The sequence below is a fragment of the Pseudomonas sp. NPDC086278 genome (genome assembly GCF_050280905.1).
GTDB lineage: Bacteria > Pseudomonadota > Gammaproteobacteria > Pseudomonadales > Pseudomonadaceae > Aquipseudomonas.
Genome location: NZ_JBNNWE010000002.1, coordinates 56,929 through 113,035, shown reverse-complemented (window position 1 = coordinate 113,035; position 56,107 = coordinate 56,929). Strand labels below are relative to the sequence as shown.

Annotated in this window: 56 protein-coding genes, 1 tRNA gene and 1 pseudogene (1 of these 58 cut by a window edge); 28 read left to right on the top strand and 30 right to left on the bottom strand. The window is 58.6% G+C overall.

The genetic code is table 11. The features are described 5' to 3' along the window. Positions 1-282, top strand: partial view of a TCR/Tet family MFS transporter gene (locus ACQKP4_RS01360; RefSeq protein WP_427629681.1) — the final stretch only. The gene continues 951 nt to the left of window position 1, outside the view; only the last 282 of its 1,233 coding nucleotides appear in the window; its start codon lies beyond the left edge, outside the window; the stop codon is at positions 280-282. A gap of 52 nt (positions 283-334) precedes the next feature. Here the strand turns inward: ACQKP4_RS01360 and ACQKP4_RS01355 are convergent, their stop codons facing one another. Next, entirely contained in the window at positions 335-946 is a 612-nt protein-coding gene (locus ACQKP4_RS01355; protein ID WP_427629680.1) for a LysE family translocator, read from the bottom strand. Between the two features lie 117 nt (positions 947-1,063). On the opposite strand from ACQKP4_RS01355, the gene ACQKP4_RS01350 reads away from it, so the two are divergent. Beyond that, positions 1,064-1,225, top strand: coding sequence for a DUF2986 domain-containing protein (locus ACQKP4_RS01350; RefSeq protein WP_427629678.1), 162 nt, complete (start codon positions 1,064-1,066; stop codon positions 1,223-1,225). A gap of 78 nt (positions 1,226-1,303) precedes the next feature. Here the strand turns inward: ACQKP4_RS01350 and ACQKP4_RS01345 are convergent, their stop codons facing one another. The 3 genes from ACQKP4_RS01345 to ACQKP4_RS01335 form a co-directional block, all read right to left on the bottom strand. Beyond that, positions 1,304-1,999 carry a tRNA (adenine(22)-N(1))-methyltransferase gene (locus tag ACQKP4_RS01345; protein ID WP_427629677.1) on the bottom strand — a complete coding sequence of 232 codons (696 nt, stop codon included), beginning with the start codon at positions 1,997-1,999 and terminating at the stop codon, positions 1,304-1,306. Between the two features lie 92 nt (positions 2,000-2,091). Further along, a complete protein-coding gene (locus ACQKP4_RS01340) occupies positions 2,092-5,004 on the bottom strand; it encodes a sensor domain-containing phosphodiesterase (RefSeq protein WP_427629675.1) in 2,913 nt (970 codons plus the stop codon). A 244-nt stretch (positions 5,005-5,248) separates the two neighbouring features. Continuing rightward, positions 5,249-5,590, bottom strand: a complete 342-nt coding sequence (locus ACQKP4_RS01335) for a hypothetical protein (protein ID WP_427629673.1) — start codon at positions 5,588-5,590, stop codon at positions 5,249-5,251. A gap of 209 nt (positions 5,591-5,799) precedes the next feature. Here ACQKP4_RS01335 and ACQKP4_RS01330 point away from each other — a divergent pair, with 209 nt between their 5' ends. After that, the gene (locus tag ACQKP4_RS01330) at positions 5,800-6,039 is read left to right on the top strand and encodes a hypothetical protein (protein ID WP_427629671.1); all 240 of its coding nucleotides are present in this window, start codon (positions 5,800-5,802) and stop codon (positions 6,037-6,039) included. Positions 6,040-6,148: 109 nt separating this feature from the next. On the opposite strand, the gene ACQKP4_RS01325 is transcribed toward ACQKP4_RS01330, so the two are convergent. Continuing rightward, positions 6,149-6,346, bottom strand: coding sequence for a hypothetical protein (locus tag ACQKP4_RS01325; RefSeq protein WP_427629669.1), 198 nt, complete (start codon positions 6,344-6,346; stop codon positions 6,149-6,151). 193 nt (positions 6,347-6,539) lie between these two features. Here ACQKP4_RS01325 and ACQKP4_RS01320 point away from each other — a divergent pair, with 193 nt between their 5' ends. From ACQKP4_RS01320 to ACQKP4_RS01290, 7 genes are all read left to right on the top strand, one after another. Continuing rightward, a complete protein-coding gene (locus ACQKP4_RS01320; RefSeq protein ID WP_427629667.1) occupies positions 6,540-7,130 on the top strand; it encodes an amino acid synthesis family protein in 591 nt (196 codons plus the stop codon). A 42-nt stretch (positions 7,131-7,172) separates the two neighbouring features. Next, positions 7,173-8,006, top strand: a complete 834-nt coding sequence (locus ACQKP4_RS01315; RefSeq protein ID WP_427629665.1) for an alpha/beta fold hydrolase — start codon at positions 7,173-7,175, stop codon at positions 8,004-8,006. Continuing rightward, a complete protein-coding gene (locus tag ACQKP4_RS01310; RefSeq protein WP_427629663.1) occupies positions 8,003-9,484 on the top strand; it encodes an aldehyde dehydrogenase in 1,482 nt (493 codons plus the stop codon). Before ACQKP4_RS01315 ends, ACQKP4_RS01310 begins: the two co-directional genes overlap by 4 nt. 12 nt (positions 9,485-9,496) lie before the next feature. Beyond that, a complete protein-coding gene (locus ACQKP4_RS01305; protein WP_427629661.1) occupies positions 9,497-9,982 on the top strand; it encodes a flavin reductase family protein in 486 nt (161 codons plus the stop codon). Between the two features lie 130 nt (positions 9,983-10,112). Then, positions 10,113-10,517: a carboxymuconolactone decarboxylase family protein gene (locus tag ACQKP4_RS01300; protein ID WP_427629659.1), complete on the top strand. Its 405-nt coding sequence runs from the start codon at positions 10,113-10,115 to the stop codon at positions 10,515-10,517. A 74-nt stretch (positions 10,518-10,591) separates the two neighbouring features. Then, the gene (locus ACQKP4_RS01295) at positions 10,592-11,344 is read left to right on the top strand and encodes a GntR family transcriptional regulator (protein ID WP_427629657.1); all 753 of its coding nucleotides are present in this window, start codon (positions 10,592-10,594) and stop codon (positions 11,342-11,344) included. Between the two features lie 2 nt (positions 11,345-11,346). After that, complete coding sequence (locus ACQKP4_RS01290; protein WP_427629655.1) at positions 11,347-11,910, top strand: NUDIX hydrolase; 564 nt, start codon at positions 11,347-11,349, stop codon at positions 11,908-11,910. Positions 11,911-11,913: 3 nt separating this feature from the next. Here the strand turns inward: ACQKP4_RS01290 and ACQKP4_RS01285 are convergent, their stop codons facing one another. Then, positions 11,914-12,210 carry a DUF1330 domain-containing protein gene (locus ACQKP4_RS01285; RefSeq protein ID WP_427629654.1) on the bottom strand — a complete coding sequence of 99 codons (297 nt, stop codon included), beginning with the start codon at positions 12,208-12,210 and terminating at the stop codon, positions 11,914-11,916. 70 nt (positions 12,211-12,280) lie between these two features. On the opposite strand from ACQKP4_RS01285, the gene ribBA reads away from it, so the two are divergent. From ribBA to ACQKP4_RS01245, 8 genes are all read left to right on the top strand, one after another. Beyond that, on the top strand, positions 12,281-13,390 hold the full coding sequence (ribBA, locus tag ACQKP4_RS01280) for a bifunctional 3,4-dihydroxy-2-butanone-4-phosphate synthase/GTP cyclohydrolase II (RefSeq protein ID WP_427629652.1): 1,110 nt from the start codon (positions 12,281-12,283) through the stop codon (positions 13,388-13,390). Between the two features lie 215 nt (positions 13,391-13,605). Beyond that, positions 13,606-14,631, top strand: a complete 1,026-nt coding sequence (locus ACQKP4_RS01275) for an ABC transporter substrate-binding protein (protein ID WP_427629650.1) — start codon at positions 13,606-13,608, stop codon at positions 14,629-14,631. Further along, entirely contained in the window at positions 14,628-15,572 is a 945-nt protein-coding gene (locus tag ACQKP4_RS01270; protein WP_427629648.1) for an ABC transporter permease, read from the top strand. Before ACQKP4_RS01275 ends, ACQKP4_RS01270 begins: the two co-directional genes overlap by 4 nt. 6 nt (positions 15,573-15,578) lie before the next feature. After that, positions 15,579-16,388, top strand: coding sequence for an ABC transporter permease (locus ACQKP4_RS01265; protein WP_427629646.1), 810 nt, complete (start codon positions 15,579-15,581; stop codon positions 16,386-16,388). Between the two features lie 16 nt (positions 16,389-16,404). Then, positions 16,405-17,559 carry an ABC transporter ATP-binding protein gene (locus tag ACQKP4_RS01260; protein ID WP_427629644.1) on the top strand — a complete coding sequence of 385 codons (1,155 nt, stop codon included), beginning with the start codon at positions 16,405-16,407 and terminating at the stop codon, positions 17,557-17,559. Between the two features lie 361 nt (positions 17,560-17,920). Beyond that, positions 17,921-18,406, top strand: coding sequence for a flavin reductase family protein (locus ACQKP4_RS01255; RefSeq protein ID WP_427629642.1), 486 nt, complete (start codon positions 17,921-17,923; stop codon positions 18,404-18,406). A gap of 165 nt (positions 18,407-18,571) precedes the next feature. Beyond that, on the top strand, positions 18,572-19,615 hold the full coding sequence (locus ACQKP4_RS01250) for an LLM class flavin-dependent oxidoreductase (RefSeq protein ID WP_427629640.1): 1,044 nt from the start codon (positions 18,572-18,574) through the stop codon (positions 19,613-19,615). Between the two features lie 286 nt (positions 19,616-19,901). Beyond that, positions 19,902-20,921, top strand: a complete 1,020-nt coding sequence (locus tag ACQKP4_RS01245; protein ID WP_427629638.1) for an AbrB family transcriptional regulator — start codon at positions 19,902-19,904, stop codon at positions 20,919-20,921. Between the two features lie 376 nt (positions 20,922-21,297). On the opposite strand, the gene ACQKP4_RS01240 is transcribed toward ACQKP4_RS01245, so the two are convergent. Next, positions 21,298-22,704 (bottom strand): MFS transporter, encoded by a 1,407-nt coding sequence (locus ACQKP4_RS01240; RefSeq protein WP_427629636.1) that lies wholly within the window; start codon positions 22,702-22,704, stop codon positions 21,298-21,300. Between the two features lie 810 nt (positions 22,705-23,514). Between ACQKP4_RS01240 and ACQKP4_RS01235 the strand changes: the two genes are divergently transcribed. The 3 genes from ACQKP4_RS01235 to ACQKP4_RS01225 are packed head-to-tail and all read left to right on the top strand — an operon-like array spanning position 23,515 to position 25,568. Continuing rightward, on the top strand, positions 23,515-24,045 hold the full coding sequence (locus ACQKP4_RS01235) for a PAAR domain-containing protein (RefSeq protein ID WP_427629634.1): 531 nt from the start codon (positions 23,515-23,517) through the stop codon (positions 24,043-24,045). Continuing rightward, entirely contained in the window at positions 24,042-24,935 is an 894-nt protein-coding gene (locus tag ACQKP4_RS01230) for a glycine zipper family protein (protein ID WP_427629632.1), read from the top strand. Before ACQKP4_RS01235 ends, ACQKP4_RS01230 begins: the two co-directional genes overlap by 4 nt. Positions 24,936-24,944: 9 nt before the next feature. After that, on the top strand, positions 24,945-25,568 hold the full coding sequence (locus ACQKP4_RS01225) for a hypothetical protein (RefSeq protein ID WP_427629630.1): 624 nt from the start codon (positions 24,945-24,947) through the stop codon (positions 25,566-25,568). Between the two features lie 119 nt (positions 25,569-25,687). Here ACQKP4_RS01225 and ACQKP4_RS01220 read toward each other — a convergent pair whose 3' ends face one another. The 8 genes and pseudogenes from ACQKP4_RS01220 to ACQKP4_RS01185 form a co-directional block, all read right to left on the bottom strand. Beyond that, entirely contained in the window at positions 25,688-26,755 is a 1,068-nt protein-coding gene (locus ACQKP4_RS01220; protein WP_427629629.1) for an NAD(P)-dependent alcohol dehydrogenase, read from the bottom strand. Positions 26,756-27,000: 245 nt separating this feature from the next. Then, positions 27,001-27,357: a DUF7079 family protein gene (locus ACQKP4_RS01215; protein WP_427629627.1), complete on the bottom strand. Its 357-nt coding sequence runs from the start codon at positions 27,355-27,357 to the stop codon at positions 27,001-27,003. Beyond that, positions 27,342-27,761, bottom strand: a pseudogene (locus tag ACQKP4_RS01210) (hypothetical protein); the annotation flags it as partial. The pseudogene ACQKP4_RS01210 and the gene ACQKP4_RS01215, both read right to left, overlap by 16 nt. 178 nt (positions 27,762-27,939) lie before the next feature. Next, positions 27,940-28,233, bottom strand: coding sequence for a hypothetical protein (locus ACQKP4_RS01205; RefSeq protein WP_145319086.1), 294 nt, complete (start codon positions 28,231-28,233; stop codon positions 27,940-27,942). Positions 28,234-28,367: 134 nt separating this feature from the next. Further along, complete coding sequence (locus tag ACQKP4_RS01200; protein ID WP_256667207.1) at positions 28,368-28,805, bottom strand: hypothetical protein; 438 nt, start codon at positions 28,803-28,805, stop codon at positions 28,368-28,370. Between the two features lie 318 nt (positions 28,806-29,123). After that, positions 29,124-30,764, bottom strand: a complete 1,641-nt coding sequence (mqo, locus tag ACQKP4_RS01195; RefSeq protein WP_427629625.1) for a malate dehydrogenase (quinone) — start codon at positions 30,762-30,764, stop codon at positions 29,124-29,126. 317 nt (positions 30,765-31,081) lie between these two features. Further along, complete coding sequence (locus ACQKP4_RS01190) at positions 31,082-31,792, bottom strand: GNAT family N-acetyltransferase (protein WP_427629624.1); 711 nt, start codon at positions 31,790-31,792, stop codon at positions 31,082-31,084. Positions 31,793-31,817: 25 nt separating this feature from the next. Further along, positions 31,818-32,453 (bottom strand): TetR/AcrR family transcriptional regulator, encoded by a 636-nt coding sequence (locus ACQKP4_RS01185; RefSeq protein ID WP_427629622.1) that lies wholly within the window; start codon positions 32,451-32,453, stop codon positions 31,818-31,820. Positions 32,454-32,616: 163 nt separating this feature from the next. Between ACQKP4_RS01185 and ACQKP4_RS01180 the strand changes: the two genes are divergently transcribed. Beyond that, positions 32,617-33,057: a hotdog fold domain-containing protein gene (locus tag ACQKP4_RS01180; RefSeq protein ID WP_427629621.1), complete on the top strand. Its 441-nt coding sequence runs from the start codon at positions 32,617-32,619 to the stop codon at positions 33,055-33,057. A gap of 57 nt (positions 33,058-33,114) precedes the next feature. Here the strand turns inward: ACQKP4_RS01180 and ACQKP4_RS01175 are convergent, their stop codons facing one another. From ACQKP4_RS01175 to ACQKP4_RS01165, 3 genes are all read right to left on the bottom strand, one after another. Next, positions 33,115-35,592 (bottom strand): TonB-dependent siderophore receptor, encoded by a 2,478-nt coding sequence (locus tag ACQKP4_RS01175; RefSeq protein ID WP_427629619.1) that lies wholly within the window; start codon positions 35,590-35,592, stop codon positions 33,115-33,117. Between the two features lie 117 nt (positions 35,593-35,709). Further along, a complete protein-coding gene (locus ACQKP4_RS01170; protein ID WP_427629617.1) occupies positions 35,710-36,663 on the bottom strand; it encodes a FecR domain-containing protein in 954 nt (317 codons plus the stop codon). Positions 36,664-36,666: 3 nt separating this feature from the next. Next, complete coding sequence (locus tag ACQKP4_RS01165; RefSeq protein WP_427629615.1) at positions 36,667-37,176, bottom strand: sigma-70 family RNA polymerase sigma factor; 510 nt, start codon at positions 37,174-37,176, stop codon at positions 36,667-36,669. Positions 37,177-37,362: 186 nt separating this feature from the next. Between ACQKP4_RS01165 and ACQKP4_RS01160 the strand changes: the two genes are divergently transcribed. Beyond that, a complete protein-coding gene (locus ACQKP4_RS01160; RefSeq protein WP_427629613.1) occupies positions 37,363-38,469 on the top strand; it encodes an alkene reductase in 1,107 nt (368 codons plus the stop codon). 224 nt (positions 38,470-38,693) lie between these two features. Continuing rightward, positions 38,694-39,581 (top strand): LysR family transcriptional regulator, encoded by an 888-nt coding sequence (locus tag ACQKP4_RS01155; RefSeq protein ID WP_427629768.1) that lies wholly within the window; start codon positions 38,694-38,696, stop codon positions 39,579-39,581. 1 nt (position 39,582) lies between these two features. Here the strand turns inward: ACQKP4_RS01155 and ACQKP4_RS01150 are convergent, their stop codons facing one another. Next, complete coding sequence (locus ACQKP4_RS01150) at positions 39,583-40,803, bottom strand: MFS transporter (protein ID WP_427629611.1); 1,221 nt, start codon at positions 40,801-40,803, stop codon at positions 39,583-39,585. Positions 40,804-41,030: 227 nt separating this feature from the next. Between ACQKP4_RS01150 and ACQKP4_RS01145 the strand changes: the two genes are divergently transcribed. After that, positions 41,031-42,137, top strand: coding sequence for a Gfo/Idh/MocA family protein (locus tag ACQKP4_RS01145; RefSeq protein ID WP_427629609.1), 1,107 nt, complete (start codon positions 41,031-41,033; stop codon positions 42,135-42,137). Between the two features lie 27 nt (positions 42,138-42,164). On the opposite strand, the gene ACQKP4_RS01140 is transcribed toward ACQKP4_RS01145, so the two are convergent. The 5 genes from ACQKP4_RS01140 to ACQKP4_RS01120 form a co-directional block, all read right to left on the bottom strand. Further along, positions 42,165-43,589, bottom strand: coding sequence for an MBL fold metallo-hydrolase (locus tag ACQKP4_RS01140; RefSeq protein WP_427629607.1), 1,425 nt, complete (start codon positions 43,587-43,589; stop codon positions 42,165-42,167). A gap of 5 nt (positions 43,590-43,594) precedes the next feature. After that, on the bottom strand, positions 43,595-45,517 hold the full coding sequence (locus ACQKP4_RS01135) for a hypothetical protein (protein WP_427629605.1): 1,923 nt from the start codon (positions 45,515-45,517) through the stop codon (positions 43,595-43,597). Positions 45,518-45,544: 27 nt separating this feature from the next. Then, on the bottom strand, positions 45,545-46,297 hold the full coding sequence (locus ACQKP4_RS01130) for a hypothetical protein (RefSeq protein ID WP_427629603.1): 753 nt from the start codon (positions 46,295-46,297) through the stop codon (positions 45,545-45,547). 298 nt (positions 46,298-46,595) lie between these two features. Then, positions 46,596-47,366 carry a hypothetical protein gene (locus ACQKP4_RS01125; RefSeq protein ID WP_427629601.1) on the bottom strand — a complete coding sequence of 257 codons (771 nt, stop codon included), beginning with the start codon at positions 47,364-47,366 and terminating at the stop codon, positions 46,596-46,598. A gap of 19 nt (positions 47,367-47,385) precedes the next feature. Then, a complete protein-coding gene (locus ACQKP4_RS01120) occupies positions 47,386-48,396 on the bottom strand; it encodes a patatin-like phospholipase family protein (RefSeq protein WP_427629600.1) in 1,011 nt (336 codons plus the stop codon). Between the two features lie 188 nt (positions 48,397-48,584). Here ACQKP4_RS01120 and ACQKP4_RS01115 point away from each other — a divergent pair, with 188 nt between their 5' ends. Continuing rightward, positions 48,585-49,070, top strand: coding sequence for a hypothetical protein (locus tag ACQKP4_RS01115; RefSeq protein WP_427629598.1), 486 nt, complete (start codon positions 48,585-48,587; stop codon positions 49,068-49,070). 12 nt (positions 49,071-49,082) lie between these two features. Here ACQKP4_RS01115 and ACQKP4_RS01110 read toward each other — a convergent pair whose 3' ends face one another. Continuing rightward, on the bottom strand, positions 49,083-50,210 hold the full coding sequence (locus ACQKP4_RS01110) for a diguanylate cyclase (protein ID WP_427629596.1): 1,128 nt from the start codon (positions 50,208-50,210) through the stop codon (positions 49,083-49,085). 393 nt (positions 50,211-50,603) lie between these two features. On the opposite strand from ACQKP4_RS01110, the gene ACQKP4_RS01105 reads away from it, so the two are divergent. Beyond that, positions 50,604-51,203 carry an MliC family protein gene (locus ACQKP4_RS01105; RefSeq protein WP_427629594.1) on the top strand — a complete coding sequence of 200 codons (600 nt, stop codon included), beginning with the start codon at positions 50,604-50,606 and terminating at the stop codon, positions 51,201-51,203. Between the two features lie 53 nt (positions 51,204-51,256). On the opposite strand, the gene ACQKP4_RS01100 is transcribed toward ACQKP4_RS01105, so the two are convergent. The 4 genes from ACQKP4_RS01100 to ACQKP4_RS01085 form a co-directional block, all read right to left on the bottom strand. Next, positions 51,257-52,312 (bottom strand): sensor histidine kinase, encoded by a 1,056-nt coding sequence (locus tag ACQKP4_RS01100; protein ID WP_427629592.1) that lies wholly within the window; start codon positions 52,310-52,312, stop codon positions 51,257-51,259. A gap of 10 nt (positions 52,313-52,322) precedes the next feature. Further along, entirely contained in the window at positions 52,323-53,783 is a 1,461-nt protein-coding gene (locus ACQKP4_RS01095; protein ID WP_427629591.1) for an RAD55 family ATPase, read from the bottom strand. A 146-nt stretch (positions 53,784-53,929) separates the two neighbouring features. Next, complete coding sequence (locus tag ACQKP4_RS01090) at positions 53,930-54,214, bottom strand: hypothetical protein (protein WP_427629589.1); 285 nt, start codon at positions 54,212-54,214, stop codon at positions 53,930-53,932. Positions 54,215-54,310: 96 nt separating this feature from the next. Next, entirely contained in the window at positions 54,311-55,237 is a 927-nt protein-coding gene (locus ACQKP4_RS01085) for a LysR substrate-binding domain-containing protein (protein ID WP_427629587.1), read from the bottom strand. Positions 55,238-55,370: 133 nt separating this feature from the next. Here ACQKP4_RS01085 and ACQKP4_RS01080 point away from each other — a divergent pair, with 133 nt between their 5' ends. Then, positions 55,371-55,763, top strand: a complete 393-nt coding sequence (locus ACQKP4_RS01080; RefSeq protein WP_427629766.1) for a RidA family protein — start codon at positions 55,371-55,373, stop codon at positions 55,761-55,763. Between the two features lie 25 nt (positions 55,764-55,788). Here the strand turns inward: ACQKP4_RS01080 and ACQKP4_RS01075 are convergent. Then, a tRNA-Gln gene (locus tag ACQKP4_RS01075) sits at positions 55,789-55,863 on the bottom strand. Between the last annotated feature and the right edge of the window lie 244 nt (positions 55,864-56,107).

Genomic DNA, 56,107 nt, shown 5'->3' with positions numbered 1-56,107 from the left:
ATACAATCCTTGATCAGTTCAGCGGTATCCGACCAGCAGCAGGGTCGCCTGCAGGGGTTGATGGGGGCAATTACCGGCCTGGTGACGGTGATCGCGCCCGTCCTGGCCAGCACGACCTATTTCGCCACCCGCTCCTCGCAGCCGGGAACTGTCTGGGTCGTAGGGGCAGGTTTATACCTGGCAGGACTGGTTATTTTCGCTGTTGTGGGGCCGCGGGCAGATGACCGAAAACGTCAGTCGGCCCGATATGATCAGCATCAAAATGAAATCCCGTCGCCCTGATAAGGAGGATCAAGTCGAAGAACACCGGCCGGTTGTACGCAGGGCAAAGCGATCAGCGCGAAACGGCCATCCAGCCCGCGCACCCCGTCATGACCCCGGCTGACGTTCTGTTCAGACGTTGCATGGCTTTCGGCGACTGGATGGCGCGTTTGATTTGCGATGCGGTCACCAGATAAGCCAATTGGATGGCGAGATCGATCCCGATGCCGAGTGCAGTGATGAAGATCACTTGCGGCCAGGACAGCGCCGTTAGATCAAAGGCATGCGGCAACACCGCGCCGAAAAACACCACGGCCTTCGGATTACTCAGTGTCAGAATGGCGCCTGCCAGAATGCCTCGGCTGGTTGAGCGCTGCGGAGGCTCTTGAGGGTGCTCGGTGTTTTTCGACCATAAGTTCCAGGCGATGAACAGAATGAAGGCAACACCGAGCCATTTCACGGCGATGAATGCCTGCTCGAATTGCAGCGCCAGTGCGGCCAGGCCGAGGGTGGCGACCAACAGCCAGGCAGCATTGCCCAGCACCATGCCCGCGATGAAGGGCATTGTTGACCTTGCGCCGCGCGACACCACTTGCCCCAAAAGCGCCCCCTGAGCGGGGCCGGGAATGGCCGCGGCAATCGCGAATGGCACGACAAAAAACCAGATCGAAGCAGTAGCACTCATGTGCGAGGTCTCCATGTGTCTTGATATACCAACCGGTACGCAGCGAGAGCGCGCCACCGATCTGGCTTTATACTCTAGCTGATACCATTCAAGAATTGACAAGCTGGGTAGAAAGACATGAACCGTCGTAAAAAAATAACGCAGTTACTAAAAGCTCACGCCAAAAAAGCCAGCGCCAAATTGGCACCGGCCAACAAGTCCAAATACATCAGCAAAGCTGACCGATTGAAACTCGCGGCGCAAGCCAGTGACGACTCAACCCTGTCCTCTGAGGGCTGATCTGGCGCAGACCGCCCCTCACCCAGCTGTTTTCGCCTTGCCTGCCGGGCGCTCGGCGACTTTCAGTGCAAACCGGATTCAAGCCAGCAGCTCGGTAATCCACCGGGCCTGCCGGGCGATTTCCTGCAACTTCTCTTCAGGCACGGCTTGCCGCGCTCGGGCGAAGTTGCTCAGTGTTTTCTGCTTCTCGCGCAATATGCGCTGCCACTTGAGCAGGAACGCCGGGCTGCGCGCCTGCATTTGCAGCGGGCCGAAGTACAACTCTTCGGCGGTGTACAGCACCGGCCCGGCGCGTTCGGCGACGATGATTTCGTAGTCGAAGCGGTTCTCCCGCAACAACTCCTCGCAGAGAATGCGGTAACCGTTTTCCATCAGCCATTGGCGCAGTGGCTGCTCGCCGCCATTCGGTTGCAGGATCAACCGTTCCTTACCGCTCAGGCGCGCCTTGCCGCGGTCGAGGATGTCGCGGATAGTCTCGCCGCCCATGCCGCAGACGCTGATCGCGGTGATCTGGTCTTCCGGTTCGATTGCCGCCAGCCCATTGGCCAGGCGCACGGCGATTCGCAGCGCCTGGCCATTCTCGCGGACGGTGCGTTCGGCGGCGTGAAACGGCGTCAATGCCACCTCGCCGGCCACCGCCGCGGTGATGGCACCACGGCGCATCAACGCGACCGGCAGGTAACCGTGATCCGAGCCGATATCGGCCAGCCGCGCACCTGCGGGCACATGCGCCGCCACGCGTTCCAGACGCATGGACAATGTCTGTTGGTTCAACCACCGTTCCTTTTTACCGCGAATGCCCGGCGCCATTGGCCAGGTCGGGGCGCGATTCTGTCGAGCAACGCCTCGAATTTCAACTTATACGCTCACCGAGCTGCTTCGACCCGACCGAACAGTGAACTCGCGAGCAACGCCTCCAGCCCCATGGGCTTGGCAAAATAGTAGCCCTGGGCCTGCCCTGCGCCCATTTCGCGCAGCAAGTCCAGCGTCGCTTGATCCTCGACGCCTTCGGCCACCACACTCAGGTCCAGCGATTCGGCCATCCGCACAATCGCCCGGACAATCGCGCGACTGCGCGCACTGGTGGTCAGTTCGAGGATGAACGACTTGTCGATCTTCAAGCCGCTGAAACGGTATTGATGCACGTAGCTCAGGGATGAAAACCCTGCACCGAAGTCATCGAGCACCACCGACATGCCGTTATCGGCCAGTTGCTGCATGGTCAGCCGGGCAATCGCCGGCTCGGCCACCAGCGCACCTTCGGTCAGCTCCAGGCAGATCCGCGACGGCGCTACCTGATAACGCGTCAGCAGTGCCAGCACATCACTGGCGAAATCCGGGCGCGTCATGCTGTAGCTGGAGCAGTTGACGTGCACCGGGGGCCAATTGGCGTGTTCAGGCTCGGCGAGGATCACGGCAATGCTGGTCAGCATGTACAGGTCCAGTCGACCGATCAGACGCAGGCCCTCGACATCCGGCAGAAACTCGCCCGGCGCAATCACCCGGCCACCCGGCTGATGCCAGCGGATCAGCGCTTCAAAGGCCAACAATTCACCGGTCTCGACACTGACAATCGGCTGAAAATACGGCACCAGTTCGTCGGTGCGTTTGAGCGCGTTGCGCAAGGCCCCTTCACGCTCGACCTGGTCCGAAACTTCCCGGCGCACTTCCTGATTGAACACCGCGTAGCTGTCGCGCCCGGCACTCTTGACCCGGTACATCGCCGCATCGGCATCGCGCAGCAAGTCGGCGGGCTCGTGGTGGAACTGGCTGTCGGCGCTGACAATACCGATGCTGCAGGACGAAAAGACTTCATGGCCATTGATGAAGAACGGCAGGTCAAACGCCACCAGGATCCGTTCGGCGATGTCGATCACCACGTCCAGCGGTGCTTCCGGGGCCAGCACCGAAAACTCATCGCCGCCCAGGCGCGCCAGCATGTCGGTGTCGCGCAGGCAACCGCGTAGACGGTGGGCGGCCTGCATCAACAGCAGGTCGCCAAAATGATGGCCGAGGCTGTCGTTGACCATCTTGAAACGGTCCAGGTCGATGAACATCACCGCCAGATGCCCGCCTTCGCTGCCGAACCGCGACCAGGCCTGATTGAGGCGCTGTTGCAGGTAGGTCCGATTCGGCAACCCGGTCAGCGCATCGTGGGAGTTTTCGTGTTGCAACTTGGCATTGGCGTGGTCGAGTTCGCGGGTGCGGTTCTGCACCCGGGCTTCCAGCTTGAGGTTGGCGGCATGGATGGCTTCGGCGGCCGTGCGTCGCGACAACGCGGTGTCGATATGCCGCGACACGAAGGTCAGCAGTTCCTGATCACGCAGGGTGTATTGCACCTGCGAGGTATAGCTCTGCACCGCCAGCACGCCACGGACCACGTCGCCATCGAACAATGGAATGCCCAGCCACGAGTAGGACCGGACCGACTCCTCGGCCAGTTCGACTTCACCGTGGGCAGACAGTCGGTCCGCCTCGTCGACGTCAATCAGGCACGGCCGACGCTGACGGATAACGTACTCGGTCAAGCCCCGGCGCCCACGCCGCGCGGCCGGGCACGTGGTCTGGCGCTCGTCGACATAATAGGGAAAGGTCACCTCAGCGGTCGTGTCGTCGAACAGCGCAATGTAGAAGTTCCGCGCGAACAGCAGCTCACCAACAATGCCATGCAAGGTTTTGAACAACTCAGCCATGTCCCCAGGCTGGCTCGATAACTCAGCAATCTGGAACAGCGCGCTCTGCAAGTGTTCGGCGCGCTGACGCTCCGCCACTTCCTGCCTCAATGCATCGTTGAGCGCCGACAGTTCCAGGGTGCGGCGCATCACCGTCCGTTCGAGGTCCTCGCGGTGCAGAATCCGGTCCAGTGCCATGGCCACGTGGCGGGCCACCACCAGAAACAGCGCGCGGTCTTCAGCGCTGTAAATACGGGAAACGTCGTAGACCTGCATCGCCAGCATGCCGAATACATCATCCGAGGCATTCTTCAACGGGGCCCCCATCCAGAACTCGGGACGATCACCCACGCAATGGAAACGGTTCTCCTCATGCGCCGCGATAATGCCGGCGGCGTCGATCAGCAACGGCTGGCCCGTGGTTAACACCTGGCCGGTCAACGACAGGTACGAGAGGTCAAGGTATTCGTAGTGCTCGGACTCCACGGCATCGACGTCGATGATGTCGACGTAATACGGGTAATCGATCTTTCCAGTGTGCGGGTCATACAGCGCGAGATAGAAGTTCTCGGCGTCGATCAGGCTCGCCAGCAGTTGGTGAACCCCGACCAGAAACACTGACCGGTCGCGGGTCGAACTCGCCAGATAAGTAATTTCATACAGAACACGTTGAGTGATCTGCGCGCGGGCCAGGGTATTGGTTTGCAGTTGAATGCCCAGGCACTGGGCAAACTCGGCGAGCGCGGGTTGTGTAGCATCGCTGGCTGGCGCGAGAAGCCATCCCAGCACGCTCTCGCCCCGACCGGTCGGCCAGCGGTGAAGGTTCCGGTCCAGGCAAAAGACTTCGAATTCTTCATTTGCAACGCTTGAAGGCCACTTCACTCGCGGGTCGCCCTGCCCGATCAAGTGCATTTGCTCACCGGCGCGGTAAACCACCCATGCGGTGGTGTGGCCCCATTGGCGCGCTGAATCCAGCAATTGTTCGATGGTGTCCCCGGCCCCCGCGCAAGCCTTGCCGGCGGTATCCGAATTCCCTTTCAATTGAGCTGCGTCAACGTCGCAGTCGTTTGATTGCCGCGAAGAGTCGGTCAATGGACGAACACTCATCAGCGCTCCCTGAGCCAAAAAACCTGGCGATACCCACTTACTGAATGCGAGCAACGTGCCAATGAGCTTCTCGTTTAAAGCTTATAGCGGTTTTTTTCAATAGTTTTATTCGCTTTGGTCCCAACCAGGAGACGGACAGCGGGTCATGCAAAAAAAAACCCCGCAACCGATCGCGGTGCGGGGCAAAAAATTGGTTGGTTGCGGCCAACCAAAGGAGCTCTGTAAAAACGTTTACGTCTGTGTGTCAGATGCAATCCTGCGCGGCGCGTTCAAAACTTGAGGGCAAAAAGTTCGACGCCAGCAAATGCCGCTCGTAGATGAACACTTTGCCGCCGCTCCCGGCCTTATAGGCTTCGAGCACGTTGTTTGCCGAAATTTTGCTCGGCACCACAATCCGATAGCTGCGCTGAGTCTGCGAGACGGTCGGATTCAACGCGCTGCCTTGCAGTTTCGGTACAACGCAGTCCGCGTATTGAGCCGGCGTCTTGCTGGTCTGCAATGTCAGGGTCGGGGCGTTTGGCGCGGAGGCGCAACCGGCGAGCAACAACGAGGCAACTGCCATCGCCGATACTGATAAAGAGTGCATCGGGGTCATCCTGAAAATGGCCAATCGGGTTAATGTATTCATCGCGCACATTTCTTGAGTCGCCGTTCGATGGCGGCGATTTTCAGGGAATTGCCCACCAAGTAGAACTTGCGTTTGGTGATGGTCACTATTACGTCTAGCAATAGTTGTGCGCCGTGCACGCGCCTGAACACTCGATCAACCCTGTAACAGACTGATGAGGACTCTCCTTGAGAACGTTTGACCTGATCCGCGATGCCGTTTTGCCCGAGTTCCGTGACCGGGTCGCCGACTACCTGATCCAGTACGAAAGTGTACTGTTGGCCGAAGAGACGCCTGAGCCGGAGCTTGCCCGGGCCACCGCCCATCAGTTGCGCGGTTACTTGCGCGGCTTGAACACCACGCGGGTGCTGGGCATGGCGGATTGGGAAGAGCTGGATCGGCGGGTGGTGAATACGTGGCTTTTATAGTGCCCGGCCAATAACAGCCCAGGCTTGCCTTGCCGGACTGCACCCAGGTAGTCAACGCAGGCGGCTTACGTGGCGCGGGACGATAGCCGCGACGAGCCCGTCAGCACCTTCATTGGCAACAAGACCACCTACTTCTCGGACCAGGTCCGCGAACGAACGCCCCCAATACCTGCTCGATGTGTTCCGCAGCTAATCCCCCCGCATCGCTGCCGCTCACCAGCACGCCGCCCTCATCGTTCAACACCGCGCTGATCTGCAATTGGCGTTCAGCCAGTTCAACAGCACCCATCGCTTCGAGCGCATTCATGATCACGTTGAGCAGTTATTGCAGCTCCACGCGGTCGCCTTCAATAAATGGCAAGCCGTCCCTATAGCACTGCAAATCGCTGCACCCCTTCGTTTCGTCGCCTTACCGCGACATTTCAAATCTGACCCTTGCGCTAACGGTATTATGGTATACCATCAGACGCAGAGACACTTTACCTCACACGGAGCAGCTCATGAGTTTCGAAATCCGCAAGATCGTCAGCTACGTCGAAGAAACCTTTATAGAAGGCGGCAAGGCCACCGATACCCCGGTGACCATGGTCGGTCTGGCCGTCGTGATGAAAAACCCATGGCTGGGGAATGGTTTTGTTGAAGACCTGAAGCCGCAAATCCGCGCCAATTGCTCGGACCTCGGCGCGCTGATGGTTGAGCGTCTGGTCGGGATCATCGGCGGCGCCGAAAAAATCGAGGCTTACGGCAAAGCCGCCGTAGTGGGCGCCGACGGTGAAATCGAACATGCCTCTGCGGTCATCCATACCTTGCGTTTCGGCAATCATTACCGCGAAGCGGTGAAAGCCAAGAGCTACCTGAGCTTCACCAACAAGCGCGGCGGCCCGGGCACATCCATTCAGATTCCAATGATGCACAAGGACGATGAAGGTCTGCGCTCGCACTACATCACCCTGGAAATGAAGATCGAAGATGCACCGCGCGCCGACGAAATTGTCGTGGTGCTGGGCTGTGCCGACGGCGGCCGACTGCACCCGCGCATTGGCAATCGTTACATCGATCTGGAAGAACTGGCTGCCGAAAAGGCCCAGTGATTCCGCTGAGAGCAGCGACAAAAAAAGCTGCAGGAGCGTTCCATGATTCGGCTCACCGCTGAACACACCCAGGCTGGCACCAGTTATATAGCGACCGGCCAAGGCCAACCCGTGGTCCTGATCCACGGCGTGGGCCTGAACAAAGAAATGTGGGGCGGGCAAGTCGTTGGCCTGTCTTCGCAATATCGGGTGATTGCCTATGACATGCTCGGCCACGGAGCCAGTCCACTTCCGGAAAGCGGAACCCCGTTGCTCGGCTATGCCGATCAACTGCGGGAGCTACTCGACCACCTGCAACTGCCTCAGGCGACGGTGATCGGTTTTTCCATGGGCGGGCTTGTTGCACGGGCATTTGCTTTGCATTACCCGGAGCGCCTGCGGGGCCTGGTGGTGCTCAACAGCGTGTTCAATCGCAGCCCCGAGCAGCGAGCCGGTGTGATCGCTCGCACCAGTCAGGCAGCGGAGCATGGGCCAGACGCCAATGCCGAAGCGGCGCTGTCGCGTTGGTTCAGTCGTGAATACCAGGCAGCCAACCCTGCACAGATCGCGGCCTTGCGCCAAACCTTGGCCAACAATGACCCGCAGGGTTACTTGACCACCTATGAGCTGTTCGCGACCCAGGACATGTACCGCGCTGATGACCTGGGTTGCATTCACGTGCCAACGCTGATCGCCACAGGTGAGCTGGACCCGGGTTCAACACCGCAAATGGCCATGCAGTTAGCCGAACGAATTCCCGGCGCCACCGTTGCGGTGCTCGCCGAGCAGCGGCATATGATGCCGGTAGAATCGCCGCGACTGGTGAACCAGATGCTCCTGGCGTTTCTCGACAACGCGTACTCCGAACAAAACCAGATCAAGGGGATCGTTGCATGACACTCGCACGCTTCCAGATGTGCATCGGCGGTGAATGGGTCGATGCCCTCTGCGGCAAGACCTTCCAAAGCCTGAATCCTGCCTTGGCCGAACCTTGGGCTGAGCTGCCCGATGCCGACGAAGCGGACGTCGAGCGCGCGGTCAATGCTGCGCAGACCGCGTTCGATAGCCCGGCCTGGCGCGGATTGACCGCCACCGCACGGGGCAAATTACTGCGACGCCTGGGCGATCTAATCGCAGAAAACAAAGAGCAACTGGCACAGCTGGAAAGCCGCGACAACGGCAAGCTGATCCGCGAAACCCGTGGCCAGGTCAACTATCTTCCCGAGTTCTTCCACTACACCGCGGGCCTCGCGGACAAGCTTGAAGGCGGCACCTTGCCGCTGGACAAGCCCGACCTGTTTGCCTACACGGTGCACGAAGCCATGGGCGTGGTCGCGGCGATCATTCCATGGAACAGCCCGCTTTACCTGACCGCGATAAAACTGGCCCCGGCCTTGGCGGCAGGCAATACCATTGTGATCAAACCGTCGGAACATGCCTCGGCGACTATTCTCGAGCTGGCGCGCCTGGCGCTGGAAGCGGGTATTCCACCGGGTGTTGTCAACGTCGTCACCGGTTACGGCCCAAGCACTGGCGCTGCCCTCACCCGCCATCCACTGGTGCGCAAAATCGCCTTCACCGGCGGTGCAGCAACGGCGCGCCATGTGGTGCGCAGCAGCGCTGAAAATTTCGCCAAGTTGTCGCTGGAACTGGGTGGCAAATCGCCCAATATCATTTTTTCCGACGCTGACCTCGACAGCGCCATCAACGGTGCTATTGCCGGGATCTATGCGGCTTCCGGGCAAAGTTGCGTCTCTGGTTCGCGCCTGCTGGTCCAAGACGAAATCTACGATGAATTCGTCGAGCGTCTGGTCGAGCGCGCCAAGCGCATCCGCATCGGCAACCCCCAGGAAGACAGCAGCGAGATGGGGCCGATGGCTACCGCGCAGCAACTGGCCGTGGTCGAAGGTCTGGTCGCCGATGCCATCGCCGAAGGTGCGCGTCTGCGCATGGGCGGCAAGCGCCCACAGAATTTGGGTGAAGGCTGGTTCTACGAGCCGACATTGTTCGAGTGCGACAGCAACTCGATGAAGATCATGCAGGAAGAAGTGTTCGGTCCTGTGGCCTCAGTCATACGTTTCAAGGATGAAGCCGAAGCACTGGCAATCGCCAACGACTCTCAGTTCGGTCTGGCTGCCGGTATCTGGACTCGCGATCTCGGGCGCGCCCATCGACTGGCCCGCGACGTACGCTCGGGCATTATCTGGGTCAATACCTACCGCGCCGTATCGGCGATGGCGCCGATTGGCGGTTTCAAGAACAGCGGCTATGGACGTGAGAGCGGCATCGATTCGGTGCTGGCCTACACCGAACTCAAAACGGTGTGGATCAACCTCTCTCAGGCTCCAATGCCTGATCCTTTCGTGATGCGCTAAGAGACCTCTTCCATGATCGAACCCGGCATTTACAAAGACGTCATGAGCTCGTTCCCTTCCGGGGTAACGGTTGTCACCACGCTGGACCCGGAAGGTGGCATCGTCGGCATCACCGCCAGTGCGTTCAGCGCGCTGTCGATTGATCCGGCACTGGTGTTGTTCTGCCCCAACTATGCCTCGGACACCTACCCGGTCCTGCGTGACAGCAAACAGTTCGCGATTCACCTGCTGTCCGCCGACCAAACGGCGGAAGCCTATGCATTTGCCAGCAAAGGCAAGGAAAAGGCCAAAGGCATCGAATGGCACTTGAGCGCGCTGGGCAATCCGTTACTGGGCAAAGCCACGGCAATCATCGAGTGCGAATTGTGGCGCGAGTACGACGGCGGTGATCACGCGATTATCGTCGGTGCGGTCAAGAATCTGATTCTTCCCGAGCAGCCCGTTACACCGATGATCTACCACAAAGGAAAATTGGGCCCTCTGCCCACTTTAGCCTGAACAGTTTCACGCAAAACCCTGTGGGAGCGGGCTTGCCCGCGATCCGGTCGCACAGTCGACATTGATGCTGACTGAGACACCGCTTCCGCGAGCGTGCTCGCTCCCACAAGGAATGCTGAGCGAGGATGAAATGAACAACGACACCTATGAAAAAGGCCTGAAAATTCGCAAACAGGTGCTAGGCGAGACCTACGTCAATCGTTCGATCGAGAACGCCGACGACTTCAATCGGCCGTTGCAGGAAATGGTCACGGAGTACTGCTGGGGTCATGTGTGGGGTCGGGAGGGTTTGTCGCTTAAAGAACGCAGCATGATAAACTTGGCCATGATTTCGGCCCTCAACAGGCCTCACGAGCTGAAGCTGCATGTGCGCGGAGCCTTGCGTAACGGTCTGACTCGTGAACAAATACGCGAAATCCTGCTTCAGGTCGGTATTTATTGCGGCGTTCCCGCGGCCGTAGACAGTTTCCGGCTTGCCCGTGAAGCCTTCACCGAAGCCGATGCCGAGGCCTCCAGTCAACCCTCGGCTGTTTGATCTGAACGAGCACGGATGATCGAGATGATCGCGGTGCTCTTTTTGCATGGACAGCCACATTCAGAGCGGACCCCATGAAACGCCTGCCACTCGACGACAGCTTCAAGGTCAATCGCAATCCCGTTACCCTGCGCGAAATCGTGCTGGAAAAACTGCGAAGCGCCATTATGAACTTCCAGCTTTTACCGGGCGACCGACTGGTCGAACGCGATCTGTGCGATCGCCTCGGTGTCAGCCGCACGTCCGTGCGTGAAGCCTTGCGTCACCTCGAGTCCGAAGGCCTGGTGGAGTTCGCCGACGCCAAGGGCCCACGGGTCGCCATTATTACGTTGGCAGATGCCGTCGACATCTATGAACTGCGCTGCGTGCTTGAAGGGCTGATCGTGCAGTTGTTCACTCTGCGGGCCAAGGCCAAAGACATCAAAGCCCTGGAAAAAGCCCTTGAGGAAAACCGCAAGGCCCTTAAGGATGGCGAACTGCAACAGGTCATCGACTCCGTTCAGGGCTTCTACGACGTCCTGCTCGAAGGCTCCGGCAACCACGTGGCCGCTACGCAATTGCGCCAGTTGCAGGCACGCATCAGCTACCTGCGTGCGACGTCGGTGTCCCAGGAAAACCGTCGCGGCGCCAGCAATCAGGAAATGGAGCGCATGGTTGAGGCGATCAAAAGTGGTGACCCGCTGGTCGCTCACCAGGCGTGCGTCGATCACGTTCGCTCTGCTGCGGCAGTGGCTCTTGACTACCTCAAGCGCAAACAGGAAGAAACGGGCGTGATACCGTCGATCATCCTGCCGATCCCGCTTAAAGAACCGCGCATAGGTCGCTAATCATGTTCAGCCCGAGCTTTTGTCCAAAGTGCGGCAGCAACGACCTCAGGTCGCAGTTGCCACCGGGCGATACGCACGAGCGCCTGATGTGCCGCGGTTGCGGCTATACCCACTACGTCAATCCGAAAATCATCGCCGGCTGCATCATTGAGCAGGACGGTAAATACCTGCTGTGCCAGCGTGCGATTCCGCCGCGCCCTGGCACCTGGACGCTGCCCGCCGGCTTCATGGAAGCTGGCGAGACCACCGAGCAGGCCGCGCTTCGCGAAGTCTGGGAAGAAAGCGGCGTTCGCGCGGAAATTCTCTCGCCCTACTCGATTTTCAGCGTGCCGAAGATCAGCGAGGTGTACATCATTTTCCGCGCCATAGCGTTGGAAATCACCGGTCAGTACGGACCGGAAACCCTGGACTACAAATTCTTCGCGCCCGAGGACATTCCCTGGGACAGCATCTACTACCCAGCCATCCGGCAGATCCTCGAGCGCTACATCGAGGAACGCCTGGCCGGGGTCTACGGCATTTACATTGGCAACGACGACACCGGCAAGATTCACTTCATCCGTTGACGTTCAGCAAGGCGCCACGCCTTCAACAATGATAATTTCGGCCCGAGCCACGCCCTCGCGGTAGCCTCTCGCCTCTTGATACTGCTCTGAGCGGTAACACGCCACCGCTTGCTCGTAAGAATCGAATTCGATCACCACGCTGCGTTGCGGTGCCTGCCGCCCTTCCATCGCCTCGCTACGTCCGCCCCGCGCCAATATTCGTCCGCCGTACAGCGCAAAAGCTGCTGGCGCCCGCTGTGTATATTGGCTGTATTGGTCGGTGTCGGTGATGTCTACATGAGCAATCCAGTACGCTTTCATAGTGACCTCTTGGTTGGCTTTGTATTATGGTATACCAGAATATACACCCATCCAGTAAAGAGACTCCAACATGGCCTTCAACAGTATCGAAGAAATCATCGAAGACTATCGTCTCGGCAAAATGGTGCTCTTGGTTGATGACGAAGACCGGGAAAACGAAGGCGACCTGCTGCTGGCCGCTGACTGTTGCACCGCCGAGGCCATCAGCTTCATGGCCCGTGAGGCCCGTGGCCTGATCTGCCTCACGTTGACTGATGAGCACTGTCAACGGCTGGGGCTGGAGCAAATGGTGCCCAGCAATGGCAGCGTCTTTAGCACCGCCTTCACCGTCTCTATCGAAGCCGCAATCGGTGTGACCACCGGCATCTCGGCTGCCGACCGGGCGCGCACTGTCGCGGCAGCAGTCGCCGCTGAAGCAGGTCCTGCAGATCTGGTACAACCGGGCCACATCTTTCCGTTGCGCGCCAAGGAAGGCGGCGTGTTAACCCGTGCCGGTCACACCGAAGCAGGGTGCGACCTGGCCCGCCTGGCCGGCTTCACGCCGGCATCGGTGATCGTCGAAGTCATGAACGACGACGGCACCATGGCTCGCCGACCGGACCTGGAGGTGTTCGCACGACGGCACGGCATAAAGATCGGCACCATCGCCGACCTGATTCACTACCGCCTCAGCACTGAACACACCGTGGTCCGCATCGGCGAGCGGGAATTGCCCACTGTGCATGGCACCTTCCGCCTGATTACTTTCGAGGACCGGATCGAAGGCGGCGTCCACATGGCGATGGTCATGGGCACTCTGCAGCGGGATGAGCCGACACTGGTACGCGTCCACGTGATCGACCCATTGCGCGATCTGGTGGGCGCCGACTACAGCGGCCCTTCCAACTGGACGTTATGGGCCGCGTTACAACGAGTGGCCGCAGAAGGTCGAGGCGTCGTCGTCGTACTGGCCAATCATGAATCTTCTCAGGCATTGCTTGAGCGGGTGCCACAGTTGACTCAGGCTCCCCGTCAGTTCAGCCGCTCGCAGTCGCGCATCTATTCTGAAGTGGGTACCGGGGCCCAAATTCTGCAAGACCTCGGTGTCGGCAAGTTGCGACATCTGGGGCCTCCGCTGAAATACGCGGGTTTGACAGGTTACGACCTGGAAGTGGTCGAGAGCATTGCGTTCACCGAGTGATCGGCTTCATTGCGCAAGCCGCCCGCTGGCAGCTCGCTTTTCAGTAAAACGCGCATTTGGCTGATGGCCGGTAAGGCAAAATGCTTGCACAAAGTTTGGAATACCATAATATGATATTCCATAGACCGGACGACCATAACAGGTCAGATGGCCTACTGCTCCCGACAGGCGGGCACTAAAGCCCCGCTCATAAACACAACAATGAGGGCGTGAAAATGGTGTTGAACAAACGTGCATCCGCGGTTCTTTTTGCGGGACTGCTTAGCGTGACCAGCCAGGCATTGATGGCGGCCGACAGCGTCAACTTCGTCAGCTGGGGCGGTAGCACTCAGGATGCGCAAAAGCAGGCCTGGGCCGATCCGTTCAGCAAGGCCAGCGGGATTACCGTCGTTCAGGATGGTCCTACCGACTACGGCAAACTCAAAGCCATGGTCGAAAGTGGCAATGTGCAGTGGGACGTGGTCGATGTCGAAGCCGACTTCGCGTTGCGCGCGGCGACTGAAGGCTTGCTCGAACCCCTCGATTTCACTGTGATCCAACGCGACAAGATAGACCCGCGCTTTGTCTCGGATTACGGCGTTGGCTCATTTTTCTTTTCTTTCGTGCTCGGCTATAACGAAAGCAAGCTCGGCGCCAGCAAGCCTCAAGACTGGTCCGCGTTGTTCGACACCAAAACCTACCCGGGCAAACGCGCCCTCTACAAATGGCCGAGCCCTGGCGTGCTTGAGTTGGCTCTGCTGGCCGACGGTGTCGCCTCCGACAAACTGTATCCGCTCGACCTTGATCGCGCCTTCAAGAAACTCGACACCATCAAGAAAGACATTGTCTGGTGGGGCGGCGGCGCCCAGTCGCAACAGTTGCTTGCCTCGGGCGAAGTCAGCATGGGTCAGTTCTGGAACGGCCGGATCCATGCCCTGCAGGAAGATGGCGCGCCGGTCGGTGTGAGCTGGAAGCAGAACCTGGTCATGGCCGACATCCTGGTGATCCCGAAAGGCTCAAAAAACAAAGATGCAGCGATGAAGTTCCTGGCCAATGCCAGCAGCGCCAAAGGACAGGCCGACTTTTCCAACCTGACGGCCTATGCGCCGGTCAACGTCGACAGCGTGGCGCGCCTGGATTCAGTATTAGCCCCTAACCTGCCGACTGCCTACGTCAAGGATCAGATCACTCTTGATTTCGCGTACTGGGCCAAAAATGGTCCGGCCATCGCGACACGGTGGAACGAATGGCTAGTCAAATGAAAATGACGGCAGCCGCGCCCCGTCAACCCACTCCTGCCGGGAGCGCCATTGGCGCTCCCGGCTCGTTACCCGGCAAGGCGGCTGTGATGACGCAATCCCCTTCGTTGGCACAACGCTGGCGCGGCGCGAGTAACCTGATGCCGGCGCTGGTGTTCCTCGGTCTGTTCTTTCTGGCGCCGCTGATCGGGCTGCTGCTGCGCGGCGTACTCGAACCCACTCCGGGGCTGGGCAACTACGAACAACTGTTCGCCAACTCTGCCTATGCCCGGGTGTTGCTTAACACCTTCTCGGTGGCAGGGCTGGTGACCTTGTTCAGCCTGATGCTCGGCTTCCCGTTGGCATGGGCGATCACTTTGGTTCCACGGGGTTGGGGGCGCTGGATTCTGAACATTGTGCTGCTATCGATGTGGACCAGCCTGCTGGCGCGGACCTACTCATGGCTAGTGTTGCTGCAAGCTTCCGGGGTCATCAACAAGGCATTGATGGCGATGGGCATCATCGATCAACCGCTGGAAATGGTGCACAACCTGACTGGCGTGGTTATCGGCATGAGCTACATCATGATCCCGTTTATCGTACTGCCCTTGCAGGCCACCATGCAGGCCATCGACCCGATGATCCTGCAAGCGGGCTCGATCTGCGGCGCGAGCCCCTGGACCAACTTCTTCCGAGTGTTTCTGCCGCTTTGCCGGCCGGGATTGTTCTCCGGCGGATTGATGGTATTCGTGATGTCGCTCGGTTACTACGTCACCCCGGCATTACTGGGTGGCGCGCAGAACATGATGCTTCCCGAATTCATCATTCAGCAGGTGCAGTCGTTCCTCAACTGGGGCCTGGCCAGCGCCGGTGCGGCATTGCTGATCCTGATAACGCTGGTGCTGTTCTACTTCTACCTGAAGCTCCAGCCGGAATCCCCGGTTGGCGCCAGCAACGCGAGGTAAGCCGTCATGCTGCTGACCCCCAACGCCATGAGCCGACGCATGCGTTTCGGCCTTTACACCACGACAGGTTTGATCGCGCTGTTCCTGTTGCTGCCGATCGTGTTCATCGTGCTGCTTTCATTTGGTTCCTCACAATGGTTGGTGTTCCCACCACCGGGCTGGACGCTGAAATGGTACGGCCAGTTCTTCTCCAACGCCGACTGGATGAACGCCGCAATGGCCAGCCTCAAAGTCGCCGTGCTGACCACCTTCTTCGCCGTGGCGCTCGGTCTGCCTACCGCGTTTGCCCTGGTACGCGGGCGTTTTCCGGGAAGAGAAATGCTCTACGGCCTGTTTACGCTGCCGATGATTGTGCCGCTGGTGATCATCGCGGTGGCGGTGTACGCGCTGTTTCTCAAACTGGGCTACACAGGGACGATGTTCGCCTTCGTCGTCAGCCACGTGATTGTCGCATTGCCGTTCACCATCATCTCGATCATCAACTCGCTCAAGCTGTTTGATCAGTCAATCGAGGACGCAGCGGTAATCTGTGGCGCTTCGCGTCTGCAAGCCGTGTTCAAGGTGACCTTTCCGGCGATTCGTCCGGGTATGGTCGCCGGGGCACTATTCGCGTTCCTCGTGTCGTGGGACGAAGTGGTCCTGAGCGTGATGATGGCCAGCCCGACCCTGCAAACCCTTCCCGTCAAAATGTGGACCACCCTGCGCCAGGACCTGACGCCTGTGATCGCCGTCGCCTCGACGCTGCTGATCGGCCTCTCGGTTTTGGTCATGGTGATCGCCGCCGCCCTTCGCCGGCGCAATGAAATCAGCGCCTGAGCGCCAGGAGTACGACATGAGTGCCGTGATCAACGATTCCGCCCCGCAGAATGACAAACCTCTGGTCAGCCTGCGTAACCTGAATAAGTACTACGGCGAGTTTTCCGCCGTGGACAACATCTCGCTGGACATCAAGGACGGTGAATTCCTGACCTTCCTCGGCTCCAGTGGCTCGGGCAAAAGTACAACCCTGTCGATGCTTGCCGGCTTCGAAACCCCGAGCAGCGGCGAGATTCTTGTCAGCGGCCAATCGCTGGTCAATGTGCCGCCGCACAAGCGTGATATCGGCATGGTGTTCCAGCGGTATTCACTGTTTCCGCACTTGTCGGTGCGCGACAACATCGCGTTCCCGCTGGCAATTCGCAAACTGGCCACCGCTGAACGTGAACGTCGGGTCGATGCCATGCTCAAACTGGTGCAGCTCGAACAATTTGCCCATCGCCGCCCTTCGCAACTTTCGGGCGGCCAGCAACAACGAGTCGCCATCGCCCGTGCGCTGGTCTATGAGCCACGCATTCTGCTGATGGACGAACCGCTCGGCGCCCTGGACAAAAAACTGCGTGAAGACCTGCAGGACGAACTGCGCCAGCTACATCGTCGCCTCGGCATCACCATTGTCTATGTCACCCACGATCAGGAAGAAGCCATGCGCCTGTCGCAGCGTATCGCGATCTTTAGCCACGGCAAGATCGTCGGTCTCGGCAGCGGTTATGACCTCTATCAGAACCCGCCGAATGCTTTTGTTGCCTCATTCCTCGGTAACTCGAACTTCCTCAAGCTCAAGGCACAAAGCAACGCAGCGGCTTCGTTCGAAGGTCAGTCCTTGTCCGTTCGCCTGACCGCAGGATTACACGATGATCAGGATATTTTGCTGATGGTGCGCCCGGAAAAAGCCTTGGCGTTGAGCGTTGAGCAGGCAAACCAGGAACCGCTGTCAGCAGGCTGGAATGAAGTGTCGGCCATTGTGGGTGAAGTACTGTTTCTCGGGGAAAGTCAGACCTGCACGGTAAAAACCCTGGGCGGCACTTCGATGACGGTCAAGGCATTGTCTGCTGCCGGGATGCCACTCAAGACCGGCGACCCGGTGCGGGTGCGCTGGGCAACTGCGGATGCGTGTGTGTATACCGAGTGGGCCGAGAGTGATTTGAACAAGGCTGCCGGGGCGCATTAATCGCGTGGCCTGAACTCCGGGGCCGCATTAACTGGAGTCACCCTTGAGCCGCTGCAACGTCGGATTGCAGCGGTTTTTTTTGGTTGCTTGACCGCCGCCATTGCTTCAGTGCTTTCCGGCATCGCCAACACGGCTACCGCTCCAAAAGAGAACTTAGCCGGTCTTTGAGCGCGCATCTGATACGCCTTATTCGGGCACCATCACACTGCTCTTATAGCTCAAACCCCTGTATTCATTGCCTTAGAGAAGCCCGTCTGCGTTTATCGGGTGCCAAGAAAAAGGTCTTGCAAAGCATGTATTACGGTATACCATAAGACCTACATTCTCATAAAAACCAGATCCACCGCCAGAGGAACGCCCCATGATTGATGCCAGCATCTACAAACAGGTGATGGGTTCGTTTCCATCCGGGGTGACGGTGATCACCACGCTGGATGACAACGGGCAAATTGTCGGCCTGACCGCCAGCGCCTTCAGTTCGCTGTCCCTGGATCCTGCATTGGTGTTGTTCTGCCCCAATTACAGTTCGGATTCCTACCCGGTCCTGATCAAGAACAAACGCTTCGCCATTCACGTTCTGTCGGGCAGCCAGCAAAGCGAAGCGTATGCCTTTGCGCGCAAAGGCAAGGAAAAAGCGCAGGGCATTGAATGGACATTGAGCGAGCTAGGCAATCCGATACTGGCCAATGCGACGGCCGTCATCGAGTGTGAGTTGTGGCGCGAATATGAAGGTGGTGACCACGCCATCATGGTCGGTGCGGTGAAGAATCTGATCGTGCCCCACCAGGACGCCGGGCCACTGATTTATTGTCACGGCAAAATGGGCGCCCTGCCCGTCCTCGCCTGATTCGCGGATATTTCGTATCGCGGTATACCAATGATCCATTGGCCAAACAGCTGCACCGAGTGACACGCTTTCCACTGGCGAGTACACCGGAAGCTCCGCACTCACTTCAGGTAACAGGCCTGCGGTCGAGAGGCCGACAACAAAAAAAATACGAGGTAAAGCGTCATGAAATTTTCGCTGTTCGTGCACATGGAACGCTGGGACGAAAGCGTCAGCCACCGTCAGCTTTTTGAAGATTTGACAGAACTGACCTTGATGGCCGAGGCCGGTGGCTTCAGTACCGTCTGGATCGGCGAACACCACGCCATGGAATACACCATCTCGCCAAGCCCGATGCCACTGTTGGCCTACCTTGCGGCCAAGACCACCACCATTCACCTCGGCGCAGGCACCATCATCGCGCCGTTCTGGCACCCGTTGCGGGTGGCCGGTGAATGCGCCTTGCTGGACGTGATCAGTAATGGCCGCATGGAAGTCGGCCTGGCGCGTGGCGCCTACCAAGTTGAATTCGACCGTATGGCCGGCGGCATGCCTGCGTCCTCGGGCGGTCAAGCGCTACGCGAAATGGTTCCAGTGGTCCGTGCTCTGTGGCAAGGCGACTATGCCCACGATGGCGAAATCTGGAAATTCCCGACCTCTACCAGCGTGCCAAAACCGATCCAGAAGCCGAATCCGCCGATGTGGATTGCCGCTCGCGACCCTGATTCGCACAATTTCGCAGTGGCCAACGGTTGCAACGTCATGGTCACGCCGCTGATGAAGGGTGATGAAGAAGTCCTCGACCTGAAGAACAAGTTTCAGACGGCGCTGGACAACAACCCGGATGTGCCACGCCCGCAACTGATGGTCCTGCGTCATACCCACGTACACACCGCCGATGAACCTGAAGGCTGGAAAGTCGGCGCCAAGGCCATCTCTAAGTTCTATCGCACCTTCGATGCCTGGTTCGGCAACAAGGAAACACCGGTCAACGGGTTCCTGGCGCCAAGCCCTGAAGAAAAATTCGCCGCACGACCAGAGTTTGAACTGGAGAGCCTGCACAAAACCGCGATGATCGGCACCCCGGAAGAAATCATTCCGCGCATCAAGTATTACCAGGAACTGGGTGTCGACGAATTCAGCTTTTGGTGCGACAACAGCTTGCCTCACGCAGAAAAGAAAAAATCTCTGGAATTATTTATCAAACACGTCGTACCGGCGTTTCGCTGAACCCGCGCCAGTTGCGCAGATGCGCAGCCTGTGGAACTGACTGGCGCTCAATCTGGCGTCCAGTGCCCGACATTAACGTCCTTCCCTACCCGCCCCTCCAGCGCCGAGCAGACTCACTGCACGGCGCGTGGGCCGCTTAATCCATCCCTGCTATTTATTGTTCTGGCGATTGCTCTACCACGTCCCTTCATGAACACTGGGCCGCACTTTCAGGTCGCTCCGCGCTGGAGGGTGTGGACTTGGCTGCCTAAGCATTCATGAAGATATCAAGGAAGAGACAACCCCCATGAAAACCCTCTTGTGTCTGCTGATCGCCACCGGCGTCGGCTCCGCGCTGCAATACGCCGGCGTTCCCCATGGGCTGTTGTTGGGCTCGATCCTCGCGACTGCGATGATCGCTAGCAATCTGCACTTCTCCCCAACCCTGCCCTTTGGCCTCGTTTACCTGCAAATCGTCCTGGGAATCGCCACCGGTTTGATGTTCACCGCGTGGGACAGCCACACCGTGGCAGCGATGTTGCCCAGCCTGGGCATCATGCTGTTGTGCCTGATGATCCAAAGCACCGTGGCCGGTTGCTGGCTGCTGAAAGTCTCTGGATGGAACCGCAAGGACTCCATGTTAGCGGTCTACCCCGGCGCACTCGCCGCGGTGTTCGACTTGCTTGAGTCCGAACGCGCGTCCGGCAAGGTCATCGTCGTGCATCTGGTCCGCCTGCTGTCCATCACGCTGCTGGTCAGCTTTTGTATCCCGGCCCAGAGCAACCTCGCGCTGGTCGAGAGCAGTCCGCTGGTGATGAGCACCGCCCTGACCGTGCTGTCGCTGATTGTCTTGTGCCTGTTGCTCGGCCGCCTGCTGTTGAGTGCCGGCGTGCCCGCACCGTTCATGCTCACCGCCATCGTCGTCACCGGGGTCTACGTCAAATCCGGTTATCTGCCGGGCTTCCAGATGCCGTCCTGGAGTGTCGACTCCGCCGCGATGCTGCTCGGGGTGATGATCGGTTCGAAATTCAAGGACATCTCCCTCGCCGACCTCGTTCGTCACGGCCGCGCCGGGCTGATGGCTGTCAGCCTTATGTTGCTGATCGCGGCGGCGTTTGCCGCTGTGGCCGGGAAAATTCTGGGTAGCGATCCGGTGTCGTTATGGCTGGCGTACATGCCGGGCGCCATCGAAACCATCGCCATTGTCGCGTTCGGAGGCGGGTTGAATGTGGTGTTCATCCTGACGCATCACCTGTCGCGGATGGTGGTGCTGCACTTCGCGCCAGCGTTCATCGTCCAGGCGCGGCGCTGGCGGGAAGACGTTTGATTTATCTAGCGGTCGTCACACAGTAAAACGCCTCCTGTCCGGGAGGCGTTTTACTGTATGACGCAGGGATTAAACGGGAGAGATGGTTGCGAGGGCGCCAATCAACAGGGTCAACGCCAGAAATCCACCGAGGAAAATCGCCATCTTGGCCATTGCGGCCTCCTACAGGTTGAGTGTGCGGTGCAGTGGCTGGCGCAACGGCCGGCCGTGCCGTCATTGTGGGCCGACGGGTCATTGCATTACAGATGCAGGTGGCGTTGGAAAAACCGTATCAGATGGCGGCCCGACCCGATCCCGCGATCTTGTTCCGTAAACAAAAAAGCCCCGCCCCCACCTGAATGGGGAGCGGAGCTTCTTGAACCACTAGCGGATGTCTTTACAGATCAGTGATTTCCTTGTGGCGTGGCACCAGCGTTTTCATCACGCTCCACGCCACCAGATAGGCCAGCGCACAGATGGCGAACATGATCATGTAGCCCGTGTGAATATCGTTGATCGATTTGTAGTAGTCGAACACCCAACCGCCGATCTTGGTCATCACAACGCCGCCCAGGCCGCCGGCCATGCCGCCAATGCCGACTACCGAAGCGATGGTTTTCTGCGGGAACATATCGGACACGGTCGTAAAGATATTGCACGACCACGCCTGGTGCGCCGACGCGCCAATACCAATCAAGATGACCGGCACCCAATAGCTGATGTAACCAAATGGCTGTGCCAACAGCACCAGCAGCGGGAACAGCGCAATCACCAGCATCGCTTTCATGCGACCGTCATACGGCTTGTCGCCACGTGCCATGAAATAGCTCGGGAACCAGCCGCCGCCAATGCTGCCGACCATGGTCATGCTGTACAACACCGCCAGCGGCAAAACGATGGCCGAGCCTTTCATGCCGTATTGCGCCGACAGATAGGTCGGCAGCCAGAACAGGAAAAACCACCACACGCCGTCCGTCATGAATTTGCCAAAGGCGAATGCCCAGGTCTGGCGGTAGGTCAGCAACTTGAACCACGAAACTTTCTTCGCCGCGCCGCCCGACACTTCCGCGCTCGCCAGCACTTGCACCGGCTCATCGCTGCGGATGTAGGCCAGTTCCGCTGCCGACAAGCGCTTTTGCTGATCCGGCTTCTGGTACAACGCCATCCAGACGGCCACCCAGACAAAACCCAGCGCACCGATCACCAGAAATGCCGCTTCCCACCCCCACAGGGCCGCGATCAAAGGCACGCAGATCGGCGCCAGAATCGCGCCGACGTTGGCACCGGAGTTAAAAATACCGGTGGCGAAGGAGCGTTCCTTCTTCGGGAAGTATTCGGCAGTGGCCTTGATCGCAATCGGAAAGTTACCCGCTTCGCCGATCGCCAGCACCGCACGCGACAGCATGAAGCCTGCGATCGATACCGGAATGACGGCCAGGCCAAACGCGCTGGTCACAGCGGCGATCCCCTCGCCCATCGGCACCGCAAACGCGTGCATCATCGCGCCGGTCGACCAAATGCCAATCGCCACGATATAAGCCTTGCGGGTACCGATTTTGTCGACCACACGGCCAGCGAACAGCATGGAAATCGCATACACAAACTGGAAAACCGAAGCGATGTTGGCGTAGTCGGTGTTGCTCCAGCCAAATTGCGTGGAGAGGTCCGGCGCCAACAGACTCAGTACCTGACGATCAAGGTAATTGACGGTGGTGGCAAAAAATAACAGTGCGCAGATCGTCCAGCGATATTTGCCGACAGCCTGGCCGACGCGTTGCGAATTGATGGGCTCATTCAGATTCATGGCATCACTTTATTATTGGATTAGGGTGATGATCGCTCGGCTACAAGCGAGATCAATTGGGTCGTAGAACATCGCCAGAACACGTTGAACCCGCGCAAGGCTGGTCAGATTCACAGTGTCTTTCGATCCACTCAAATGATGTTGAAGCGCTATGAAGCGTTTAGCGGGACAGTCGAATATGTCGGGCCTGATCGCGCGCACGGGCAAACAGTCGAGATCGAGTCATAGGGAGCAGCGTGCACAGACATGAGGATGCGAGCGGAATCCATGATGGGCGGTACTCTTTTTTATTTTTAGGATGGACAGAATCATATCGTCTGTCGTCGTACAACTGCTCCTTTTATAACGAGTTCGGTACAGAACTGTCAATTGGGGAAATGGCCGTTTGTCTTGATCGACACCGATGGACAGCACGCGTTTCGCTAAAAAAGGCTTGCTTTGGCACTTTTCGGTATCTTGAATTTCACGCATCGACGGTAGCCCAACGCGGTCCGCGCACGGTGCCGTTGTACGACGACAGTCTCTTTGGTTTGTCTAACTCAGGCAAACCGTGCAACCGAGCGTAACAACAAGCCCTCCCTCCACAAAAATTGATCATCTAACCTCCATGCACAAAAAAGCCCACTGACCGTCACCGGTTCAGTGGGCTTTCCAACTGATTGCCGACCTCTTGATCGGCCATGGTTTGCGTAGTCAGCATGGCCAGGTACGGGCCGACTTTGAGAAACGTGATGCTGAAGGCTGCGAGTGGGCCAAAAAGAACTGGTTGTGTAACAATCGCCGACAATTCATTTTACAAGGACGTTCAAAATGGCTGGCAAACCTGCTGCCCGAGTTACGGATCCGACTAGCTGCCCACTTCCAGGACATGGCGTCAACCCAATCGTATCGGGCTCCGTCGATGTTTTCTTTGACGGTTTGGCTGCTGCTCGCCAAGACGACCAAAGCGCTTGCGGTAGTCTCATTGTCGGGGAGGTAGCCACAACTGTCCTTATCAATGGCAAACCTGCCGCAACGGTAGGAAGTATCGGCGCCCATGGTAATAACGTGGTGAGTGGTTCCGCCACAGTGATAATCGGGAACTCCCACACGCCAGCGAACTTCATCCCTCCGCTACCAATGCCGCTGTGGTTGCAGCCATTCAATGAGCAGTTTCGTATTGTCGGAAGCGACGGCCAGCCTCTCGCCCATGTGCCTTATCACATCAAAGATGAGACGGGACGTGTTTACACCGGGTTCTCCGATGAGTCAGGGCATACGCCACGGATTACTACCAAACAACAGGAAACCCTTGAAATCACCACAGGCGTTGCGGCGCTTGAAAAGTGGGGCGATGCATGACCGAGTTCTCCTGTAATGTCCCTACAAACCAACAGACTGGTTCGGTAAGCAATGTGCCTGGCTATTCAATGCCTGCGAACATTCACTTATTTGTGGTCGTTGAAGAAATTGGCAAAGATGGCTTTCTGGTTCGGAAAATCTATTCGTCGCCAGACAACCCTCATCTCGTCGCAAAAAACCTTTCGGCATTTCAAATCAAACATGAGATATGGCCGGAAAAATTTGGCATGTCACCTGTCGATCCAAAATCTACTGCCACAGTAGCCGAGCATGTTATTAGCAGTAGGAAATATCCATCCAGTTACCTTTCGACCAGTTCTGAATTCCCGAATGGTTCGCCGCGATTCGAGGGCAAAACTATTTACATCGATATTGAGAAAGCAAAAGCTGCCGGTGCAAAACTTGTAAGCACCGAAGAAATATTGAAGTCTCTCGACGAATACAAAACAGTCGCCCCAAAGAAAATCCCTCAGATTGAGCAAATCGCTGACTGGGTCAAAAATATAGACAAGGAAGTATTGGTTCATGCTGGAAAAGTACCCGCCAAGGCGATTTTCACCCCAGGCTCCTATAAAACCACAAACCTGTTAATTAAAGGTGCACGAGTGGTAAGGGTTTTTGCTATCGGGTTCACCGCCTATGACTTGAAATTGGCGGCAGATGAATCGATCAAGCAAAACAGCGTAAAGCCGATCTCTGTGGAAGTTGTCAAGCAGGCTGGTGGTTGGGGAGCAGCGATCGCCGGCGGAAGGATAGGTCTGGCAGTCGGCGCAGCTGTCGGCATCGAAACAGGGCCCGGAGCAATTGTTAGCGCAGCGGTGGGAGGAATTATTTTCGGCACTGCGGGTTATTTGGGTGCAACCTGGCTTACTGATTACGTACAAGAATGAGGTCTGGTGATGAGTTTTTTTAGTCGTTTCAAAACTTTAATGAAGCAAGAGCCTGAAGAGCAAATTGCTGGATATTCAATTTGCGATCTCAAAACAATCTTCACTGCATCTTCACCAGAAACAACTGCTCCATTGTTTGAATATCCGAAAGTAATGTCTTTGAGGCAGCTAGGTATTTCGGCATTTTATATTTCATTCTTAATCGACAGCAAAGACACGCTTAATTTTTTGACACTGATCAATTTAACCTTCAGATATCAATCCGAAAAAACATTCAACGACCTGCCAGCAAAGCACTATGTCAACGATAAAAAAAATGAGCACTTGGTATTTTTTACATCAACAAGAGAATTCAACGGCACTACTGTTCGTATGGTCACGAACAGCACCGACTTCATGGATGAAATTTTCCGTGCGAAATTCGCGCCCCCTCCTCCGTGGGTAGCATTTGAAGGCTACAAACCTTCCTGGTGGGGAGGCGATATGCAAGGTGCTCAGGGTTATTACGACGATAACTACTTCCGTCCCTTCTTCACTCGATTGAGTGATTCAGAAAAACAGACGTATTACACCAGATTTGAAGCCACAGACGAGTGGATAAAAAACCTGGAACTGATGTACAGCAACGACTGAATCCCACCCACAAAAAAACCCACTGACCGTCACCGGTTCAGTGGGCTTTTCTCCTATCAGATGCGCCGCGCCCTACGTAGGAGGTGCCAAAGGCTGCGATCTCTTGATCTTAAAACCGATCAAGCGACCTCGGCTTCCTTCTTCAAACTGTTCATATCAATGACAAACCGATACTTCACATCGCCCTTCAATATGCGGCCATACGCCTCGTTAATGTTCTGGATATCAATCATCTCGATATCCGAAACAATCCCGTGCTTGGCACAAAAATCCAGCATCTCCTGAGTTTCCCGAATTCCGCCAATCAACGAACCCGCCAAACTGCGACGTTTGAAAATCAGGTTAAACACCGAAGGCGACGGATGCGGATTGTCCGGAGCACCGACCAGCGTCATCGTGCCATCGCGCTTGAGCAGATTGAGGAAGGCATCCAGATCATGCGGCGCCGCCACCGTGTTCAGAATGAAATCCAACGTGTTGGCAAACTTCGCCATCTCATCTGGATTCTTCGACACCACCACCTCATCCGCGCCGAGACGCAAACCGTCCTCACGCTTGTTCGGCGACGTCGTGAACAACACCACATGCGCGCCCATCGCATGCGCAATCTTCACCGCCATATGCCCCAAACCACCCAGGCCAACCACCCCGACCTTCTTGCCAGGCCCGACCTTCCAGTGATGCAACGGCGAATACGTGGTGATGCCCGCACACAACAACGGTGCAACGGCGGCCAGGTTGGCGTCGTCGTGGGAAATGCGCAGAACGAACTTCTCCTTCACCACGATATTGTCCGAGTAACCACCGAACGTATTCTCGCCACCAAACACCGGACCGTTATAAGTCCCCGTGAACCCGCTCTCGCAATACTGCTCTTCGCCTTCCACGCACGACGCACAGTGCTGGCAACTGTCGACCATGCAACCGACGCCCGCCAGATCACCCACTTTGAACTTGCTGACATTCGCGCCGACGGCGATCACCCGCCCAACAATTTCATGGCCCGGCACCGAGGGATACAACGTGTTGTGCCACTCGTTGCGCGCGGTATGCAGGTCGGAATGGCACACGCCGCAATAGAGAATATCGATCTGCACATCGTCCGCGCCTGGGGCGCGACGTTCGAAGGTGAAAGGCTTGAGCGAGTCCTTGGAACTCTGCGCGGCGTAGCTGTAAGTCTTGGTCATTGCGATCGCCTTATGTGTGAGATGTCGAATACAAGGTGACTAGCGTAGTTGCTGAATCGTTCAAGTAGATGACGGTGGCGGTGGATTCGGTGGCCGACCATCGTTAAATCCTGGCGGCTGCGTTATGCCGCGTTGCGGGTAGGGTAAGGCTTGGGGAGGTGTAGGCGATGGTTGCATTCTGCTGAATTCTTGCCTGATCCGGTTAGATTGGGTTAGCGATGTGTTTATCCAGCGGCATTGCAGAATCAAAGCCTGCAAGAGATCTCTTTCCACATGTAGTCGTAGTTGTATTTCAGCCATAGGACCAGCACCTTATCAAACTGTCTGCGTAACCAATCACGCTCACGCGCCGCCAACCTTTCCTCGATCCTTTCTCTGAGCCAGTCGGGGTCAAAGCCTGTCCATACAGTGGGCAAGACTGCTGCAAGATTGGAGAAGCACACTGGTGCTACCTCTGAAAAAAAGATTTCGCACAGTACGTCAGGATCGACGCCTTTGACTTGGCGCACGATGTAGTCGTAATCGGTCGGAAAATAGTTGAATGGCTCAGACAGTGCGGCTCTGACCTCTGTCAGTTGTGGCTCGGTCAGAAAATGTCCCAATGCGAAAACTCCTCCAGTTCCTCATCAAGCGAGTCCGCGACCGCGCCGCCTGCAACGCCACCAGCCACTGATCCCACCAAGACGACCGCAACTGCGCAGATCGGAGCGCCAGGGCCACACATCGCACTCACACCCATCCCAGCTAGTACGCCGCCTAACGCACCTCCACCGACGATGATGCCTTGTCGGGCCGTTTCTTTGGGTTTGTTTTCAGCATTCAGGATTTGATAAGTCGCCAGCGCAGCGGTCACGAGAACGCCGAGTTTGCCCATGATTAGCATTTTTTTGGTGCCTTTCGTGAACTTGGCATCATCCCGGCCGGCGGCTTCCAAAATGGTGTAATGAGTTTTCTTTTGCTCTGCGGCTGAAAGATTTTCATAGCTCTTTTTGAAGATATCTTTGGATGTTGGCAGATGCTCGAAGGCAGTTTCGAGGAATAGTAATATCAACCGTCTGGCCGGAAGCGGACGTTCAGAAGTGGCAGCTAACGACCCATAGCTGCCGATCAGCACAGGCTAAACAGCCACAATCAGACATCCGTGACGGTTAGCATTCAGCTCGAAGTAGCCTCCCTCACGGTGGTTACGTCAGCTTTTCAATCAAAATCGAGGTGGCTGTGATCGTTATATCTCCAAAATCACCTTCAAGGGATAGAACATTATCAACGATGTTTATCCCTTCAAGCTCTCCGAGTTCGCTGGTGTTTTGAACGTTAAGAGCGCCAAGCCTGACAGTTAGCTCAGTGCCGTCCGCGTTCCATGCCATCAGCTTATTTCTGGACCCGTCATCCAGTCTGACAACCATCTCGAAATAGCGATGGGCTTGGTCCACTGTGATCGATAAGACACTGCTTTCTTCAAGTGCGTGAACATCCATGATGAAGCTTCTTTTGTTCAAATCCGCATCCTACTACAGGCCGCTATAGGCGAATGCACGCGTCTAAAATGAAGGTCCGCACCTGGCCGATTGCTGGCTGTCACCAAGGGCAGAAATCGACCCCATAGCTGTCATTAAATTGAGGTAACGAAGCGGGTTTCGAGGCCTACACTTACTGGCAGTAGCGCATTAATCAATACGACGGCATCGTCGCCCTGGTTAACGTACATCAATGAGTCACCGGTCTCGAACGTAACTCTGAATCCGGCAAGCCAAGATTCTTGCCTGTTGAAAGAGTCAAGAATTCCCTCAACTGCGCAAATTTTTGTGTTTTCGAGGTGGGTTGCTGATAGATCTGCAAGCAAGTTTTCCCTCTTCCAGGAGCAGGTCACGTTCGGCTCTATCTCGAAGGAAGCCGGCGTATCAGAAGGCAACAAGTCCGCGCCTACTCTCTCGCCATCACTCAAGAGATACATGGATAGAACCTCTCCCTCGCCAAAACGCCACTCTAGAGAACCTATGTATCCCAGATCTTTCTCGTCGTTGAAATAGTACTGGTCGTGCAGCAGCACGCTCAGCCGCTTTCCCAAAAGCGAACATGCGTTTTGCAGGTCTAGGACAGCTCTTATAGGGGATGGGGAGTGTCGGCTAGACATCGGGCACCTCATATAGGTGGGAAGAGAGGCAGATAGTACACAAACGCCATTACGTCCGCTTCTGGCCATTGTCTGCCGGTCGCCAATGGCAGCTTTTGGCCGATAGCCGCCCTCCGCCAGCGCCCACATTGAGTCGAAAGTCGACCCGTCACGAGATGAATCTATCCCTCGCGCGCCCACAAAAAAGCCCACTGACCGTCACCGGTTCAGTGGGCTTTCCCATTACGCGGCTATTTACAAAGCCAAATCACTGGCAGGCTTCGGTGCCTTGCCCGCGTCGGCCGGAGCAGCGGCCGGGGCCGCCATCTGGCCGATTGCCGGTGGCGGCGTCAGTTGCAACACCTTGGCGGTGTAGGCCCACTCTTCAGCGACTTTTTCAGGGCTGGTGTTCAACTGCGTGCCATAGCTCGGCACAATTTTATGCAGCTTTTCCTGCCAGGCCGGCGATGCAACCTGATCCTTGAAGACCTTTTGCAGCACGGACAGCATGATCGGTGCAGCGGTCGATGCGCCTGGCGAAGCGCCCAGCAGACCGGCGATGGTGCCGTCAGCGGAGGCAACGATTTCGGTGCCCAGCTTCAGCACGCCACCCGCGGCTTCGTCACGCTTGATGATTTGCACGCGCTGGCCGGCTTGCCACAGACGCCAGTCTTCGGCTTTGGCGTTCGGGAAGTATTCTTTCAGGGCGTTCATGCGGTCTTCGTCGGACAGCATCAGTTGGCCTGCGAGGTACTCGACCAGCGGGTATTCCTTGATGCCGACCTTGGTCATTGGCCACACGTTGTGCGTGGTCGTGGTGGTCAGCAGGTCCAGGTACGAGCCTTCTTTGAGGAACTTGGTGCTGAAGGTCGCGAATGGGCCAAACAGGATCACGCGCTTGCCGTCCAGGACACGGGTGTCCAGGTGCGGAACCGACATCGGCGGTGCGCCAACGGAGGCTTTGCCGTAGGCCTTGGCCAGGTGTTGCTCGGCGATGGTCGGGTTCTCGGTGACGAGGAACGAACCGCCCACCGGGAAGCCTGCGTATTCCCTGGCTTCAGGAATGCCGGACTTTTGCAGCAGGTGCAGTGCACCGCCGCCCGCACCGATGAACACGAACTTGGCGTCGGTTTCGGTTTTGGTGCCGTCCTTCAGGTTTTTGTAGCTGACGCGCCAGGTGCCGTCTTCGTTCTTGGTGATGTCTTGCACTTCGCTAGACAGTTTCAAGTCGAACTTCGGCGTGGTTTGCAAGTACGCAACGAACTGGCGGGTGATCTCGCCAAAGTTGACGTCGGTGCCGATCGGGGTCCAGGTGGCCGCGATTTTCTGGTTCGGGTCTCGCCCTTCCATCATCAGCGGAACCCACTTGGCGATTTGCGCCGGGTCTTCGGAGTACTGCATGCCGGCGAACAGCGGGCTCGCTTGCAGGGCTTCGTAACGCTTTTTCAGGAACTTGATGTTGTCATCGCCCCACACAAAGCTCATGTGCGGCGTGGAGTTGATGAACGAACGCGGGTTTTTCAGGACGCCCTGCTGAACCTGCCACGACCAGAACTGGCGGGAAATCTGGAACGCTTCGTTGATTTCAACGGCCTTCGGGATCGTCACCTTGCCGTTTTCGTCTTCCGGCGTGTAGTTCAACTCGGCCAAGGCGGAGTGACCGGTGCCGGCGTTGTTCCAACCGTTGGAGCTTTCCAGGGCGACGCCATCGAGGCGCTCGACCATTTCCATCGACAGATCGGGTTGCAGCTCGTTAAGCCACACACCCAACGTCGCGCTCATGATGCCGCCGCCGATGAGCAGTACATCGACCTTCTTTGCCTCTTCCGCGTGAACGGACGTGATCCCCATCGACAAAGCCAGCCCCAGCAGGGCCGTGTTCATTTTTTTAAACATCTGTAGCACCTATGATAAAACGCCATCCGCCCTTCCATCGCCACGACGACACCCTTGGTTCACGGCATTCAGGCAGAATGTCGTGGGTGTTCGCGCATGATGATTGGAGGGGTGGGCACACAAGGCCGACTGCGTGCGTCGACCTCAGTTATATGTCCCTACTGAACTGACTTTTTATCATTATTGGCTTCAGCTACTTGAGCGACATTGATCCTGTCGGCACGTCCTTGGGACGGGCAAACGGAATAGGTCAAACCCAGTTGGCGCGCAGAATATCACGGCAAGGCGACCGTGCGCTCCCGAAAGGACTCACGGGTCTAGTCCAGACGCGGCTCGTTTGCCGCGTCCTGGCCCAAACGATTCAGCACAAACACCTTGGCGTTGCGGGTCATCTGGTCCAAATGCCGGTCGCGTTGCTTTTCAGCATCGACCATCGCGCGTTTACCGTGTTTTTGCAGCAAGTAGTGATGGATCTGCCGCACCTCGAGGGAACTGTAGATAAAGGTCACATCGAGCAACCCCATCAAGCCATCGCTGCCGTGATCGCGGGTGTTCATCAGCACCTGCGTGCCGCGCGCGCCCAGCACCTGAAAACCCATGGATTCGAACCACGGCACCTTGGCCACCGCGCAGGTCAGTTCGGCGTGCGGGTAACGGCTGATCATGTCTTGCAGCATGGCGCGCGCGATCCCTTGGCGACGATGCCCGGCGTCGACGGCCATGTAGGCCACGCCGCACGCGTCGGCATCATCCTTGACCGGCAGGTAGAGCAGGAAACCAATGACTTTTTCCGGGTCTTGATCATCGGTGGCGACGATCAACTCCACCGCAATCCCTTTGCCGCCGCCGAGGGCTTCCAGGTACAGGTGCACTTCATAGCCGACCGCGTACTGATACACGTTGTACAGCGGATTGCTCGGCGCAATGCCGACCATGCTGATGTCGGTCAGGTTATCGACGACCAGTTGCAGGATCTGGCTGTTGACGGGCTCCGGGCACGGGGCGGTGAAGTGAGTGAGTTGCGGCATTGAACGTTTGACTCCGGGATAGGACTTACTGGGCATCGACGCGGGCATTGTCACAGATTGATCGCCACGCCGCTTCCGCCAGCAACTCTCGATGAGCCTTCGGGCTGCCCGCCACCCTCCCCGACAACCATGCCCGACAGTAACTGTCGGCCTGGCCGATGATCAGCGACGGCAGCAATTCGGCGGGAAACGCGCGCAGCTCATCGCGCCGGCCGGGTTCTGCCAGCCATTGTCCGAGCTTTTGATTACGGGTTTTGTTGCGGCTTGCCAACTCGTCCTTGAACGGCCCTTTGGTCACGGCGAATCGCGCGTGGTACTGAAACCGCGCCCATTCGGGTTGGCTGTCGACCCAATCGACGTAGCTGTGCACCAACGCGTGCACGCCCTCCTCGGTGCTCCCGGCGTCGGCCAGATAGCGGTCGCGAAGCAATGCCTGATCGTCCAGCGCGGTAAAAAACAGCGCCGCCACCAAACCTTCCTTGTTGCCGAAGTGATGGTAGATCGCGCCGACACTGGTATCACATTCGGCGCGAATCATTTCGATGGTCGTGGCTTCCAGACCCTGTTCGTTAAACAGGGCCAGGGACTTTCTGAAGATATCGCGCTTGAGTTCGGCTCTGCGGCCGGGGTAACAGCGCTCGAGTAGATCTGTAGTTTCCATGCTGAACACTGGCCAAAAATAATCCATGACAAGGCAGTGACTGCCCATGAGAACGCCGCGCTAGGTTGACAGATTTCGCTTCGACAGAATACTGTTCTGCCACAGAACATTGTTCTGTTACGGAACATAATTCTGCAAACACAATCATCAGTGAGGCTTCAACATGAGTCAGGTTCTCGGCATGTTCAACAGCGCAGGCCCGCAAGCTTTCAGCAAAATGGCCTGCCAGATGGCGCCCTACTTCACCACCATCAACCCGCTGGTGACGCACTTGCGCAAAGGCCATTCGACCGTGCAGGTGCCGTTCGCCAAGGAAATCACCAACCACCTGGGCACCGTTCACGCGATTGCGATGTGCAACGCCGCCGAACTGGCAGCCGGGATGATGACCGACGTGTCGATCCCCGCCGGTGCTCGCTGGATTCCAAAAGGCATGACCGTCGAATACCTGGCCAAAGCCAAGAGCGATGTAACGGCGGTGGCGGATGGTGACGCAGTGGATTGGCTGACAGAAGGCGACAAGATCGTGCCGGTGGACATTCATGACGCCGACGGCAAAAAGGTGTTCACGGCGCGGATCACCATGAATGTGAAGCTCGCCTGAACAGCCGCGTACATGTGGCAACGGGCGCAGGCTGCACCCGTTGCCACATCAATCGGCTTACCAGTCGTAGGTCATTTCAACCGCTGCAACCCGCTCCTGACCGTAATAGCAACCGAACGAGTAGTTGCAATCGGAGACGTACTCGCGATCAAACACGTTTTGCACGTTCAGGCGGGTTTGCAGTCCGCGCAAACTCGGGTCGAGTTTGCCCATGTCATAGCTGAGGGTGGTGTCGTAAACCACGTAGGACGGCACGTCGAACGAGTTGGACGAATCACCCGGCTTGCGCCCGGTGTAGCGAGCGCCGGCACCGAAGGTCAGGCCATTGAGCGCCGCCTGGGTGAAGTGATAGTCCGCCCACAACGAGGCGGAAACCGGAGCCTGGGCTTCGTTGCGATTGCCTTGATCGCCGTAGGTGCTTTTGGTGTAGAACGAGTCGATATAAGTGGCCGCCGCCAGCACGTCGACATTGTCGATGCTGGATTTAACCTCCAGTTCGACGCCGCGCGAGCGCACTTCGCCCGCCTGAGTCTGGTACTGCGGATAGTCATCGTCACCGGTCAGCACGTTTTTCTGTTTGATCTGGTAGACCGACGCGGTGATCAGCGTTTTCTCATACGGCTGGTACTTCACGCCCACTTCGTACTGTTCGCCCTCGGTCGGCTCGAACGCCTTGCCGCCCCGCTCCGGCGCGGCGGTGCCGATGGTCGGCAGGAACGATTCGGAGTAGCTGATATACGGCGCCAGGCCGAACTCGGTGACGTAGGTCAGGCCCACGCGGCCGGTGAATTTGTTGTCGCGTTGCGAGGCTTTTGTACCGGCGAGGATGTCCTTGTTGTCGATTTCCGCCCAGTCCTGACGCCCGCCGATGGTGAGAATCCACTGGTCCAGTTTGATCTGGTCCTGCACGTAGACGCCGGTCTGGCGCAAGGTGTTGTCCCACTGCGTGTCGAGCACCGGCATCACGCTGCTGGTGTCGTAGTTGTTCTTGCCGTAGAGGTCGACCGGCAGCACGTTGTTCGCATTGAGACCATCGTATTTGCGGCTGAAGTGACGATAGTCGACGCCCGCCAGCGTGGTGTGCTCCAGCGCGCCGGTGTTGAATGTGTATTGCAGGTTGTTATCGACGGTGTAGGCGATGTTGTGCTGGCGCCAGTCGAGTTTGGTGCGGTTGGCGTGGGTGTAATCGGTGACGCCGTCGGCATCGGTAACGAAACTGCGCAGGTAGAAGCCTTTGTACTGGTCGCGCACGTCGGTGTAGCGCGCGGTGGAACGGTATTTCAGGTCATCGGTGAGGCTCTGGCTGAAGTCGTAGCCGGCAATGTACTGGTCACGTTTGTAGTCGTTGAAATCCGAGTCGCCGGAGAAAAAGTCGCGGTCGATTTTCTGTCCGGTGGGGCCGCGATTCAGCGAGCCGATCCTTGGCAGCGACTGGTAATCGACCGCGCCGTCATCGTGCTGGACCTGCGCCAGCAGCGTCAGCGACGTTTCTTCAGTGGGCGCCCAGGTCAGGCTCGGTGCCAAAAGCTTGCGTTCGCTGTGGGTGTGCTCGACCTGGTCGTTGCCCTTGTTCGCCACACCGACCACGCGATAAGTGAATGCTTTCTGCTCGTCAATCGGGCCGCTGGTGTCGAACCCGCCGTTGACCCGGTTGTAGCTGCCCGCGCCCAGTTTCACCTGGCTGCGCTGCTCGGTGGTCGGACGCTTGGAGACCATGTTGATCAGGCCACCCGGCTGGTTCTGCCCGTACAACACCGACGACGGCCCTTTGAGCACTTCGATGCGTTCCAGGGTGTACGGGTCGATTTGCGGTGCCCCGCCCAGGCTGCCGGCATACGGAATGTAAGCACCGTCGAGGTACAGCGGCGTCGGGGCGAAACCACGGCTGGTGATTTCGTCGGCAATCGAGTTGCGATCGGTGAAGCCGCCCGTGTTCAACCCTGGCGTGTAGCGCAGGGCTTGGGTCAGGTTGCGAGCGCCCTGGACTTCGACCTGATCGGCAGTCACCACGTTGATGGCCTGCGGGATTTCGAGGATCGGTGTGTCGGTCTTGGTGCCGGTAGCGCTGCGCGTCGCTACAAAACCGTCGACCGGCCCGTAAGCGGACTCGATGGCCTCACCGGAAATGCTGGTCGCGCCCAGTTGCAGCGCCGAACCCGATTCCACCACGGGCAACAGCGAATAGCTGCCATTGTCGTGACGCACTGCCTGCAATTTGCTGCCGGCAAGCAGCTGGCGCAAACCGGCGTCCACCGTGTACCGGCCGTGCAACCCGGTGGAGGTCTGACCGCCCGCATGGGCCGGGTCAAACGACACCGTGACGCCGGCCGTAGCGGCAAATTGAGTCAACGCCAGCCCCAGCGAACCGGCAGCGATGTTGAACTCGGTTTCGACATTAGTCTGTGCCCACGCAGGCGTTGCGATGGCCGCCATCCCCAATGGAGCGACCAGCGCCATGCCGAGCAGGGCGGCGTGGACGGCGCGGTTCAGCGGTTTGACAGAAGATGTACGGTGTGGGGGATTGCGAGGGGTCATGCGGTTTCCTTTCGCCCGGCGGCAGTCAATGGCGGCGTCTCGTTGCGCCTCTACCTGTAAAGTCGAACGAGAATCGGAATCAACAACCCCTCTCGAAAGATTTTTTCGGACGCGTATTTACACCGGTTCCACGCTGGCCCAATACCGACTGAAACGCCGGATGCGCACCGGCAAAGTCGCGGTCAGGTTGTCCAGAATGGTGTCGGTGCTGCCGAGGTGAAACGCGCCGGAGAGGCGCAGCGCGGCAATCGATGGGTCGCAGCCCAGGTGACCGGGACGGTAGCGCTGCAATTCCGTGATGAAATCGGCCAGGCGCCAGTCATTGACCACCAGCATGTCGCGGGTCCAGGCATCGGCCAGCGGGTTGGCGCCCAACACCGACTCAAAGCTGTCGCTACCGAAACTCAACTGCTGACCGGCGTCGACGCGCACCACTGACACCGGCAGCGCCGCGCAACGCACTTCAACCGCATGCGCCTGCACGCTGACCTGCGTGCGCCCCGCTTCGCTGCGCACGATAAACCGCGTGCCCAACGCACGAATGCTGCCCTCGCCGGTGTGCACGATGAAGGGCCGCGCCAGTTGATCGCGGGCCGTTTCGATCATGATTTCCCCCGCCAGCAACCGCACTTCGCGCAGTTGCCCGGTGTAGCGGATGTCCACGGCGGTGGCGGTGTTGAGTTGCAGTTGGCTGCCGTCATCGAGGCGCAGGCGACGCCGTTCGCCAGTGCCGGTGCGCTGATCCGCCAGCAGCGTCGGCAATGGCGTGGTGTTCCACGCCAGGGTGCCCGCCCCGCCCGCCGCCAGCAGAATCGACAAGACCTTGAGCACGTCGCGCCGTTTCGCCCGAGCGTTGGCCAAGGTCGGGCGGGCGATGCCGGGGCTGACTTGTCCAAGTTTGTCTTGCAGGCGCGCGAGTCTTTCCCAGGCTTGCACGTGGCGCGGATCGCGCTCCAGCCAGCGCCGGTGCGCCTCGCGAGTGGCCTCGTCCGGCACCTCGCCGCGCAAGTCGACATACCAGCGCGCGGCGGCCTCAAGCGTTGCGTGATCCAGCGATTGCGGTTGCGCCACCCCTCAGTCCTCGACCAGCAGCAAGCAATGCGTCAGAGCGCGGACTGCGTGCTTCTTCACCGTGTTCACCGAGACGTTCAACCGGCGGCCGATTTCCACATAGCTCAGACCATCGAGTTGCGCCATCAGGAAAATCTCGCGGGTGCGGCCACCCAAACCGTCAAGCATGCGGTCGATTTCCATCAGGGTTTCGATAATCAGCGTGCGGGTTTCCGGCGAAAACGCCACCGGCTCAGGGATCAGCGCCAGCGTGTCCAGATAGGCCTGTTCCACCGCGCGACGGCGGAACATGTCGATCATCAAGCTGCGCGCGACGGTGCTCAGGTAGGCGCGCGGCTCGCGCAACTCCGGTGCCTTGCGCTGGGTCAGGACGCGAATGAAGGTGTCCTGCGCCAGGTCCGCCGCGTGGTCGATGCAGCCCAGTCGCTGCCGCAGCCACCCGCACAACCAGCGGTGATGGTCCTCGTAAAGCGTGTGCACGGCGTGTTGCAGCGAGAGATCGGCGGAGGACATGAAGACGGCCCAAGGTGGAGAGTTATTTGATAATGACTCTCATTTTCTTCGAAGGCACTACGGGTTGGCAAGGCCAGTGCTGCATCGATTACGGACAAAACCGTCCGGAGAGAGCGGATCGCCGCCCCGTTTTTCTCCGCGAGCGACTGGCCTACTGTGGCTTCCAGACACTTACTGGAGGTCACCATGAATCACCCAACCCTGCTTTCCCCGATCAACATCGGCCCACACACCTTGTCTCATCGCGTCGTCATGGCGCCGTTGACCCGCATGCGTTCAGAGCCCGGCGACCTGCCCGGCGCGCTGATGGCCGAGTACTACTCGCAACGGGCCACCGATGGCGGCTTGATCATTTCCGAAGCGACCGTGGTCTCGACTACCGGCAACGGCTACCTCGGTTCGCCGGGCCTGTACAACGACGCACAGATCCCGGGCTGGAAAACCATTACCGAGGCGGTGCACGCCAAGGGCGGGCGGATTTTCCTGCAACTGTTCCACGCCGGTCGCCAGTCCCACAGTGACATGCAACCCGGCGGCGCACAGCCTGTTGCACCGTCCGCTGTCGAGTACGACGGCGTTGCCTACACCGCCAGCGGCTGGGTGCCGAGCACTGTGCACCGCGCCTTGAGCGAAACCGAAGTGGCGGCGCTGGTCGACGATTTCCGCAGCGCGGCACAACGTGGCCTTGAAGCCGGTTTCGACGGCGTGGAAATTCACGGCGCCAACGGTTACCTGATCGACCAATTCCTGCAGGACGGCAGCAACCGCCGCACCGACGCTTACGGCGGCACCATCGCCAAGCGTGCGCGGTTTTTGATGGACATCACCCGCGCCGTGATTTCAGTGTGGGGCAGCGAACGCGTGGCGGTTCGCCTTGGGCCGAGCGGCAGTTTCGGCGGCATGAAGGACAGCAACCCGGAAGCGCTGTTCGTCTACGTCGCTGAACAACTGGCAGCGTTGAACCTGGCGTATCTGCACCTGATCGAGCCGCGTGTGTTGGGCAATTCGATCGATGAAAGCAAAGACCAGAATCCGCTGGCGGCGCAGTTGATCCGCAAGCATTACGCCGGTTTGATCATCGCGGCGGGTGGTTTCAGTGCGGCCTCGGCGGAGCAGATTCTGCAAGCGGGCGATGCCGACCTGGTGGCGTTTGGTCGCGACTTTATCGCCAACCCGGATCTGCCGGAGCGCATTCGCCATAACCTGCCGCTGAATGCTTACGACCGCGACACGTTTTACGGCGGTACGGAGGTCGGGTTTACGGATTATCCGTTCTACCAACAGAGCGCTTGATCTGATCCAGCTTCTGCGTTGAGTCATCCGCCGCCTTCGCGAGCAAGCCCGCTCCCACAGTCGATCTTCAGCGAACACACAGTGTGTATTCGTCGACGAGCCGCTGTGGGAGCGGGCTTGCTCGCGAATGGCGGCACCCCGGTTTCGGACTCGCCCCTTTGCAAATCCCCCGCCCGCCTCTACTCTGCGTTAACCCTCCCCCAGCATCGAGCACACCTCCCATGATGGACAGCCTCAGCGGTATCACGGCCTTCATTCAGGTGGCCGAGACCCGCAGCTTCACCGAAGCCGGGCGTCTGTTGGAAATCTCCTCTTCCGCCGTCGGCAAAAGCGTGGCGCGCATGGAAGAACGCCTCGGCGTGCGTCTGTTCCATCGCAGCACCCGCAGCGTCACCCTGACCACCGAAGGCGAGCTGTTCCTGGACCGCTGCAAACGCATCCTCAGTGAAGTGGAAGCGGCGGAAATGGAGCTGCTGGAGTTGTCCGCCACGCCACGCGGCAAGGTGCGCATCAGCGTGCCGATCCAGAACGTGTTGATCATGCCGGTGCTGGCCGGGTTCATGCGCGCCTACCCGGACATCGAGCTGGACGTGGACATGTCCGACCGCATGGTCGACGTGATCGAGGAAGGGTTCGATGCGGTGATCCGCACGGGAGCGCCGCAGGATTCGCGGCTGATGGCGCGCAAGCTCGGTGGCTATCAATTGCAGTTGGTGGCGTCGCCGGCGTACCTGGAGCGCAATGGCAACCCGACACACCCGGACGAATTGATCCGGCACGTGTGCCTGCTGCACAAGTTTCCGGCCACCGGCATGATCGAGCGCTGGCCGCTGCGCGTGGACGACACGCACATCGAGCCGAACCTGGCGCGTGCATTGACCTGCACCACGATGGACCCGCTGACGTACCTGGCGATCGATGGAGTGGGGATTGCCTGCCTGCCGGATTTTTCAATCCGTCAGCCGTTGGCCGACGGCAGGCTGAAGGTGGTGCTGGAGGATTACACCGACCACACCGGCAACCTGTGGATGCTCTGGCCTGCGTCGAAGCAGACGGCACCGAGGTTGCGAGTGTTAATCGACTTTTTCAAAGACAACATCTTGAAGCCTTGAATCAGCGTTGCAGGGCCTCGGCAATCGGCGCTTTGCCGAGGCCGAAACTGAGCATCACCGCCAACCCGAACACACCGATAGCAGCGCCCAATGCCAGCGCCGACGGCACGCCAGCGTGATCGACCATCAAGCCGCCGAACAACGAACCCGACGCGATTGCCACCTGGAATGTGGTGACCAACATTGCCGAACTCGCCTCGGGCAATTGCGGTGAGGTCAGTTGCATCCAGCTGCTGACACCCAGCGGAATGGCGCCGTACGCCGCGCCCCACACCAACACCGCCAGGGTCACGCCCACCCCCTGTAATTGCGGCAACGCCAATTGCGCGATCACCATCAGCAGCACCACCGCGCCCAACGACGCGCGCAGATGCGTGGCGATGGTCCCGGCCATGGCGAAGTTCGCCAGCATGCCGACCAGACCGAAGCCCAACAGAATCGCGGTGATGGCACTCGGCGAGAAGCCGGCGTCATGCCCCAGGAACGGCGCAATGTAGGTATAAGCGGTGAAATGCGCCGCTACCACCGACCCCAGCAACAGCATGCTGCGACGCGCATTGCGGCGTGACAGAAATGCCAACAGCGCGCGGACCTTCAAACCTTCGCTGGAGGGCAGCGACGGCAAGGTCAGTGCCTGCGCCGCGAGCGCCAACAACGCCAGCCCCGCCGTCACCGCAAACGACATTCGCCATGAAAACAAGGTGCTGACAAACGTCCCGAACGGCACGCCAAACACTGTGGCCAAGGTAATGCCGGCGAAGATCAGTGCCGTGGCTTTTGCCGCTTTCGATTCACTGACCAGACGCCCGGCAGCGGCAATCGCCACCGCCCAGAAACCACCCAGGGCAACACCCAACAGCCCGCGCCCCAACAACATGATCGCCAAGGACGGCGCCGCCGCCGAGACCAGGTTCGAAGCCACCAGTAACAGCGTCAGCAACAGCAACAGGTGCCGCCGGTTCATCCGCCCCGCGCCGAGCATGATCGCCGGCGCCGACACGGCCGCGACAATCCCCGGCACCGTGACCATCAACCCCGCCACGCCATCGGTAATGTTCAAGCTGTTGGCAATCTGCGGCAGGACGCCGACCGGCAGATATTCAGTGGTCACAAACGCAAAGGCGCCGAGGGCCACGGAGTACACCGACAGCCAGTCGCGCCACGAAGAAGACGCCTCGCGCACAAGCGCAGTGGCGGCCGGTAATGCATGCAAATCGTTCATGGGAAAGCTCCACAGTAATGAGTGGAGCCATGCTAGGTAGCTTGCCTGCGGGGAAAAACAGGCTGCGGTTCCGATCACTGCGGATCAATCACTCCACAATCAAACCGCTCTGGCCTGCGCATTAGCGCCTTTCGTGTCCGAAGTGTTCGGCCCTGTGGCCGGTTTTTCCGTGAGGGCGCGCTCCGTAGACTTCACCTCGTCAACCATCACTGTGCGAGGACGCTGCCATGACCACCCAACACTCCCCGATTCGCGTCGGCATCATCGGCGTCGGCAACTGGGCCCGCCACGGCCACCTGCGGGTGCTGAATCTGTTGCCGAACTATCATTTGCAAGCGGTCTACAGCGAACACCGCGACCGCGCCGAAGCGGCGGCCGACGAATATGCAATCACCCAGGTCGCCGACTCGGTCGATGCGCTGGTGAACAACCCTGAGGTTGATCTGGTGGTGGTGCTCAATACCGCACCGCAACACGAAAAAACCGTGCGCGCCGCCATCGCCGCCGGCAAAGACGTCTACTGCGAATGGCCGCTGACCACCACCACCGCGGCTTCCCGGCACCTGCTGCACCTGGCAAAAGAGGCCGGCGTGCGCCACATCGTTGGCCTGCAACGCCGCCACGCGCCGCACAACCGCTACCTGCAAGACCTGCTGCAACAAGGCTACGTCGGTAAGGTGCGCTCGGTGCGGATGCACGTCAGCATGAATTACTTCCAGGCCCTGCGCCCCAATGCCTTGCGCTGGACCGCCCCGGCAGAAAATTTCTCCAGCGTCATCGCTATCTATGCCGGGCACTTCCTCGACATGCTCTTCACCGCCACTGGCTGGCCGGTCAGCGTGTCTGGATTGATGGTCAATCAGTTCCCGCAGGTGACCATCAAGGAAACCGGCGAAGTGCTGGACAGCAACGCGCCCGACCAACTGGTACTCAGCGGTTTGCTTGAAGACGGCGGCGTGATTTCGATCCACATTGAGGGCGGCAAACGTAACGGCTCCGGCGTGCAGATCGACATCACCGGCGATCAGGGCGACCTGAAAATCAGCAACCGCTCGGCGTTTGGCGATGTCGGCGACGACTATGTGCTCGAGGGCGCGCACGGCGACAACCTGGCGCTGCAGCCATTGCCGCTGCCTCAGCATTATCAGCGGCTGCCCGCCTCGTCATTGCCGTCAGCGGTGCTGGAACTGGCAGAGCTGTATTACGTGTACGCGCAGGATGTGATCGATGGCAGTCACGGCGCGGCGACGTTTGCCGATGCGGTGCGTTTGCATCAATTGCTGGACGCGGCTCAGTCAGGCGCACCAATAACCCTGGCCCAACCCGTCAGATAAATCAGCGATGTACCGGAGTGGACCTGCCTAAAACGTAATCTTGACCTCCACCCACAAGCCCGTGGGGTGATAGGCCAACACCGCTCGATTATTCGCCGCGGTCGGTGTTCGCATGAACGTGGCGGTTTCAGCGGCAATATCGCTGTCGCCGATCAAGACACGGTCATGGGTTCTGTCTTTCAAGGCTTGATAGAGATCGGGATACGGCATGTTCCAGTCGTTGCCTTGTGCGACCGCTGCCACCACGGGAATCATTGCGACCAATCGGTCGTCGGTCATTTTTTCCAGCCCCAACTGGCGCAGCGTCGCGTTATGGCTGCAATGATGGCCGACCTTGTACAGCGTGACGCGCGCAAGGATCTCGTCAACGGTCCACGCACGTTCGCCCGCCGTCACTGGCGAACGCGGGTACGTCTGGTCAGCCCATGACAGCCAGTTGCCGACCTGCGCATCACCGGGAAACAGCAAGACCTGCCCATCGGGCAGTTCGAACGCCAGCACCAGGCTGGTGTTGTTGGTGTCAGAGTCCATCTTCAGCGCCAGGGTTTCGGCCGATGAATACCATTCGTCATCGATTTTCCGTTTCTCGGCGTCGGGGTCGAAATACAGCGTTTGGGTGTTGGTGCGCTTATCCGGCGGTAGCTGTTTTACCGCGTCCAGTGTTCGCTGATGGGGCAGTGCAAACGGCAGGTCCACCGGCAAAACCTTAGCGCCGCTGAGATGGCCAACTTGAAGCTCAATGGCGTGAGCGTCCTCCAGGTTGGTCAGGTACACCTCTTTGGCCGCGCCTTTGGAGGGTGTGTCCTTGCGTAACTTGGCTTCATTCCTCGGCGGGCCCATCACGTACGCTTTGAGGCCCGCAATTTGTTGCGCAGTGGCCACATCGCCCGGTTCAAGGTAGCGGGTTCGCGCCGGTGTGGCCTTGTCCTTAAGCATCTGCAACGTACTGGCACCGGTCGGATGTTCGCCCCCGGCGACGCCCATGAACGCACTGAGGCTCAAAACGGTTGAGAGGTAAACATCCTTTTTATCCAGTGCGACCAGGGCCGGATTGCCCGCCACCGCTTTGAGCGCGGACTTGGCCTTGTCGAAGCGCTGATGCAACGCCACGGCCTGCGGATCGGAGGGGTTTTCCGTCCACGCCAGCCAGAACTCGCGGATGTCGAAGTGAGTCTTGAAAGCCTCCTGTTCATAGAGAAAACCGGACAGGTGATCGTGATGTTCGTGGGTGACGATCAGCAGGTCGAGCGTGCCACCGGTGGTGTCGAGCAGGTCGCTGACAATGTTACTCATCAACTGCTTGGCGCCTGCCACACCTTGCAACACCCCGCAGTCAATCAGGATGTGCTTGACCCCTGAGTTTGCGAGTGTGTGACGCAGTAAGAAACAGTCGCCGAGAATCCCGCGATACATGCGCACCGATACCGTACCGGTTGTGGCTGGCGTGGTCATGGTGTTCAGACTCCACGGTGCGTCATGGCAAACGGATTATCGCCGATGGCGGCGTCGCGGTAGCTCAACGCGAGGCTATCGGTGCCGGTATCAAGGAATTGACGCTGATGCTCAAGTCGATCCGCATCATTGATGCGTTTACGGATGACATAACGCACCTTCCCGTCTCGCAGGTCGATGATCAACGTTGCACCGCCCCGGAACACGAAATCACTGGCCAGCGATGCGTCGGGCCCGGATTTGGCTTTTGATTTTGATTTGGGCATATCCAGCCCATCCAGGTCGCGCTGCTTGTCGCGGTCTAAAAACCCCCGGCGTCGTTGCGTGACTTCAATCACCAACTGACGTAAATCCTGCCCATCAGGGCCGGCGCGACGGCAGGTGCGTACCGAGTGCACCTCGATTTTTGGCACAACCCCGTCGTATCTGGGGAACAGGCTGCCGGCGATGTAATCGTCACCACGCTGGGTGCTGTAAACAACACCCAGCGCCTGTGCCCATTGGGGATTCGACCCGCAGACCTTCATGACCCAGTCCCAGACAATCTTGCGATTGCTTTCTGACTGGAGAAAGCCCTTGTGCCGCTGATATTGCGGCGTGATGTCCAGCGCTTGCGTGCCTATGGGCGCGTCCAGCAGATCAGTGGCAACGAGGTTGACCGCCGATTCCCACAGCAGACTGTCCGGCGCCAACGACAGGCAACTGTCGGGCAGGATCCCGCGACGACGGAATGCCTGAATCATCGCCAGCCGATAGTGCATCGGATCGTCCGCGATCAAATCGGTGTCCGCGGTGATAATGCCGCGCAGAAACTCGCCGAATCGCACATCCACCGGCGGCAAATAATCCAGCGCGCGGATGCACATGCGCAACACGTGATCTGCCGATTTGATCGCTTCACGGGTCAGCCGTTGAACCAGCTCGGGCGGCAGTCGATTGCCCTTGCCCGCACCGCCGTCGGCCAGGCGTAAAAGGTCTGAGGAGCGCTGCTGATAAATACTCACAAAGGCGTCGAACACCGCCGCGACGAGGATCGCCCCGCGCTCATGTGGCTCGCGCACCTTCGACAGCAGCGTCGGGTCGGGCAGTTGCTGGCTGTCTTTGTCATCGATGGCTTCGCGCAACGCGGCGTACCGGCCCGTCGCTTCGCCGAATTGCCGGGCCAGGCCACTGAGCCACGAACGCTGATTGAGATTGCCGCCATTGGCCGCCACGTACATCGATACGGCCTCCGGCAACGTGAAGTGCATCAGCAGCGCGACAATGTCGGCAAACGCCTCGTGAAACGCGAGGCTGTCGACACTGGTCGACTCACTGTAGCGACGGTGCAGGCCATCGAGAATGGCGTGGGTGGTTTCGTGGGCGATGATGTCGTGGGACAACGCCGTGAACACCCAGCTGCCCGGCAGGTTGCCGCCAGGATCGGTCTTGGACGCCTTGAAGTAACCGAACAGTAATGCCTTCTTGTCTTTGCTGTAGTAGGCATTGGCCTCGCGCAGCGCATGAGGATAAATGCGCAACCTGGGGACTTCCTTATAGGTGTTGGCGGTCTCGTCCCACTGCGGGCACCAATACACTTTGCGGCCCAGCGCACGTTCAAACAGCTTCACGGTTTTCATCGCTACCGCGAACACCATCTGCTGGTGAAAGCGTGGATCGCCTTCTGACGGCGTCAGTCCGTCTTGCGCCAGCACGTGCGGATTATCGAGGTCCACCGGGTCATAGAACTGCGCGCTGGTGGGATCGATGTCGATGACTTCGAAGTACTCGTTGACGGGGCCCGGTTGCATCTTCGCCTCCCAGCGCTCCTCCCACGGAATCTGGATCGTGGCGTGACTGATGCGCGCCGTCTCAAGTTGCGTGGAGGCCTGCGGGTCGAAGGCATAAACCCGCAGTTTGCGCATGGGTGGCGGTGGGTAATTGTTCATGGGCACTCCCTTGGCGAGTGATGACCATCAAAGGCGCAATTCAATATCGACCATGGCGCCGGGGCTCAGCGTGCCCGACCACGGGGCACTGGTTTTCGTCGGGTCGTTCGCGGCAACAAGACAGATGCTCAACGGGACGTTGACCGGCACTTCCCAGCCGCCGGAGTGAGGAAAACGGCCAAAGTCGCGAACGAACAAACGCATCAGGGGGTTACGGCTGGAAGAATGATTCAGTAGCCCGACCACAGCGAATGCGCTGCCATTGGTGATTTCGACGTTCACCGTGTCGATGCCCTGCCGACTTTTGTCCTTTACCCAGGCAACGGAAATCCACGCCGTTGTCGGCGCCGGACGCGGCTTGATGTCGTCGACCTTGAGCACCGTGCGATACCCCAGCGCTACCAGCAATTTATTGACCCCGGCGCTGCCGCCGGCAATCACCATGGCGGTCAACAGATCGGCAAACCATTTGTCTTGTGGGTCCATCGCGGGAAACTTGTATTGCGCCGCCAGCGTTTGCACCACGTCCACGTTGAGCCAATACACCATCAGCAACGCCATCAACAACATGCACGGTGTTTTCATGCCGCGACCATCGAACAGCATCAGAAAGGGACGCCAATTGAAAACAATCGCCATCGCCGATTCCAACAGGGCGGCCAGCACAAAGAGTTTGAGCAACGTTGACGCCGAAGTACTGAAGTCACCCACCGAAAGCGGACGGTCGCTGTTGTCGGGACTGTTCGCATGGGCGGCGGCAACAGGCGATACAGTGGGCACTGTCGCGTCATCCGCCTGAACCGACGTAGTGCACACTTGAAGCCCGGAAAACAACATTGATAACAGTAGAAAAAGTTTAAGAAAGTTGCGCATGCATCCTCCTGGAAACCCTTGGAGCACAGCCTGTCAATCCACTGAAACATACGCAGAAAGTTGTTACATCGTTGAGACAGTTATGACTTCTCAGACAATAGCGCGCACGCTTGGATCTCAAGATAGTTCAAGTCGTAAGTTACGCAACAACATGAAGATGATCTTTAATACCAGTGCGCTACCGCTGTTATTCCAATTACTCGACTTACAACTGCAATGCACCGACAAACCCCAGGGCACGGTCTTGCACTTTTTTATGCAGGGTTTCGCGGATGCCCTCCAGCACACCGTCATTGAGGGTGATTTTGCCCGAGCAGTTCTTCAGGATGACGTCATCCGTTTGAATCTTGAAGAAGATGAGTTGGTTGATCACCGAAGAAATATTCAAGATAAACGCCATCATCGCCAGCGTCGTCTGCCCTTGGGCATCTTGCTCGACGGCGCAAATCTGGAACGATTGCGCCTGTAACTTGTGGCTTTCCCTTTTAAACACCGTGATCCACGGCGAACTGTCATTCATCGACTTCATTGCCTTGAGCGTGGTAATGACCAGCGCCAACGCCGGTGTCGCCGCGCCCAACAGCACGGTGGCCACCGCAATGATCGCTTCATGCACATCGACTTCCTTGCCGTGGCGTTTCTGAAGGTCGAACTGCTTGCTGGCAATGACCCAGCCCAATTGGCTCAACGTATCGAAATAGACGTCATACCAACCGAAGATATCGGAACGTTGACTCACCTTGGCGTTGGCCGCGAGCTGAGCGAGCAACAGACAATCCTGCACGTCTTGCCGCCGCTGCACCGACACCGCGGGCGTAAATGACACGACATCCGAACCCACCACCACGGCTTGTTGTTTATCGGCTTCAGGTTTGAACGGCGCTTCGGGTTCAGCGAAACCAATATTTTGTACACGGCTGCCAAGCGGCACTGTTGCCAGAAACGCTTTGGCCGAGTCGACCGTTATCGTCGTCATTTCAAAGACCCTCGTTACGTCAGGAAAGCAGTTCAGGGGCATAGGCCGAGAGCCTGGCCTTGACCAATGAAGCGCCGTGGCGCGTCAGCACGTCCATTTCCTCCGCTGACAATCGGCTCAAGTTCGTGGCAATGGCAGAGGCAAACGCCGCGTCGCCCTGGCGGGCTTCGCCGACTTTACTGTCGATCGAAAACCACATCGGCTTGGGTCCCTTCCCTGCCAGGAACCGGTACTGAAGGCGATCAAACTCCAGGCCGCGTATTTGCTCCATCATGATGTCGAGCCCGGCCTTGAGCACGATGGCGCCGGACTCGGTGGGCCGGCTGTTATTGGCGAACGGTTTGCCGCCGTCGCTGACGATCACGTAATCGAGTGCATTGCGGTCGCGAAGTAACGGGTTGACGCCCAGGTTGTCGTAGACACCGCCATCCGTCAGCGTCACGTACTCGACACCTGCCGCGGGACCGTAGGTATCGGAGTCGAGTCTTAGCGGAGGGAAAACCGGCGGAAATGCCGATGAAGCCGCAACCGCCCGGCAGATAGGGAAATCCGGCGCGGGCACGAACCCCAGGTCGTGGTCGCCCATCTCGCTATCCTTGCCACCTCCGGCAACGAAAAAGAACGCATTGCCGGTCGAGAGGTTGGTGGAGTTCAGGTAGACCCGAGGGCCGTTGGCGAGCGCCGCCAACTTCTTTTTCAGGAACAGATCTTTATCGTACGAGTCCGCCAACTTCTCCAGTCGAGACTCGAAGGGATCGAGAGAACCGGCAATAAACGATGACACCGCAACCGAACGGGTGCGCAGGTAGTTATCGAGCAGATCGAGTTTATTTGCCGAGCCCCAGTTCAATGCCACCGTCGCCCCGGCGATGCTGCCGCCGCTCACGCACGTCAGCAGGTCAAGTTTGTCGAGAAGTCCGCTGGTTTGCAGCGCTCGCATGACACCGAGGTGAAACGCCGCGGCCCTGAAACCGCCGCCCGACATGGCGAGGCCAATGCGTTTGACTTGGCCGTTAATGATGACTGACATGGTTAGCTTCCTTGATATTGGGAACCCGCAGGCGGCATTGAGCCGATCTGAAGCACACATCAAATAACTAACGAATCAGCATAGCGTGGAACAGCCATTGCGCTTTCCGGTCGGCTGAAAACGCCGAACTAAAGTTGCCAGCCACTGCGCCGACTTATTCTTGTTGCTCTCATCCGAAGGACCGTCAGATGTTTTATCCGCGCGAAGCCGAAAAAGATCATTTGTTCACCCGCGTCATCCTGTTGACCTTCGCCTGCTGCTTCGTGCTGATGCTCGCTGGCATGTCCCGGCATGAAGGCCTGCGCTACGCCGCGATCCAGTTGAGCCCGGTGGACATCACCGGCACGGTGACGCAACTGGAGGAGATCCGCATGAACCCCAACGGCAAAATCATTCACTACCGCTACACCGATCCCGACGGCAAGGTGCACGACGACCAATACGTTGATCAGCGCTACGCGCAGAAAACGGCGTATGAACCCGGCGGCAGTATCGCGTTGCTTGTCTCAGGCTGGCTGCCGGCGCAGAACAGCATTGCCAGCGAGTTGAACGGCAACCGCCCAGGGTTTTACATTCTGTTGGTCAGTGTGGCGTTGGCGTTGTGGACGCTGGAGATATCGTTCAAGACGATGGGGCGCATTTATGCAATGAAGGAAGAAGACCGGTTTTACTGAAACACTGACGCCCTACTCCGCCACCGCCACCTGATTGCGGCCCCGCGCCTTGGCCCGGTAAAGCGCTTTGTCGGCATTGTTCATCAAACTTTGCAGATCGACGTCGCCCAGCTCCATGGCCGCCACCCCGAGGCTGGCGGAAATGCGGTGAACCGGCCCGGTCATCAAGCCTGCGATTGACTGAATCAGTTGCTCGACCATGTTCAGCGCCACATCGATGGACGTGTCCGGAAGCAGGATCGCGAATTCTTCGCCGCCCAACCGACCGTAAATATCCGTTTCGCGGAAGGATCGATTGATGACCACGCCCATTTGCCGCAGCACTTGGTCGCCGACCTGATGGCCATAGGTGTCGTTGATGTGTTTGAAGTGATCCATGTCCAGCATCACCGCGCACAGCGGCAGCCGGTTGTGTTTGCACTCGTTGAAAAGCTGTTGGGCGCGTTCGAAAAATGCGCGGCGGTTTTTCAGCCCGGTGAGTTCATCGGTCTGCGCCGCATAGGTAGACAAGCGGTTGGCATGTTCCATTTCACGGGTTAACCGGAAGGCCGTTTCCAGCGCTTCGGACAGTTTGCGGGTCGCGCTGGCCACGAATGAGGCGAACACAATGACCGCCAGCGCCATGCCGACCTGCATCGCTGACGGTTGAAACAGCATCCACACCGTACACGGCAACAACACCAAGCCGATGGACGCCAGCGTCATGAAGCGATAGGCCGAGTAGCACGACACCGCGCTGACCGACATGCCCACCGCAAACAACATCACCAGCGCCTGGGCCAACAAGTCGTTAGCCGGCATGACCGCCAGGGCACCCGCCCCCCAGATGCCGGCGGATAACGCCAGCGTGACCCAGTATTGCTTCTCCCAGCGCTGCGGGGTGCGCTCGCTGCTCGGGCTGCGGAAATAGCCGACGAACATCAGGATTCGCAGCATCGATGACGCCGTCAGCAGGCCGACCCAGGTAAATATGACCGTGTGATCAAACCGAACCCAGCACAACCCGCAGAGCATGACCGCGGCCAGGAAGCTGCCGAACACCGCAGAAAATGACTGGTGGAAAAGCTGATGCAGGCGATCGCTGCGCACTTGCGCCGCGATGAAAGCTTGCTGGTCGTGCCGAAATCCTAGGCCACCCATTCGATCCGCCTGACTCATGCTGCGACAAAAGAAGCGATTGTGGCACCCTGCCACCTAGGCATACAAACGAATAACTCTCATCCGGGTTCGCGACCCGTCGTCTTCAAAGTAATAGCACACGAATACAATCGCCTCGCCTTCCTTTTAACCAGTCTGAAGGCGCTTCGCCTGTGGTGATGGTTTTCGCACCCGGAAGCGCTGGCTGACCTGATCGAAACAGCGGCCAAGGCTCATTGATCGTCCACACCGCCAGGCCCGGACATCCGCGCATACGCTGTCCGGCGCCGTCATCCACTGACCACGCTAATCGCCTGCTCTTCCTTTCTGCACAAATGCATTTATCCTGCGTCGACAGTCGAGTGGCGTGCACACTCGTTCACACAGGAGTTGTTCATGAGCTTTCATCACCACACCCTGCTGATCGGCGCAGGCTTATCGGCGTTGCTGATCAGCGCAACCGCCATCGCCCAAGACGGGCCATCGTTCAAGTGCAGCGACAAGATGGCCAGTTCGGTGGAGGGCCTGATCTGCAAAAGTCCCGACCTCGCCAAGCTGGATCAAACCCTGGCAGCTGCCTACAGCGCTGCGCAGAAAACTGCCGGCAATCGCGCCAATACCTTGAAGGCCGAGCAACGCGGCTGGATCAAAGGTCGCGATGAGTGCTGGAAATCCGATGACCAACAAGCCTGTATCCGTGACAGCTACAACCAACGCATCGTCGAGGTGCAGGCCGGTTACGGCCTGGTCGCCGCGAAAGGCCCGTTCACCTTTGACTGCGGCAGTAACGGCAGCATCAGCGCGACCTTCTTCCAGACCGACCCATCGTCCATCAACGCCACCTACAAAGGCCAGCAGGCCTTCATGGTGGCAGTGCAATCGGGCAGCGGCGTGAACTACAAAGGCCAGAACGAAAGCTTCTGGGAGCATCAGGGCGAAGCATTGGTGACCTGGGGCGACGGCGCCAAACAGATGACCTGCAAGAAAAAGACCTGACAGCGGCAACGCCTTCCCGCCGGCCGGGTGCAGCGCCCGGCCCTCTGTCACGCCTATGGGCGATGGCCGATCCGGGCCGATGACTCATGGCTTGCCAGCGGCAACGTCACGAGGAATTCGCTGCCCTTGCCATCACCGGCACTCGTGCCTGTCACCGTGCCGCCGTGGGCTTCGACCAGCTCGCGCACCACCGTCAGACCGATCCCCAACCCGCCCCCGTTGAAACCCACGGCATGCACATCCTGCACGAAGGGCTCGAAGATAAACGGCAACGCCTTGGCGGAAATACCGATGCCGGTATCGCAAATGCTCATCTGCAACAGATCGGCCTCGGTGGTGACCGACAGCGTGACCGTGCCACCCGCCGGGGTGTATTTGGCCGCATTGCCCAGCAGGTTGCCGAGGATTTGCGTGAGCCTGACCGGGTCGCCGTTCACCGCTAGCGCGCGCTCGGGCAGCTCGGCGGTAAAGTGCAGGTGCTGAGCGACCATCAGTGGCCGGCACACGACGATGGCTTCCTGAATGATCGGCAGCAGATCGACAATGCGGCAATCGAGGCGCAGTTTGCCAGTGCTCACCCGGGACACGTCCAGCAAGTCATCCACCAGACGAGACATGTGCTGCACCTGGCCTTCGATCAACGCCTGCATGCGTGGCAACTCTTCACTGGGCACCCGCACCAGCCGCCCGGCAATCATGCTGATCGGCGTCAACGGGTTACGCAGTTCGTGGGCCACCAGGGTGAGGATGTTCCGTTGCTGCGCCAGGCTGTGTTCAGCCGAGGCTTGCAAGTGTTGCGCGCTAAGGACGGCCAGCACCAATTGTTCGTTGGCTTCGCGCATTTCCAGGTAACGCTGTTGGTCCGCCGCTGAGCGCAGGGGTTTTTCGGCTTCCGACTGCGCCGAAAGAATCGCCAGGACCAATTGTTGGTTGGCCTCGATCAGTTGCTCTATCTGCTCACCGTCGGCGCGCCGGGTATCGACGTCGCTCAGTTCTTTGTTGAGGGCCGCGAGCACCGCGCGCGCCTCGACGGTTTTCTGGCCGAGGAGGAACAGCTCGCGAGTGGCCGTGGCCATCGCTAGCTCGTTCTTGCCTTCGGCCTCATTCATGATGTTTTGCTCATCCGTGGTCTGCATCGGAAAGACGCCGGGTGGGCCGTCCGCCAAGCAACCCTTCCTGGTCCGGCAGCATTTCGCCGATCTGCAAGCCGCCATCGTCGATGCTGTACTGGCGCAGTTCATCGGAGTGGGCGCTGGCGCGGACCTTGACCACGGCCATGATCCGCAGCAGACGGCTTTGCACTTCGATGTAGCGCTGGACGATGATCGCGTCGGTGAGAAATGCCGTGCCGTAAGGGCTGAATCGCAAGTCGGTGTAGCGGTCTTCCAGTTCCGAGGTCAGCAGCACACTGCCCCCGATGCTGGTGAGCGCGGTGACCATGCGCGACAGTGATTCGCGAAAGTCTTCGCGAAACGTCGGCGCCAGTGCCAGCTCGAAACCGGACAAGGAGTCAATCACCACGCGGGTAGCTTTGAGTCGAGCGATCTCGCTCAACAACAGCTGCACGATTTCGTCGATGGACAGGTCCGGTGCGCGACTGTCCACCAGACCGACCTGCCCGCTCTGTATGAGCTGCGCAAGCGTGGCGTTCTGGGAGTGGCTGGGCCGTTGCTCGAATACCGCGATCACCCCGGTTTCGCCATTGCGCACCCCTTCTGCGAGGAAGGTCGCGGCCAGAATGCTTTTGCCCGAACCCGATGGCCCGGCGACCAGCAAGGAATAGCCCCGGGGCAGACCGCCGCCAAGCATCTGGTCGAGCTCAGGCACGCCCATGCTCAGGCGCTTGATCGGGAATTCCAGCGGCGCTTCAACGCGGATCAGTGGCGCCGGGGCGAAGACTTTGATGCCCGACGTGGCAATGCGGAAGGTGTGCAGGCCGGGCAACGTCGGCTGGCCGCGCATTTTCATGATTTCCATCTTGCGCACCATGGAATTGCGCTGAACGCTCTGGCGCAGCCAGATCAGGCCATCGGCCACGGTGAAAATCGGGTTGGTGTCGGTCTCGGTGAAATATTCGCCGATCAGGAACGTGGTCGCCTGCCAGGAGGTCATCAACATGCCCAGCTGCTGGATGAACTGCGGCAGGTTGTTGTTCGGGTTGTCTTGAGTCTGGCTGGCCAGCACGACGGAGCGGAACGAGTCGACGAACACCAGCGCCGGTGCGTGGGTTTCGACTTCGCTGACGATGCGGCGCAGCACTTGGTCGAGGTCGCCGGCCAGGGTGTCGTCGGCCAGATTGATGTAACGAATCGACTGATTGATCGCTTCGCTGTCGAAAAAATCGAATTGCTGCTGGTAGCGCAACATTTTCAGCGGCGGCTCGCCCAACACGGTAAAGAACAGCGCCGGACGCTCGGGTGTCGCCAGGGCAAACATCATCTGGTGGGCCAGCGTGGTTTTACCGCAGCCAGGAGGGCCGGCGATCATGTTGAACGAAAACTCCGGCAAACCTCCGCCCAGCACCTCGTCCAGTCCTGGCACGCCGGTGGCCAGGCGGTTGATAGTCACTTTGGTGCTCATGGCGAATTTTCCTGCGAAGGGGTGTCGCTCAAAGAAGGTTCCCACACGCCACGAAGCAAACGTGCGGTGAGCGAGGGCCCGATCAGCGTGGTCAGCAGCTCGTAGAACGTCGTCAGCAAGACTTCACCGAAAAACAGCGCATCGGTTTAGCTTTGCTCAACGAGTACGGACTTGAGGGTGTTCAGATCCAGAGCGACCTGCACACTGTCATACGTGCCGGCCAGAGATGGATGGTTAGCGGCGCATAAATGAAGGCTGCGACGATAAAGCGCGGCAACCCCTTGCTGGCCAATGATCGGCGTAAGGGCGGCATCCATACCCTGCCATATTGAAGCGATCGCTTGAGCGATGGTTGCAATGTCAGCGTTGGGGCCAACGCGGTGCGCCAGAGAAGCTACGATCTGACGGCTCTCTTCGCTTAGCGTGGACATGGCTAACTGATATCTGAAGGACAGCCCCCGATACTACACCCTATCGCCGATCGCCGAAGTGCTAATAAAAGCGCTGCCTTCCAGACGAGGTTGCAGTCACCGAGCCTGCCGATCACTGACCGGCGCATGTTTTGCCATCAATTCGACCACCCAGTCGATAAACACCCGCAGCTTCAGGCTGATGTGCCGGTTGGGCGGATAAGCCACGTACAGCGGCATCGGGTCGAGATTCCAGTGTTCAAACAACGGCACCAGCTCACCCCGCGCCTCGCAAGCCCTGGACATGTATGTTGGCAGCCATAGAACCCCGAGCCCGGCCAGGCCTGCCGAGAGGTAGGCATTGCCATCGTCGACGGCCAACACGTAGCGACCTGTGATCTCGACACTTTCACCGTTATTGCGCATGGCATAGGGCACGGGTTTGCCGGTGCGCGCCCACAGGAAGCCGACAACACGGTGCTGCGAATCTTCCAGTTCACGCGGATGTGAGGGCGTGCCGACGCGGGCCAGGTAACTCGGCGCAGCGAAGACGCCGAGCGGCAAGTCCCCAACCTTGCGCGCCATCAGCGATTGATCCGTCAGCTCGCCGCCGCGCACCACGCAATCGACGTTTTCATCGATCATGTCGACGATACGATCGCTGACCCCCATGTCGATCTGGATATCGGGGTAACGCGCGTGAAAGGCTGGCAGTGCGGGCACCAGAATCAGGCTCGCCAACGGGCTCGGCACGTCCACCCGCAGGCGGCCCCTGGGCAGCGCCGAGGCGCCGGACAGGCTGGTTTCGGCATCGTCCATGTCGGCCAGCAGCCGTATCACCCGCTGGTAATACACCGCGCCATCGACCGTGACATTGACCTTGCGCGTAGTGCGGTTGAGCAGTTTGACCCGCAACCGTGCTTCCAGCTGCTGCACCAGTTGCGTGACGGTGGTCTTGCTCATGTGCAGCGTCTCGGCAGCCTTGGTGAAACTGCCCGCCTCCACCACCCGCGCAAAGGCTTGCATCGCATCAAAACGGTCCATGTGTGCCTCGACTATCGATTCGATTGTTTGGAGTTCCCAAACAGTGCTGGCTAAGGTTGCGCGTTTATCGCCTGGACACAAGCCCTTAAAGTCCGTCCATCGTTACCGGATCAACCCATTGATGGAGGCACTTATGACACAACGTGATGTTGTTTTTCCGCCCACCCGCCGGACGCTTTACGAGCGCAACCGCTATTCGCCAGCGATTCGTTCCAACGGTTTTTTGTTCGTGTCGGGGCAAGTCGGCAGCACCGAGGATGGCTCGCCGGAGCCGGAGCTGGAAGCCCAGGTTCGAACGGCGTTCAACAACCTCAACGCGATCCTGCTTGAAGCCGGTTGCAGTTTTGACGATGTGATTGATGTGACGATATTCATTGTCGATCCCGAGTCGAAGTTCGAGACGATCTGGAAGGTGGTGCCGGAATTCTGGGGGAATGCACCGCACCCGACGCTGACTGCTGTCGGCGTGACGTGGCTTTATGGTTTTGAGTTCGAGATCAAGGTGATTGCCAAACTGGCTGGCTGACGCACTTGGGTGAACAAAAGGAAAATGGCAGGGGCGGCTGGATTTGAACCAACGCATGGCAGGATCAAAACCTGCTGCCTTACCGCTTGGCGACGCCCCTGTAGGTGTTGCGATGTCCTGCCGGTGTCGGCCGTGTGAGGGCCAGCGCAGGAACGGCGGCAAATTTATCAACATATGTTGCGGATGGGAAGCCCCCTGCTGAAACAAATTTGTTTTAAAACAGCTACTTGTCTTGGGGTGGTTTGGGTGGGGGCTGGTGGGATTGTGTGTATATCCGGTTTTGTGGTGATGGCTGGTGGATTGTGTGTATATCCGGTTTTGTGGTGATGGCGGCTGGCGGTTTC

Bases quoted from the DNA above. Each gene is read 5' to 3' on its own strand.
- ACQKP4_RS01190 (WP_427629624.1), bottom strand. From the start codon at position 31,792: ATGCCGCAACTCACTCACTTCACCGCCCCGTGCCCGGAGCCCGTCAAC.
- ACQKP4_RS01290 (WP_427629655.1), top strand. From the start codon at position 11,347: ATGTTCAGCCCGAGCTTTTGTCCAAAGTGCGGCAGCAACGACCTCAGG.
- ACQKP4_RS01085 (WP_427629587.1), bottom strand. From the start codon at position 55,237: ATGGACCGTTTTGATGCGATGCAAGCCTTTGCGCGGGTGGTGGAGGCG.
- ribBA (WP_427629652.1), top strand. From the start codon at position 12,281: ATGGCCTTCAACAGTATCGAAGAAATCATCGAAGACTATCGTCTCGGC.
- ACQKP4_RS01305 (WP_427629661.1), top strand. From the start codon at position 9,497: ATGATCGAACCCGGCATTTACAAAGACGTCATGAGCTCGTTCCCTTCC.
- ACQKP4_RS01110 (WP_427629596.1), bottom strand. From the start codon at position 50,210: ATGGGTGGCCTAGGATTTCGGCACGACCAGCAAGCTTTCATCGCGGCG.
- ACQKP4_RS01310 (WP_427629663.1), top strand. From the start codon at position 8,003: ATGACACTCGCACGCTTCCAGATGTGCATCGGCGGTGAATGGGTCGAT.
- ACQKP4_RS01315 (WP_427629665.1), top strand. From the start codon at position 7,173: ATGATTCGGCTCACCGCTGAACACACCCAGGCTGGCACCAGTTATATA.
- ACQKP4_RS01335 (WP_427629673.1), bottom strand. From the start codon at position 5,590: ATGCACTCTTTATCAGTATCGGCGATGGCAGTTGCCTCGTTGTTGCTC.
- ACQKP4_RS01205 (WP_145319086.1), bottom strand. From the start codon at position 28,233: ATGGATGTTCACGCACTTGAAGAAAGCAGTGTCTTATCGATCACAGTG.
- ACQKP4_RS01260 (WP_427629644.1), top strand. From the start codon at position 16,405: ATGAGTGCCGTGATCAACGATTCCGCCCCGCAGAATGACAAACCTCTG.
- ACQKP4_RS01120 (WP_427629600.1), bottom strand. From the start codon at position 48,396: ATGTCAGTCATCATTAACGGCCAAGTCAAACGCATTGGCCTCGCCATG.
- ACQKP4_RS01240 (WP_427629636.1), bottom strand. From the start codon at position 22,704: ATGAATCTGAATGAGCCCATCAATTCGCAACGCGTCGGCCAGGCTGTC.
- ACQKP4_RS01220 (WP_427629629.1), bottom strand. From the start codon at position 26,755: ATGACCAAGACTTACAGCTACGCCGCGCAGAGTTCCAAGGACTCGCTC.
- ACQKP4_RS01255 (WP_427629642.1), top strand. From the start codon at position 17,921: ATGATTGATGCCAGCATCTACAAACAGGTGATGGGTTCGTTTCCATCC.
- ACQKP4_RS01155 (WP_427629768.1), top strand. From the start codon at position 38,694: ATGGACAGCCTCAGCGGTATCACGGCCTTCATTCAGGTGGCCGAGACC.
- ACQKP4_RS01105 (WP_427629594.1), top strand. From the start codon at position 50,604: ATGAGCTTTCATCACCACACCCTGCTGATCGGCGCAGGCTTATCGGCG.
- ACQKP4_RS01125 (WP_427629601.1), bottom strand. From the start codon at position 47,366: ATGACGACGATAACGGTCGACTCGGCCAAAGCGTTTCTGGCAACAGTG.
- ACQKP4_RS01250 (WP_427629640.1), top strand. From the start codon at position 18,572: ATGAAATTTTCGCTGTTCGTGCACATGGAACGCTGGGACGAAAGCGTC.
- ACQKP4_RS01090 (WP_427629589.1), bottom strand. From the start codon at position 54,214: ATGTCCACGCTAAGCGAAGAGAGCCGTCAGATCGTAGCTTCTCTGGCG.
- ACQKP4_RS01100 (WP_427629592.1), bottom strand. From the start codon at position 52,312: ATGAATGAGGCCGAAGGCAAGAACGAGCTAGCGATGGCCACGGCCACT.
- ACQKP4_RS01340 (WP_427629675.1), bottom strand. From the start codon at position 5,004: ATGAGTGTTCGTCCATTGACCGACTCTTCGCGGCAATCAAACGACTGC.
- ACQKP4_RS01300 (WP_427629659.1), top strand. From the start codon at position 10,113: ATGAACAACGACACCTATGAAAAAGGCCTGAAAATTCGCAAACAGGTG.
- ACQKP4_RS01320 (WP_427629667.1), top strand. From the start codon at position 6,540: ATGAGTTTCGAAATCCGCAAGATCGTCAGCTACGTCGAAGAAACCTTT.
- ACQKP4_RS01180 (WP_427629621.1), top strand. From the start codon at position 32,617: ATGAGTCAGGTTCTCGGCATGTTCAACAGCGCAGGCCCGCAAGCTTTC.
- ACQKP4_RS01095 (WP_427629591.1), bottom strand. From the start codon at position 53,783: ATGAGCACCAAAGTGACTATCAACCGCCTGGCCACCGGCGTGCCAGGA.
- ACQKP4_RS01295 (WP_427629657.1), top strand. From the start codon at position 10,592: ATGAAACGCCTGCCACTCGACGACAGCTTCAAGGTCAATCGCAATCCC.
- ACQKP4_RS01350 (WP_427629678.1), top strand. From the start codon at position 1,064: ATGAACCGTCGTAAAAAAATAACGCAGTTACTAAAAGCTCACGCCAAA.
- ACQKP4_RS01185 (WP_427629622.1), bottom strand. From the start codon at position 32,453: ATGGAAACTACAGATCTACTCGAGCGCTGTTACCCCGGCCGCAGAGCC.
- ACQKP4_RS01150 (WP_427629611.1), bottom strand. From the start codon at position 40,803: ATGAACGATTTGCATGCATTACCGGCCGCCACTGCGCTTGTGCGCGAG.
- ACQKP4_RS01160 (WP_427629613.1), top strand. From the start codon at position 37,363: ATGAATCACCCAACCCTGCTTTCCCCGATCAACATCGGCCCACACACC.
- ACQKP4_RS01235 (WP_427629634.1), top strand. From the start codon at position 23,515: ATGGCTGGCAAACCTGCTGCCCGAGTTACGGATCCGACTAGCTGCCCA.
- ACQKP4_RS01325 (WP_427629669.1), bottom strand. From the start codon at position 6,346: ATGAATGCGCTCGAAGCGATGGGTGCTGTTGAACTGGCTGAACGCCAA.
- ACQKP4_RS01080 (WP_427629766.1), top strand. From the start codon at position 55,371: ATGACACAACGTGATGTTGTTTTTCCGCCCACCCGCCGGACGCTTTAC.
- ACQKP4_RS01265 (WP_427629646.1), top strand. From the start codon at position 15,579: ATGCTGCTGACCCCCAACGCCATGAGCCGACGCATGCGTTTCGGCCTT.
- ACQKP4_RS01135 (WP_427629605.1), bottom strand. From the start codon at position 45,517: ATGAACAATTACCCACCGCCACCCATGCGCAAACTGCGGGTTTATGCC.
- ACQKP4_RS01270 (WP_427629648.1), top strand. From the start codon at position 14,628: ATGAAAATGACGGCAGCCGCGCCCCGTCAACCCACTCCTGCCGGGAGC.
- ACQKP4_RS01140 (WP_427629607.1), bottom strand. From the start codon at position 43,589: ATGACCACGCCAGCCACAACCGGTACGGTATCGGTGCGCATGTATCGC.
- ACQKP4_RS01355 (WP_427629680.1), bottom strand. From the start codon at position 946: ATGAGTGCTACTGCTTCGATCTGGTTTTTTGTCGTGCCATTCGCGATT.
- ACQKP4_RS01285 (WP_427629654.1), bottom strand. From the start codon at position 12,210: ATGAAAGCGTACTGGATTGCTCATGTAGACATCACCGACACCGACCAA.
- ACQKP4_RS01145 (WP_427629609.1), top strand. From the start codon at position 41,031: ATGACCACCCAACACTCCCCGATTCGCGTCGGCATCATCGGCGTCGGC.
- ACQKP4_RS01230 (WP_427629632.1), top strand. From the start codon at position 24,042: ATGACCGAGTTCTCCTGTAATGTCCCTACAAACCAACAGACTGGTTCG.
- mqo (WP_427629625.1), bottom strand. From the start codon at position 30,764: ATGTTTAAAAAAATGAACACGGCCCTGCTGGGGCTGGCTTTGTCGATG.
- ACQKP4_RS01225 (WP_427629630.1), top strand. From the start codon at position 24,945: ATGAGTTTTTTTAGTCGTTTCAAAACTTTAATGAAGCAAGAGCCTGAA.
- ACQKP4_RS01175 (WP_427629619.1), bottom strand. From the start codon at position 35,592: ATGACCCCTCGCAATCCCCCACACCGTACATCTTCTGTCAAACCGCTG.
- ACQKP4_RS01245 (WP_427629638.1), top strand. From the start codon at position 19,902: ATGAAAACCCTCTTGTGTCTGCTGATCGCCACCGGCGTCGGCTCCGCG.
- ACQKP4_RS01275 (WP_427629650.1), top strand. From the start codon at position 13,606: ATGGTGTTGAACAAACGTGCATCCGCGGTTCTTTTTGCGGGACTGCTT.
- ACQKP4_RS01115 (WP_427629598.1), top strand. From the start codon at position 48,585: ATGTTTTATCCGCGCGAAGCCGAAAAAGATCATTTGTTCACCCGCGTC.
- ACQKP4_RS01165 (WP_427629615.1), bottom strand. From the start codon at position 37,176: ATGTCCTCCGCCGATCTCTCGCTGCAACACGCCGTGCACACGCTTTAC.